The sequence below is a fragment of the Streptomyces sp. NPDC002054 genome (assembly GCF_040296685.1).
GTDB lineage: Bacteria > Actinomycetota > Actinomycetes > Streptomycetales > Streptomycetaceae > Streptomyces.
This window is the reverse complement of the sequence record NZ_JBEOXT010000034.1, coordinates 56,149-100,592: the sequence shown is the minus strand read 5'-3', so window position 1 is coordinate 100,592 and position 44,444 is coordinate 56,149. Positions and strand designations below refer to the sequence as shown.

Annotated in this window: 43 protein-coding genes (1 of these 43 running past the window's edge); 17 read left to right on the top strand and 26 right to left on the bottom strand. The window is 72.2% G+C overall.

Translation table 11 applies throughout. The features are described 5' to 3' along the window. A partial coding sequence (gene gdhA, locus ABT123_RS28215; protein WP_502971078.1) for an NADP-specific glutamate dehydrogenase occupies positions 1–1,038 on the bottom strand: 1,038 nt, incomplete at its 3' end. Between the two features lie 195 nt (positions 1,039–1,233). Between gdhA and ABT123_RS28210 the strand changes: the two genes are divergently transcribed. Continuing rightward, the gene (locus ABT123_RS28210) at positions 1,234–1,737 is read left to right on the top strand and encodes an anthrone oxygenase family protein (protein ID WP_351319698.1); all 504 of its coding nucleotides are present in this window, start codon (positions 1,234–1,236) and stop codon (positions 1,735–1,737) included. 21 nt (positions 1,738–1,758) lie between these two features. Here the strand turns inward: ABT123_RS28210 and ABT123_RS28205 are convergent, their stop codons facing one another. Then, entirely contained in the window at positions 1,759–2,313 is a 555-nt protein-coding gene (locus tag ABT123_RS28205) for an anthrone oxygenase family protein (RefSeq protein WP_351319696.1), read from the bottom strand. Positions 2,314–2,393: 80 nt separating this feature from the next. After that, complete coding sequence (locus tag ABT123_RS28200; protein WP_351319694.1) at positions 2,394–3,611, bottom strand: aminotransferase class V-fold PLP-dependent enzyme; 1,218 nt, start codon at positions 3,609–3,611, stop codon at positions 2,394–2,396. Between the two features lie 363 nt (positions 3,612–3,974). Between ABT123_RS28200 and ABT123_RS28195 the strand changes: the two genes are divergently transcribed. Both ABT123_RS28195 and ABT123_RS28190 read left to right on the top strand, forming a co-directional pair. Then, positions 3,975–4,163 carry a hypothetical protein gene (locus ABT123_RS28195; protein ID WP_351319692.1) on the top strand — a complete coding sequence of 63 codons (189 nt, stop codon included), beginning with the start codon at positions 3,975–3,977 and terminating at the stop codon, positions 4,161–4,163. Positions 4,164–4,229: 66 nt separating this feature from the next. Further along, positions 4,230–9,737 carry an AMP-binding protein gene (locus ABT123_RS28190; RefSeq protein ID WP_351319690.1) on the top strand — a complete coding sequence of 1,836 codons (5,508 nt, stop codon included), beginning with the start codon at positions 4,230–4,232 and terminating at the stop codon, positions 9,735–9,737. Between the two features lie 68 nt (positions 9,738–9,805). Here the strand turns inward: ABT123_RS28190 and ABT123_RS28185 are convergent, their stop codons facing one another. The 6 genes from ABT123_RS28185 to metF form a co-directional block, all read right to left on the bottom strand. Next, a complete protein-coding gene (locus tag ABT123_RS28185) occupies positions 9,806–10,588 on the bottom strand; it encodes a 4'-phosphopantetheinyl transferase family protein (RefSeq protein ID WP_351319688.1) in 783 nt (260 codons plus the stop codon). After that, complete coding sequence (locus tag ABT123_RS28180) at positions 10,585–12,189, bottom strand: hypothetical protein (RefSeq protein WP_351319686.1); 1,605 nt, start codon at positions 12,187–12,189, stop codon at positions 10,585–10,587. The genes ABT123_RS28185 and ABT123_RS28180 overlap by 4 nt, the downstream gene beginning before the upstream one ends. Then, positions 12,158–13,123 carry an aromatase/cyclase gene (locus tag ABT123_RS28175; protein ID WP_351319684.1) on the bottom strand — a complete coding sequence of 322 codons (966 nt, stop codon included), beginning with the start codon at positions 13,121–13,123 and terminating at the stop codon, positions 12,158–12,160. Before ABT123_RS28175 ends, ABT123_RS28180 begins: the two co-directional genes overlap by 32 nt. A gap of 103 nt (positions 13,124–13,226) precedes the next feature. Next, the gene (locus tag ABT123_RS28170; RefSeq protein WP_351319682.1) at positions 13,227–14,450 is read right to left on the bottom strand and encodes a helix-turn-helix domain-containing protein; all 1,224 of its coding nucleotides are present in this window, start codon (positions 14,448–14,450) and stop codon (positions 13,227–13,229) included. Positions 14,451–14,737: 287 nt separating this feature from the next. Beyond that, positions 14,738–15,772, bottom strand: a complete 1,035-nt coding sequence (locus ABT123_RS28165) for an AraC family transcriptional regulator (protein WP_351319680.1) — start codon at positions 15,770–15,772, stop codon at positions 14,738–14,740. Positions 15,773–15,880: 108 nt separating this feature from the next. Then, complete coding sequence (gene metF / locus ABT123_RS28160) at positions 15,881–16,795, bottom strand: methylenetetrahydrofolate reductase [NAD(P)H] (protein ID WP_351319678.1); 915 nt, start codon at positions 16,793–16,795, stop codon at positions 15,881–15,883. 204 nt (positions 16,796–16,999) lie between these two features. Here metF and ABT123_RS28155 point away from each other — a divergent pair, with 204 nt between their 5' ends. Then, positions 17,000–17,392 carry a hypothetical protein gene (locus ABT123_RS28155; protein WP_351319676.1) on the top strand — a complete coding sequence of 131 codons (393 nt, stop codon included), beginning with the start codon at positions 17,000–17,002 and terminating at the stop codon, positions 17,390–17,392. 14 nt (positions 17,393–17,406) lie between these two features. Here ABT123_RS28155 and ABT123_RS28150 read toward each other — a convergent pair whose 3' ends face one another. Next, positions 17,407–18,009: a lipoprotein gene (locus ABT123_RS28150; RefSeq protein WP_351319674.1), complete on the bottom strand. Its 603-nt coding sequence runs from the start codon at positions 18,007–18,009 to the stop codon at positions 17,407–17,409. Between the two features lie 695 nt (positions 18,010–18,704). Between ABT123_RS28150 and ABT123_RS28145 the strand changes: the two genes are divergently transcribed. Then, complete coding sequence (locus ABT123_RS28145; RefSeq protein ID WP_351319672.1) at positions 18,705–19,187, top strand: cupin domain-containing protein; 483 nt, start codon at positions 18,705–18,707, stop codon at positions 19,185–19,187. A 968-nt stretch (positions 19,188–20,155) separates the two neighbouring features. Next, positions 20,156–20,548 carry a hypothetical protein gene (locus ABT123_RS28140; RefSeq protein ID WP_351319670.1) on the top strand — a complete coding sequence of 131 codons (393 nt, stop codon included), beginning with the start codon at positions 20,156–20,158 and terminating at the stop codon, positions 20,546–20,548. A gap of 287 nt (positions 20,549–20,835) precedes the next feature. Here the strand turns inward: ABT123_RS28140 and ABT123_RS28135 are convergent, their stop codons facing one another. After that, complete coding sequence (locus ABT123_RS28135; RefSeq protein ID WP_351319668.1) at positions 20,836–21,249, bottom strand: organic hydroperoxide resistance protein; 414 nt, start codon at positions 21,247–21,249, stop codon at positions 20,836–20,838. A 145-nt stretch (positions 21,250–21,394) separates the two neighbouring features. On the opposite strand from ABT123_RS28135, the gene ABT123_RS28130 reads away from it, so the two are divergent. Further along, positions 21,395–21,874 carry a MarR family winged helix-turn-helix transcriptional regulator gene (locus ABT123_RS28130; RefSeq protein WP_351319666.1) on the top strand — a complete coding sequence of 160 codons (480 nt, stop codon included), beginning with the start codon at positions 21,395–21,397 and terminating at the stop codon, positions 21,872–21,874. A 23-nt stretch (positions 21,875–21,897) separates the two neighbouring features. Here the strand turns inward: ABT123_RS28130 and ABT123_RS28125 are convergent, their stop codons facing one another. Both ABT123_RS28125 and ABT123_RS28120 read right to left on the bottom strand, forming a co-directional pair. After that, the gene (locus ABT123_RS28125) at positions 21,898–22,350 is read right to left on the bottom strand and encodes a DUF4240 domain-containing protein (protein ID WP_351319664.1); all 453 of its coding nucleotides are present in this window, start codon (positions 22,348–22,350) and stop codon (positions 21,898–21,900) included. A 72-nt stretch (positions 22,351–22,422) separates the two neighbouring features. Further along, positions 22,423–23,247 carry an NmrA family NAD(P)-binding protein gene (locus tag ABT123_RS28120; protein ID WP_351319662.1) on the bottom strand — a complete coding sequence of 275 codons (825 nt, stop codon included), beginning with the start codon at positions 23,245–23,247 and terminating at the stop codon, positions 22,423–22,425. A gap of 104 nt (positions 23,248–23,351) precedes the next feature. Here ABT123_RS28120 and ABT123_RS28115 point away from each other — a divergent pair, with 104 nt between their 5' ends. Further along, positions 23,352–23,897 carry a flavoprotein gene (locus ABT123_RS28115; RefSeq protein ID WP_351319660.1) on the top strand — a complete coding sequence of 182 codons (546 nt, stop codon included), beginning with the start codon at positions 23,352–23,354 and terminating at the stop codon, positions 23,895–23,897. A gap of 57 nt (positions 23,898–23,954) precedes the next feature. Here ABT123_RS28115 and ABT123_RS28110 read toward each other — a convergent pair whose 3' ends face one another. Further along, positions 23,955–24,776, bottom strand: coding sequence for an AfsR/SARP family transcriptional regulator (locus tag ABT123_RS28110; protein WP_351319658.1), 822 nt, complete (start codon positions 24,774–24,776; stop codon positions 23,955–23,957). A gap of 386 nt (positions 24,777–25,162) precedes the next feature. Between ABT123_RS28110 and ABT123_RS28105 the strand changes: the two genes are divergently transcribed. Further along, positions 25,163–26,101, top strand: a complete 939-nt coding sequence (locus tag ABT123_RS28105) for a ScbA/BarX family gamma-butyrolactone biosynthesis protein (protein WP_351319656.1) — start codon at positions 25,163–25,165, stop codon at positions 26,099–26,101. Between the two features lie 6 nt (positions 26,102–26,107). On the opposite strand, the gene ABT123_RS28100 is transcribed toward ABT123_RS28105, so the two are convergent. Together ABT123_RS28100 and ABT123_RS28095 are read right to left on the bottom strand one after the other, a co-directional pair. Then, positions 26,108–27,064, bottom strand: a complete 957-nt coding sequence (locus ABT123_RS28100; RefSeq protein ID WP_351319654.1) for an NAD-dependent epimerase/dehydratase family protein — start codon at positions 27,062–27,064, stop codon at positions 26,108–26,110. Positions 27,065–27,719: 655 nt separating this feature from the next. Continuing rightward, positions 27,720–28,745, bottom strand: coding sequence for a terpene synthase family protein (locus ABT123_RS28095; RefSeq protein WP_351319652.1), 1,026 nt, complete (start codon positions 28,743–28,745; stop codon positions 27,720–27,722). 151 nt (positions 28,746–28,896) lie between these two features. On the opposite strand from ABT123_RS28095, the gene ABT123_RS28090 reads away from it, so the two are divergent. From ABT123_RS28090 to tpg, 5 genes are all read left to right on the top strand, one after another. Continuing rightward, positions 28,897–29,094 carry a type II toxin-antitoxin system prevent-host-death family antitoxin gene (locus ABT123_RS28090; protein WP_266794129.1) on the top strand — a complete coding sequence of 66 codons (198 nt, stop codon included), beginning with the start codon at positions 28,897–28,899 and terminating at the stop codon, positions 29,092–29,094. Between the two features lie 38 nt (positions 29,095–29,132). Then, a complete protein-coding gene (locus ABT123_RS28085; protein ID WP_351319650.1) occupies positions 29,133–29,501 on the top strand; it encodes a DUF6247 family protein in 369 nt (122 codons plus the stop codon). Next, a complete protein-coding gene (locus ABT123_RS28080) occupies positions 29,498–29,821 on the top strand; it encodes a hypothetical protein (RefSeq protein WP_351319648.1) in 324 nt (107 codons plus the stop codon). Before ABT123_RS28085 ends, ABT123_RS28080 begins: the two co-directional genes overlap by 4 nt. Positions 29,822–30,242: 421 nt before the next feature. Then, a complete protein-coding gene (tap, locus tag ABT123_RS28075; protein WP_351319646.1) occupies positions 30,243–32,408 on the top strand; it encodes a telomere-associated protein Tap in 2,166 nt (721 codons plus the stop codon). Positions 32,409–32,417: 9 nt separating this feature from the next. Beyond that, positions 32,418–32,972 (top strand): telomere-protecting terminal protein Tpg, encoded by a 555-nt coding sequence (tpg, locus tag ABT123_RS28070; protein WP_351319644.1) that lies wholly within the window; start codon positions 32,418–32,420, stop codon positions 32,970–32,972. A gap of 27 nt (positions 32,973–32,999) precedes the next feature. On the opposite strand, the gene ABT123_RS28065 is transcribed toward tpg, so the two are convergent. Together ABT123_RS28065 and ABT123_RS28060 are read right to left on the bottom strand one after the other, a co-directional pair. Further along, a complete protein-coding gene (locus tag ABT123_RS28065) occupies positions 33,000–33,443 on the bottom strand; it encodes a TIGR03618 family F420-dependent PPOX class oxidoreductase (protein WP_351319642.1) in 444 nt (147 codons plus the stop codon). 53 nt (positions 33,444–33,496) lie between these two features. After that, positions 33,497–33,910: a hypothetical protein gene (locus ABT123_RS28060; RefSeq protein WP_351319640.1), complete on the bottom strand. Its 414-nt coding sequence runs from the start codon at positions 33,908–33,910 to the stop codon at positions 33,497–33,499. A gap of 154 nt (positions 33,911–34,064) precedes the next feature. On the opposite strand from ABT123_RS28060, the gene ABT123_RS28055 reads away from it, so the two are divergent. The 3 genes from ABT123_RS28055 (at position 34,065) to ABT123_RS28045 (ending at position 36,622) form a co-directional block, all read left to right on the top strand. Further along, positions 34,065–34,778: an alpha/beta fold hydrolase gene (locus ABT123_RS28055; protein WP_351319638.1), complete on the top strand. Its 714-nt coding sequence runs from the start codon at positions 34,065–34,067 to the stop codon at positions 34,776–34,778. Positions 34,779–34,847: 69 nt separating this feature from the next. Continuing rightward, positions 34,848–35,831 carry an erythromycin esterase family protein gene (locus ABT123_RS28050; RefSeq protein WP_351319636.1) on the top strand — a complete coding sequence of 328 codons (984 nt, stop codon included), beginning with the start codon at positions 34,848–34,850 and terminating at the stop codon, positions 35,829–35,831. A gap of 47 nt (positions 35,832–35,878) precedes the next feature. Continuing rightward, entirely contained in the window at positions 35,879–36,622 is a 744-nt protein-coding gene (locus ABT123_RS28045) for a VOC family protein (RefSeq protein WP_351319634.1), read from the top strand. 12 nt (positions 36,623–36,634) lie between these two features. Here ABT123_RS28045 and ABT123_RS28040 read toward each other — a convergent pair whose 3' ends face one another. From ABT123_RS28040 to ABT123_RS28005, 8 genes are all read right to left on the bottom strand, one after another. Next, complete coding sequence (locus ABT123_RS28040) at positions 36,635–37,234, bottom strand: flavodoxin family protein (RefSeq protein WP_351319632.1); 600 nt, start codon at positions 37,232–37,234, stop codon at positions 36,635–36,637. Positions 37,235–37,595: 361 nt separating this feature from the next. Continuing rightward, positions 37,596–38,690 carry a barstar family protein gene (locus ABT123_RS28035; protein ID WP_351319630.1) on the bottom strand — a complete coding sequence of 365 codons (1,095 nt, stop codon included), beginning with the start codon at positions 38,688–38,690 and terminating at the stop codon, positions 37,596–37,598. Continuing rightward, a complete protein-coding gene (locus ABT123_RS28030) occupies positions 38,687–38,962 on the bottom strand; it encodes a HEAT repeat domain-containing protein (RefSeq protein ID WP_351319628.1) in 276 nt (91 codons plus the stop codon). Before ABT123_RS28030 ends, ABT123_RS28035 begins: the two co-directional genes overlap by 4 nt. 251 nt (positions 38,963–39,213) lie before the next feature. After that, positions 39,214–40,296: a ParB/RepB/Spo0J family partition protein gene (locus tag ABT123_RS28025; RefSeq protein WP_351319626.1), complete on the bottom strand. Its 1,083-nt coding sequence runs from the start codon at positions 40,294–40,296 to the stop codon at positions 39,214–39,216. Further along, a complete protein-coding gene (locus tag ABT123_RS28020) occupies positions 40,293–41,024 on the bottom strand; it encodes a ParA family protein (protein ID WP_351319624.1) in 732 nt (243 codons plus the stop codon). Before ABT123_RS28020 ends, ABT123_RS28025 begins: the two co-directional genes overlap by 4 nt. Positions 41,025–41,338: 314 nt before the next feature. Then, complete coding sequence (locus ABT123_RS28015) at positions 41,339–41,983, bottom strand: dihydrofolate reductase family protein (protein WP_351319622.1); 645 nt, start codon at positions 41,981–41,983, stop codon at positions 41,339–41,341. Positions 41,984–42,036: 53 nt separating this feature from the next. Then, positions 42,037–44,313 carry a S9 family peptidase gene (locus ABT123_RS28010; protein ID WP_351319620.1) on the bottom strand — a complete coding sequence of 759 codons (2,277 nt, stop codon included), beginning with the start codon at positions 44,311–44,313 and terminating at the stop codon, positions 42,037–42,039. A gap of 32 nt (positions 44,314–44,345) precedes the next feature. After that, positions 44,346–44,444, bottom strand: the 3' portion of a protein-coding gene (locus ABT123_RS28005) for a DUF4097 family beta strand repeat-containing protein (RefSeq protein WP_351319618.1). The gene runs 570 nt beyond the window's last position; the window shows 99 of its 669 coding nt (coding positions 571–669); the start codon falls outside the window, past its right edge; its stop codon occupies positions 44,346–44,348.

The following is a 44,444-nucleotide window of genomic DNA, read 5'->3' as shown; positions in this document are numbered from 1 at the left end:
TTCCGACACGGCCCGGACCCCGTTGCGGACGAGCGTACGGGCGCCCTCCGCGTCGAGTTCGTTCTGCGTGGCGGAGGGGAAGGCGACGTCCGCCGCGACCTCCCAGACCCGGCCGCCCTCGATATAGCGGGCGGAGGGGCCGCGGCGGGCCGCGTACTCGGAGATCCGGCCCCGCTCCACTTCCTTGATCTGCCGCAGAAGCGTCAGGTCGATGCCCTTGTCGTCGACCACGTAGCCCTGGGAGTCGGAGGCGGTGAGCGGGTTGGCGCCCAGCTGCTGGAGCTTCTCGATGGTGTGGAGGGCGACGTTCCCGGAGCCGGAGACCACGGCGGTCTGGCCGTCCAGTGCGGTGCCGCGGACGGCCAGCATCTCGGCGGCGAACAGCACGCTGCCGTAGCCGGTGGCCTCCGGCCGGATGGCGGAGCCGCCCCAGCCCCGGCCCTTGCCGGTGAGGACCCCGGCCTCCCAGCGGTTGGTGATGCGCCGGTACTGGCCGAAGAGGTAGCCGATCTCCCGGCCGCCGACGCCGATGTCACCGGCCGGGACGTCGGTGTGCTCGCCGATGTGCCGGTGGAGTTCGGTCATGAAGGACTGGCAGAACCGCATGACCTCGTGGTCCGAGCGACCGCGCGGGTCGAAGTCGCTGCCGCCCTTGCCGCCGCCGATGCCGAGGCCGGTCAGGGCGTTCTTGAAGATCTGCTCGAAGCCGAGGAACTTCACCACGCCGATGTCCACGGACGGGTGGAAGCGCAGGCCTCCCTTGTACGGGCCGAGGGCGCTGTTGAACTCCACGCGGTAGCCGCGGTTGACGTGGACCCGGCCGCGGTCGTCCTGCCAGGGCACGCGGAAGACAATCTGCCGCTCGGGTTCGAGGAGGCGTTCCAGGAGGCCGGGCTCGGCGAGTTCGGGGCGGGCGGCGAACACGGGGGCCAGGGTGTCGAGGACCTCCCGTACCGCCTGGTGGAACTCGGGCTGCGCCGGGTTGCGGCGCTCGGTGTCGATGCGGAGCTCGGCCAGCCTGGCGGTCGCGTCGTGCACGGCGGCCACGGCCTGCGGGTCCTTCACGGTCTGATCCTCCGGGAGCGGTTGTGGATGGTGCCGGTCCTCGCAGCGGGAGAGTACCGCCCCGGCGCGCGCGGATCCGGGGCGATTCGTCGGCGTATCCCCGGACACGGCGTACGGCCGCACCTATGATCGACGCACTTGACGAGACCGCGATCAGGGGGAACCGACGTGGACACGGCACGGCTGGTGGCGCTCATTGCCGCGACCATCACCACGGGCTGGATGAGCGGCCTCTTCTATGGTTTCTCCGTCTCGGTGATGCCCGGCCTCAAGCGGTCGGGCGACCGGACGGTCATCGAGACCATGCAGCGCATCAATGTGGCGATCCTCAACGGCTGGTTCATGCTCGGCTATCTGGGTGCGCTGCTGTTCACCGGGCTGGCGCTGGGACTGCACGTCCCGTCCGGGGCGCCGGACGCACTGCCGGCGCTGATCGGCGCGTTCGTCGCGTACGCCGCCGCCATGGCGGTGACCGGCCTGGTGAACATCCCGCTGAACAACGCCCTGGAGCAGGCCGGTCCGGCGGACCGGCTGGACGATGCGGGCGCCGCCCGCGTCCGGCAGGCCTTCGAGGGCCGGTGGGTCCGCGCGAACGCGTGGCGGGCGGTGCTGTGCACGGTGGCGCTGGGCTTCCTGGCGTGGGCATTGGTCCTGTACGGGCGGGGCGCTTAGGCCTGGCCGGTGCCCCTTTCCTCAGCGGGCGGTATCGCGGCCGAAGAGGAGGAGGGCGCGGGCGAGGCAGGCCAGGGCGGCCGTGCTGAGCAGGGTGCGGATGATGTTTGTGGTGACCCAGGTCGATTCGAAGTCGCGTACGAGGGAGAAGTCGGTGAGCCGGTCGGCGGGACCGGCGTCGGCGAGGTCGTTGTTCAGCGGGATGTTCACCGTGAAGGTGATCACCAGGACGGCCAGGTAGGCCGCGGCGGCCACGGCGGTCCAGAGGGCGACCCGGCGGCGGCCGGCGCGGAACTCGACCACGGCCGCGGCGGCCGAGGCCAGCAGGGCCAGGACGAAGGCCGAGCCGAAGAGGCCGTTGCCGTCGACCGCCGCGTTGAACTGCTGCATCGCGGTGACGTACGTACGGTCGTCCGTTTCGGCCAGTCCCGGCATCACCGAGACGTCGAAGGCGAAGAACATGCCCGCCATCAGGCCCATGAGCACGGTGGAGAGCAGGAGCAGGGCGGTACTGAGCCGGAGCCCGGTGGCTCTGCGGCGCGGTGCGGTGGCGTTTGTGATCGGTTGTGTCCCCATCGGGGGATGGTGACATCCGGCCGGGCGATCCGGGGCCGAATTCATACGGATGTTTCGGTGATGTCAGGGGTGTCGGGGCGTCAGGGCCGGGGCACGAGGGACAGATGAGACCGGGCGCCGGCCGGGAGGGCCGGGGCGCCGGCCGCGGCGGCTGCGGCCGGCAGGGGGTGGGCCGCCGTCCGGCGGCGGGCACGGGTCTCCTCGCGCAGGACCTCTTGGAGCGCGTGGCCGAACCGGGCGATGTCCTCGGGGGTGTTGTCGTGGTGGACGGAGACGGAGACCGCGGTGGTGAGATTCCGGCCGGCCGGGTGCAGGGGTGTCTCCTGGGCGACGGCCTTGCGGACCAGGACTCCGCGCCGGGCCAGTCCGCGGCGGATCAGACCGGCGGGGATGTCCGGGTGACGGAACGACAGGATCCCTGACCGCTCCGCGCCCGCCGTGAGGATGTCGATCCCGGTGGTCCGTGCGACCGCGGCGTGCAGCCCAGAGGGCAGGCCGGCGTACGGCGTCCCGGTTGCGGCCGGCGCCGGGGCGGCGGCGGGGTCCAGGGCCTCGTACAGTGCGGCGACGGCCGCCGGGTGCGGATCGGGGGCGTCGAGGGGCTCGCCCAGGGCGGAGGTGGCGTAGGCGAATCCGATGCCGTCGGGACCGCGGAGGAAGCGCCAGCCGTCCGCCGTCAGCAGGTCGCAGCCGATCCGGGTGGCGTCGACGGGCAGTTGGCCGGCCGAGTACGAGGCGTCGACCGCGTACCGGGCCCGGTGCGGGGCGAGCAGCCGGCCGACCGCCTCGACCGGGTTGACGGTGCCGCAGACCGAGGAGACGTGCACCAGCGAGACCAGCGCGACGTCCGCGTCGAGGTGCTGCCGCATCCAGTCCAGGTCCAGGTCGCCGTCCTCGCGCAGCGGGACGACCTCCAGGGTGCAGCGGGTGCGGTCGCGCAGCGCGTAGAGGGTGGTCAGGTGGGCCACGCCCTCGTGGGGGGTGGCCCAGATCCGGTCGCCGGGGCCGAGCGGCAGCCCGGAGACGAAGGCGTCGAAGGCGTCGGCCGCGCCGGTGAACAGGGAGATGCCGGCCGCGGGGACGCCGCCCAGCAGCTCGCCCAGGCGCCGGTGGATCCCGGAGTACAGGACCTCGCCGAGGTGCTCCTCCAGCACGTAGGACCCGAAGCGGTCGTCGCGGACGGTGCAGTCCGCGAGCACGTTCCGCACGGCGTCGGTCATCCGGCCCAGGCCGGCGGTGTCCAGGTAGGCAGTGTCCAGGTAGGCGGTTCGTTCCGGGTGGGACGGGTGCGCGTTCACTTCAGGGGCCTCCCCCCGTGGTTGGGGCAGCACGGTGTACCAGATATTGCCAACACGCTTGGCAATACATTGCCAAGCGTTATGCCTTGTTGGCAACGCACGCTCCAGCCGGACTCGAGTTCAGGGGAATGCAACAGCACCCCGGCAAGGGGGTTTGGCAATGCTTGGCAAGAAATCTCCCGACCCTCGGAAGCCCATCATTTGCGCAGGTCAGACGGGGTTGGAGAGGGCCGCCTCGAGTGGTCCTGGAGCGCTTTCGAGCCGTTCTCGATCGGATGCCGAGCAGATTCCAAGCGGGCATTGCCAATCTCTTGGCAGAGGAATTGCCAAGCCGAATCAAAGAGTTGCCACGGAGGAGTCACCATGAAGAACATCGCCCGCATCGTCGCCACCGCCGCCTTCGTCGGAGCCGCTGTCCTCACCGCCGGTGGCGCCGCCTCCGCCGACGAGGCCCCGAAGATCGGCTGGCCGGTGGCCCCGCCCACCGCCCCCGCCGCGCCGGGCACCGACCCGGCCGTCGGGGCCTCCACCAACGACATCGGCTGGCCGTAACCCACTCCCGAGCCCCCAGCCCCCACCCCGCGCCACCGAGCCCCGCACCCCGAAGGAGCGAGCCAGATGTCACTCTCCGGCCTCATCGAGCAGCACGCACTCGCGCGGCCCGAGGCGACCGCCGTCACCTACCCGGCCCCGGCCGCCGGCAGCGGTGACCTCTCGCTCGGCTACGGGGAGTTGAACCGGGCGGCCCATCGGCTCGCGGCCCACCTCCGGGCCCAGGGCGTCCGTCCCGGAGACCGGGTGGCGACCTCGCTGCCGGCCGGTCCCGACCTGGTGACCGCCCTCCTCGCGATCGTGCGGACCGGAGCGGCGTACGTGACCCTCGACCCGGCGCACCCCGCCGAGCGCCGCCGGCTGATCCTGCGGGACTGCTCCGCACGCGCCGTCGTGACCGCCGGCCCCGCGGCGCCGGCCGACTACACCGGCCTGGGCGCCGCGATCGTCGCCCTCGACCGGGATGCCGCGCTCATCGCGAAACACTCCGGCACCTCCGCCGACGCCTCCGCCCGCACCCCCGCGGGCCGGCTTGCCGAACTCCCGGCGTACGACCCGCAGGACGCGGCGTACGTCCACTACTCCTCCGACGCCTCCGGCCCCCCTGCCGGTGTCGTCGTTCCGCACCACGCCCTCCTCGGCCTCGTCCGGTCCGGCGGACCGGCCGGTCTCACCGCGGACGACGTGGTGGCCCAGGTGGCCGGGCCGGCCTCCGACGCGCTCGCCTTCGAGGTGTGGTCCTCCCTCGCCGTGGGCGCGCGGCTGGCCGGCCTGCCCCCGGGCACCGTCGCCGACCCGGCCCGCTTCGAGCAGGCCGTCGCCGACCAGGGCATTTCGGTGCTCCTCCTGCCCACCGCCCGGTTCCGCCGGATCGCCCGGGAGCGCCCCGCGGCCTTCGCTCCGCTGCGGGCCCTGCTGTTCGGCGGCGAGGCCGCCTTGGACCCGGGCCCGGTCCGGGCGGTGTTCCGGGCCGGCCCGCCGCGCCGGCTGCTGCATGTGTACGGACGGCCCGAGACGGCCGGCTTCGCCACCTGGCACGAGGTGCGGGAACCTGCCGAGGACGCGCGTACGGTCCCCGTCGGGCGGCCCCTCGGCGACACCGTCGCCGTGGTCGTCGGCGGCGACGGCGCACCCGTCGGGGCGGACGGCACCGGTGAACTCCTGCTGGGCGGGCCGGGGCTGGCCGCCGACTCCCCCGGCCGGTCCCCGGACGCCGCGCGGCGTTTCGTCGAGGACCGGTTCACCGGCAGCGGCGGCGCCCTGCTCCGCACCGGTGACCTGATGCGGCTGACCGAGGACGGCGCGCTGGAGTGGACCGGCCGGCTGGACCGGCGGGTCCGGCTGTCCGGCACCGAGGTCGACCTCGACGCGGTCGAAGCCGTGCTGGCCGGGCACCCGGCCGTGGCCGAGGCCGCCGTCACCGCGGCCGACGGCCGGCTCGCCGCCCACGTGGTCCCCGCCGCCACCACCGCACCCGCCGCATCGGCCGACACCGACCCGGCCGGGCAGGCCTGCCGTACCGCCGAGCGGATCGGGGCCTGGAAGGAGATCCACGACACCCTGTACGACGACGCCGCCACGATCCCGCTCGGCCACAACTTCGCCGGCTGGACGAGCAGTTACGACGGGCAGCCCATCCCGGCGGACCGGCTGCGGGCCTGGAGTTCCGCCACGGTGCGGCGGGTCCGCGAGCTGGGCCCGCGCCGCGTCCTGGAGATCGGCGCCGGCACCGGCCTGCTGCTGGCCCCGCTGGCCGCCGCCCCCGGCTGCGAGGAGTACTGGGCCACCGACTTCTCGGCCTCCGTCATCGACGCACTGCACGAGCAGACCCGCAAGGATCCCGAGCTGCGCGACCGGGTGCGGCTCAGCTGCCGGGAGGCCCACGACACGGCCGGGCTGCCCGCCGGCCACTTCGACACGGTGATCATCAACTCGGTGGTCCAGTACTTCCCCGGCCCGGAGTACCTCCGGACCGTGATCGAGCGCGCCCTGGAGCTGCTCGCGCCGGGCGGTTCGATCCTGCTCGGCGATCTGCGCCACCTCGGCCTGGCCCGCTGCCTGCGCACCGGGGCCGAGCTGGCCCGGACCACACCGGACAAGCAGGACGAGCAGGACGAGCAGGTGGAAGCCGCCGTACGCGGGGCCGTGGCGCGGCGGGCGGCCACCGAGACCGAACTGCTGGCGGCCCCGGAGCTGTTCACGGAGCTGGCCCGGGAGCTTCCGGCGATCCGCTCGGTCGATGTCCGCCTCAAGCGCGGCGTCGGCCGCGACGAGCTGACCCGCTACCGCTACGACGTGGTGCTCGGCACCGCCGAGCCGGTCGCCGACCTGGCGCAGGCGCCCCGCCTGGACTGGGGCCGGGACCCGGCCGCCGGCCTTCCGGAGCTGACGGCCCGGCTGCGGGAGCGGCGTCCGGCCCTGCTGCGGATCGCCGGGGTGCCCAACGGCCGGATCCACGGCGAGTACACCGCGATGCTCGCCCTCGACGGCGCCGGGCAGGTACTCCCCGCGGCCCCGGCCCCGGACCCCGAGGAGCTGTGCGCGGCCGTCGAGGCGCTCGGCTACCGGGCCCTGCCGACCTGGTCGGCCGCCGACGAGTCGGCCTTCGACCTGGTCCTGATCGACCCGGAGCAGGTCCCGGACGGGCCGCTGACCTCGGTGTACGAGGCCACGGCGGTGGGGACGCGGCCGGCCGGAACCCCCCTGACCAACACGCCGGTCGGCTTCGAGGAGACCCTCGGCCTGGACCTCGTCCTCCGCCGCCACCTGCGGGAGCAGCTGCCGGACGCCCTCGCCCCGGCCGTGGTGACCGTACGGGATGCGCTGCCGCTCGACTCCGACGGCCGGATCGACCGTACGGCCCTGCCCGTGCCCGCCCCCACCCCCGAGCCCGCCGAAGGATCCGGTGAGGACCGGCGGCCCGGCGCCCAGCCCGGAACCCCGGTCCAGGAGATCGTCCGCGACCTCTTCGCCGAAGTGCTCGGCCTGCCCCGGCACACGGTCGACGCCGACTCCGACTTCTTCGCCCTCGGCGGCCATGCGCTGGCCGCGGCCCGGCTGCTGTCACGGGTCCGGGAGACGCTGGGGACCGACCCCGGCAGCCGGGCCGTGTACGAGGCCCCGACCCCGGCCCGGTTCGCGGCCCTCCTCGGCGACGGCCCGGTCGCCGCCACCGGCCCGGGCCGGGCCACCGGCCAGAGCGCGGTCCTGCCGCTGCGGCTGCGCGGACCGCTGGACACGCGCGCCCTGGAAGCCGCGCTCGAAGACCTGGGCCGGCGTCACGAGGCGCTGCGCAACAGCCGGCTGGGCTCGGCCGGCACCCGGCTGCGCTCCCCGGCGGCCGAGGACCACTTCCTGGAACTGACCCTGCCCGGCGACACGGTCGACCTCTGGTCGCACCTCCCGCTCGCCGCCGACCTCGCGCACGCCTACGGGGCACGGGCCGCCGGGGCCCCGCCGGTCTGGGCCGACGGCCTGCCGCAGGGCGCACCGCGGGCGGTCTGGGGAGACCTGGAGCCCACCCCCGCGCCGGGCACCGGCTCCGCCTCCCCGCTCGACTCCCCCGGCTCCTTCGACCCGTACGACACGTTCGGGTCGGCCGGCTACGAGGCCGACTCCTTCGGGCGCCTGGACCTCGGGCTGGATGCCGCGCTGCACGCGCGGCTGACCCGGCTGGCCGCCGAGCACGGCGCCACCCTCTTCATGGTGGTGCACGCGGCCCTCGCCGCACTGCTCACCCGGCTGGGCGCCGGACCCGGGATCACCCTGGCCGCTCCCGTGCCGGCCCGCGACGATGCGGCGCTGCGCGGTGCGGTCGGCGCGTACGGACGGGTGCTCGCCCTGTCCGTGGACGCCTCCGGCGACCCGGCCTTCGCGGAACTGCTGCGGCGGGTCCGCGAGGCGGACCTCGCGGCCTACCGGAACGGGGACGCCCCGCTGGCCCTGCCCGGCGGCATCGCGCTGAGCGTGCTGCAGGACCCGGACCGCGCGTTCGAGGCGGCCGGCCTGACGGTCCGCCCGGAAGCCCCGCGGCTGCCGCAGCCGATGGTCTCGCTGGCGCTGACCCTGACCGAGCGCCACGACGCCTCCGGCATCCCGGCGGGGATCGAGATCTGTGCCGCCTTCCAGTACGAGGGGATCGGCGAGGCCGCCGCCGCCTCGCTGACCGGGCAGCTGCTCGCCGTGCTCGGGGCGGCGGCCGAGGGCCCGCACCTGGCGCTGAGCCGGCTGCGGCTGCTGCCTCCCGGCGAGGCCGCCGCGGCGGACCCCGGCGGTGTGTGGAGCGGGGAGCCGCCGGTCCTGCCGCCGGCCCGGAGCGCGGCCGGGATGTTCGCCGCGCAGGTGGCCCGGACGCCCGGGTCGGCGGCCGTGGGGGGCATGGACTACGCGGAGCTGGACGCCCGTTCCGACCTGCTGGCCCATGTCCTGATCGGGCACGGGGCCGGGCCGGGCGGCGCGGTGGCCACGGCCGTGTCCTCGCCGGCCGGGTTCGCGGTGGCCGCGCTGGCCATCGCCAAGGCGGGCGCGGCCTGCCTGCCGGCGGACCCGGCGGCCGGGCTGTCCGGGGTGGCCCGGCCGGCCGTACTGCTCCTCGACGAGGCGGCCGACCGGCTGCTGGGGCCGGTGCCCGGGGCGGTCCGGCTGGTCCGGGACCCGGCCGCCGATCTGCTGCCGGCCGGCAGCAGGTGGCCGGTGCTGCCGTCCGACCGGACCCGGCCGCTGGACCCGGCCGGCCCGGTGGTCCTGGCCACCGCCGCCCCGGCGGGCAGTTCGCCCGGGCACCCTCCCCGAGCAACGGTGGCCACGGTCGCGATCGGCGGCGAGCCGCTCGCCGCGGCCGGCCTGGGCGGGGCCGCGGACGCGGCCTGGCTGGTGCACGGCTACCCGGATGCGGAGGCCGCGCTGGGTCTGCTGGGCACGCTGGTCTCCGGCGGCCGGGTGCACCTGCCGGAACCCTCCCTGGCGTACGGCTCCCCGCACGAGGTGCTGGGCTGGCTGCAGGAGCGGGGCGCTTCGGTGCTGCTGGGGCACGTGGACGAGGTCCTGGTCGCGCTGGCCCGGGCGCTGCACGCGCCGCTGACCGTGAGCGTGGGCCGGCCGGAGGGGCGGCTGCTGGTCGAGCAGACCCCGGGCGGCCGGGTCCGGCCGGTCCCCGGCTACCGCGCGCTGGTGCTGGACGCGGCGATGCGGCCGGTGGCCGCGGGGGCCGTGGGCGCGCTGTACATCGCGGGGGTGGGGGTGGCCCAGGGGTACCCGGGGCTGCCGGCCGCGACCGGGGAGCGGTTCCTGCCGGATCCGCTCGCCGGGCCGGCGGGCACCGCCCGGATGTGGCGTACGGGGCATGCGGCGCGGGTGACGGAGGACGGCAGCCTGCATGTCCTCGAGGACCCGTGGGCGGACGACCCGTTCGCCGACGAGTTCGGGACCTTCGTGGTGGTGGCGGACGGCACCGGGCACCGGGCGCTGTGGCCGGCCGGGGTGCCGGTGCCGGCCGGCTGGCACCAGACGCACGCAGAGGACGTGTACGAGCTGTGCCTCGACCACATCGACGAGCAGCTCAACGACCACCTGTGAGCCGCCGCCCCGCCGCACCTGCCGCCCCGCCGCCGACTCCGCCGACTCCGCCGACCGGCTCCGGCCGGTCAGCGGATGCGGCGGTGGGCCTCGCTCACCAGGAAGCGGTCCTCCACCACGTGGCTGGCGAAGTGCCAGTCCTCCTCGGCCATGAGCTCGGCGTCGGCGTCCGGTCCGGGGGCGAGCACGTTCCGGCCGGTGCCGTCGCAGGCGAATCCGAAGGCGGAGAAGCGGCGCCGCAGCCCGTGTCCGAGGGCCTTGGTGTAGGCCTCCTTGAGGGTCCACAGGCGGAGCATCTTGGCGGTGCGTTCGGGTTCGGGCAGGGCGGCCAGGAAGGCCGCCTCCGCCGGGGTGCACACGTGCTCGTGCAGCAGATCGAAGGAGATCGCGCGGTCGGCGGGCTCGGCGTCCACACCGATCGGGCCGGTCCGGCTGACCCCGACCAGGACCAGGTCGTCGGTGTGGGTCAGGCTCAGCTCCACATCGCTGCCCAGGCCGCGCAGGACCGGCCTGCCGCCGGGCTGGTAGCCCAGGTCGAGGGCGCCCGCGGGCACATCGAGGGCGACGGCGGCGGTGTGCTTCAGCACGAAGCGGGAGACGGCGAACCGCAGTCGGCCGGCCGCGGCCGGGGTCTGCCGGTAGCGCGGCCAGTCGTGTCCGAGCAGGGGGCGCAGCCCCGGGTCGAGCAGGGCGGCGGTGAGCCACTGCCCCCAGGTCGTCCAGACCACCACCCGGCCGGTGTCGTCGAGGCGTTCGGCCGCCTCGTCCCAGGGGCCGTCGGGGCCGTGGAGGTGCAGGGGCGGGGCGGGCATGGTGGCCGGGGCCGGTGCGGCGGCCGGGTGCGCGCTCACCACAGCACCCCGGTGGCGTGGACGTCGCAGTCGGCGCCCCACCGGTCCCGGGAGTCGAGTTCGGTCCACAGCCGCTCGCGGGCCTCGACCGCGGCGGGGCCGCCGGGGCCGTCGGGTGCGATGCCGAGCCGTTCGGTGATCCGGCCGGCGGCGAGCAGGGCCCAGTGGGGTGCGCCGAGGAACCGGACAGCCGGATCGTAGGCCGGTTCCGGAAGCTCTTCGGCGGAGGCCGTGGAGCCCTGGACGCCCAGGACGGCGGCGGCCAGCAGCACCAGGGCCTGCCGGTCGGCGAGCGCCCGTACGGCGGGGCCAGCGGGGTCTGCGGCCCCGCTGGCCCGGGACTTCCGTACCAGCGCCCGCTGTTCGCTGAGCAGCCGGCCGGCAATCCGGGTGAGTGCGGGGGTGACCGGCTCGCCGGCGCCGATGTCGGCGGCGGCGGCGATCCGGGTGAACCGGTCGTGGGCGGCGGTGAGGGCGAACATCAGGGTCTGGTCGCCGCCCGCCTCCGGGTACGGGCTCCGGTGGGGCAGGTCCTCGCCCAGCCGGAACAGCGCGCAGCCGGTCGCGGCCGGCGGGCCCGCCGGGCCCCGGTGCTGTGCGAAGGCGGCGGCGAGCGCGGGCAGTTCCCGTACCAGGTCCGCCTGGCGGGCCGCCAGGTCCGCGCGCCCCGCTCCGGCGACCGGCAGGTCGGCGCGGAGCTTGGCCAGCACCCGGCGCTCCGCGGCGGCCCCGGGGTGCCCGCACTCGTCCAGGACCAGCCCGAGTTCGTCGAGTGCGTCGGCCACCACGAGGGGCACGGCGTAGCCGGCCGCTGCGCGGATCGCGGCTCCGCTGCCGCGGGGCAGCTCGGTGGCGCGCAGGCCGACCGTCACCAGGCTGTCGCAGGCGAGCAGGTCGGCGAAGACGGCGGCGAGCGGGGCCCGCCACCGGCGGATGCCGGGGTCGGCGGGGCTCCGGCCGGCCGGGCTCCGGTCGGCGACGAGCCGTACCGTGCCGCGGAGTACGGTGCCCGCGGCGGCCGTCAGGGCGGCGGGGCCGAGCAGGGCGGTGACCTTGGAACCGGCCGCCGCGGTGCCCGGCAGTTCGCGTACGGCATGGCCGTGCCCGAGCGCCAGGTCCCGGCGGAGCAGCGGGCGCAGCACCCGTACCAGCCGCTCGGGGGTGGTGAAGTTGCCGCCCGCCGCGGCGGGGAGGAGTTCGGCGCGCACGGCCGCCCGGAGCTCGGCGTCCACCAGATCGGTACCGTCCCGGGGTCCGGCGGCGAGCGCCTGGAAGCCGTACGGGTTCGCCGCGTCCCGCGGATCGGCGAGCAGCGCCTCCAGGTGCACCGCGCGCAGCGCCGTCTCCGTCCTCGGCGCTCGCGGCGGGCCGTCGGCCGCGGCCGGAGCCGCATCCGGTCCGGATGCCGGGTCCGCCAGGACAGTCAGCCGCGGCCACTGCCCGGCATCGGGGCGCCGCCTCGGCAGGGCGGGAGGAGCCACCGGGACGGCCGCCGGGGCCGCTGTGGAACGGTGTCGGTCTTCGAGCGGACCGGTCCGGGTCAGGGCCACCACGGCCTCCTTCTCGTCCTCATCGCAGACGGCGCACAGCGCTCTGCGCATGCCACTTGGCCAGTCGCAGCACCTCGGTACCGGCGCGCCCCAGCCACATCCGCACCTGCCGGCGGGCCTCGGCGAGCTCGGTGCCCGCGCCCAGCACCGCCTCGACGCCCGCCTCGCGGAGCATCACCTGCTGGGCGCAGACCACCCGCACCCCGTCGTTCTCCCGGACGAGGAACCATTCGCCGCTGTGCGCCGCGATCGGTTCCGGCGTCCGGAGCTCCTTGAAGACGATCCGTTCGGCCGCCGGAAAGCACAGCCGGGCCGTGCGCGAAGTCCGGCTGCGGCCGTCCGGGCCGGCGCTGCCGTCCAGTACGGCGAGCTGGACGCCGGGCAGGTCCTCGGTCACCTCGGCCCACTCCACGTGCGGGACCAGCTCCGGCCAGTCCGCGATGCGGTGGAGGAAGTCGTAGACCAGCTCGGCGGGTCCGGGCACCCGGACGCTGTCCTCGAAGGAGAGCAGCAGTTCGTCCAGCCGCTCCCAGAGCTCGGCGGTCTCCTTGACCCGGCCGAGCAGCTCGGCGGTCTCCCGGTCCAGGTCCGCCCCGCTCCGCGCGCTGCGGCCGGCCGGCAGGCCCTCCAGGGTGTGTTCCCGGCGCAGCGTCAGCCGTGACCCGGTCGCGCCGTCCTCCTCCACCGTCCAGGATCCGGTGGTGGGGGCGCCTGGGCGGGCCGTGTCCTCCTGGGTGAAGGCGACCGTCCGGGTCCGCGGGTCCAGGATCCGGCGGACGTGGCCGGAGCGGATCCGCTCGCCGCCCGGCAGGTCCCAGACGCGCAGCCGCTCCCGTACTCCGTCGAAGTCCATCCGCTCCACGTGCAGATGGCCGGGGAGCAGCAGCGGCCAGCGCACGGCGTCGGCGAGCAGTCCGTACACGACCCCGGCGGGGGCGGACACCGATGCCGTCCGCTCGCTCGCGTGCACGCGCTGCGACGACATGTGCGACCCCTCCCCCTCTTGCCGGTGGCGCGGGTGCACGTCGCTCGGTCGGGTGCACGTCTGCGGGTACGCTCCAGGCTGCCCGCGCGCACTCGAGCCGTGCTCAACCGACGGCGGGAGCTGCTCCGGTGCGGGTGAGGGCGTCCGCGAGCACCCGCCAGATCTCGGCGGCGAGGTCGATGTTCGCGTCGTCCTGGGCCTGCTGGGCCAGGGTGCGCAGGCCTTGGATGCCGGAGGGGTCGCCGCCCAGGATCAGCAGCTGGAGGCGGAGGATCTCCAGGCGCACCTGGTCGCGGTAGGTCATCCGGGGCTGGTCGGCGGCGAGTTCGCCGAGCAGGGTGCGGGCCTCGTCGTAGCGGTCGGTGGCGAAGGCCAGGTCGGCCTTGAGGGCGGTCAGGTCCTGGCGCAGGGCCGGGGTGCCGACGAAGGCGAGGGCGGCTTCGGCCTCGGTGGCGCGGCGCCGGGCCTGCTCCGGGTCGGCCGGCAGCTTCTGCAGGTGCAGCCGGGCGGCGGCGAGCCGGAGCCGGAGCCACAGCACCAGGTCCTCCTGGCTGCCGAACCGTTCGAGGGCGGCGTCGAGGCAGGCCTGGGCGCCGTGGAAGTCGCCCTGGCGCATGCGGACGGCGGCGGAGGTCCACATGGCCTCCGCCCAGAGCGCGTCGGTGCGGCCGGCGACGAGGTCGGTCAGTTCGTCGGCGTGCTGCCGGGCGTCCACGATCCGTCCCGCCTCGGCCTGTACGGACACCAGCGCGAGCAGCGCGGCGGCCCGGTCCTCCACGCCCAGCTCCTCCCGCAGGGCGAGCCGGTGGGCTTCGACGGCGGCGTCCAGGGCGGGGGTGATCTCGCCGAGCGAGCGCAGGCACCGGGCCAGCCGGGTCAGCCCGCGCACCCGCAGCTCGCTGACCCCGACCTCGTCGCCCAGTTCGACGAGGAGGGTGAGCCGCTCCCGCTCGGCGGGGTGGTCGCCCTGGACCCGGTCGGCCTGGGCGAGCAGCCACAGTGCCTGCCAGCGCAGGACTGCGCTCTCGTGGCCCTCGGCGGCCAGGGCGCGGCGGAGCGCCTCGACGGCGTCGGGGGAGCCGGTGGACGCGGCGAGGGTGAGGGCGTGGGCGAGCGAACCGGTGGCCGGCTCCTCGAAGTCGGCCGGCTGCAGGCCGAGCCGGGCGGCGAGGTAGCCGACGGCCCGGTCGGTGGGCTGGCGGGCGCCGGATTCCAGGCGGGAGAGGTAGCCGGTGGACATTCCGTCGCCGGCGAGCGCGGTCTGGGAAAGGCCGCGGGCGATCCGTAACTTTCTCAGGCGGTGTCCGAACGCGGGCTGTCGCAGCATGAGCATCCCTGAGGTCGTGCGGCACGAAAGACGGCAATGCGGGCGGCAATGCCCGGGCAACAAATCTGTCGGGAACCGGCTTTCGAGCGTAGGGCGCCCGGCAACGGCCGGGCAAACCTTTGCCACACCGGGCCGCCATCCTCATGCGCTTGTCCGGCGGGTCTTGAGCGGTTCTCCAGCCGGTCGAGCCACACTCTCCAGCGCCTGCTCTTTTCGTATCCAATGCCCGGGAGTCGACGATGCCCGACGACGACATCGGCTGGCCCAAGAGGTGATACGGACATCCCCTATCCGACTCCGCCGGCTCCCGGCCCGGCCGGCAGGACCACCGTGCGCGGGGCCCGGTCGGGATGGCCGGCCGGGACGGGGGCGGGAGCCGCGGGGGCCGTGCCCGTACGGAATTCCTGCGGACTCACGCCCCGGACCCGCTTGAAGGCCGCCGACAGCGCGAAGGCGCTGCTGTAGCCGACGCGGCGGGCCACGGTGGCCACCGTGGCATCCGGTTCGCGCAGCAGGTCGGCGGCGAGGGCGAGCCGCCAGCCGGTGAGGTACGCCATCGGGGGCTCGCCCACGACCTCGCCGAACCGGCGAGCCAGCGAGGCCCGCGACACCCCTGCCTTGCGGGCGAGTTCCTCGACGCTCCAGCCGTACGCCGGGTTCTCGTGCAGCATGCGCAGCGCCGGGCCGACCACCGGGTCGCTCTGCGCGCGGTACCAGGCCGGCGCCCCGCACTCGGGCGCGGCCAGCCAGCCGCGCAGCACCCCGATCAGCAGCAGGTCCAGCAGCCGGTCCAGGACGATCTCCTGGCCCGGCTCGTCCTTGCCGATCTCCTCGGTGAGCAGCCGGACCAGGGTGTTGTCGGCGCCGGCCGCGGGCCGCACCAGCAGCGCCGGCAGCGCGCCGAGCAGCCGGCGCCCGATCTCGCTGGGCGCCTGGTAGGTGCCGCTGAGCATGACGGCCGACCGGGCGCCCTGGAACTCCTCGCCCCAGCTGCGGACGCCCAGCGCCATGGTGTCGGTGACGTCCTCCCCCGCCCCGGTGCTGCACCGCTGCTCCGGGCCCACCGTGATCTGCACCGGCGTGTCCGGGGCGTCGGCGACGGTGTACGGATCGGGGCCGCGTACGACGGCCACGTCGCCGGGCCGGATCCGTACGGGCTCGCCGTGATCGGGGACCAGCCACGCGTCGCCGTGCACCATCGTCACGAGGGACAGCGGGGCCCGGTCCTCGACCCTGAGCGACCACGGCGGATTGAAGACGGACTTCAGGAGGAAGGCACCGCGGGCCTTCGGCCCCTCGAGGAGACCGGTGAGCGTGTCCATGCGCCCAGTCAACCCCGGAGCGCGGGGCGGGGCCATGGTCGCGCCGCTCATCCGCATACGCGTACGCGCGGGCGGAGGCGCGGACCCGGGTGCCTGCCTCGGACCCCGTCAGCCCGGCGTGACGAGGTTCTGGTGGATCTCCAACGTGGCGGTGGACTTGTTGAGGGTGATGTAGTGCAGCCCGGGAGCGCCCTCGGCGAGCAGCCGGTCCGCCATCGATGTCGCGTGCTCGACCCCGATGCGGTGGCCTTCGGCCGCGTTGTCCTTCGCGGCCTCCAGGCGGGCGGCGAGGGCGCCGGGGAAGCGCGCGTTGCTGAGCTCGGCGAACCGGCCGATCTGGCGGACGTCGGTGGCCGGCATGATCGCCGGGATGACGGGGGTCAGACAGCCGACCGAGGCGAGCCGGTCACGGAACCGGAGGTAGTCCTCCACCTGGAAGAACATCTGGGTGACCGCATAGTCGGCGCCGGCCCGGCACTTGGCGGCGAAGTGCCGGATGTCCTCGGTCCAGGAGGCCGACCGGGGATGCCGTTCGGGGAAGGCGGCCACCCCGACGGTGAAGTCGCCGAGGGTCCGGATGAGCGAGACCAGCTCGTGGGCGTACCGGAACCCTTCGGGATGGGCCTTCCACTCCCCCTTGGGGTCGCCCGGCGGGTCCCCGCGCAGCGCCAGCACGTCGCGGATGCCGGCGTCGGCGTACTGCCCGATGATGTGGCGCAGTTCGGCGACCGAGTGCCCGACGGCGGTGAGGTGGCCCACCGGCCGGAGGGTGGTCTCGGTGGCTATGCGCTGGGTGACCTCGACCGTCCGGGCCCGGGAGGAGCCACCGGCGCCGTACGTGACGGAGACGAACGAGGGCGCGAGCGGCTCGATCCGGCGGATGGCCTTCCAGAGCGTGCGCTCACCGGCCTCCGTCCGGGGAGGGAAGAACTCGAAGGAGAACGACTTCCGGCCCTGCGCCAGGAGCTCGCGCACGCTGGGAGTGGTCGACGGAGTGGCAGCGGCAGCCAGAGCTGTCGGCATGTGGGACTCCTTTCCTGTGGTGCCTGTTGGGTTCCTGCCGGGTCCTTTCGGCGTGAGTGAAGTATTCGGCGTCGGGAGGCTGATTGGCGATCAGGTTCTTCGACTCTTCGAGGTCGGTGGGAGGATGTCTGTGCTACGGGGGTACGAACCGGGGGGAAAGTGGAACGGCGGGGCAGGATTCTGAGCTGGACGGCGGCGGCATTGGTGCTGCCGGCCGCATTCGGCGTGTACAAGCTGTCGGGCATCGGCTTCGAGGACTCGGACCTGCGCGGCCGGTGGGCCAGCGAGGCCGGCGGGGAACTCGTCTTCGGACCGAACGGCGAGTTCACCGCCATGAACATCGGCCTGGCCCCGGCCTGCGACACCGCGGGCAGCGGCCTCAGCCCGGAACGCCGGGTCTCGGGCACCGGCCGCTGGGAGCTCGGCGAGGGCGCGGGCGGGGCGGACGGGGCGAACATCGCGTTCCGCCCGTCGGGCGAGGGCTTCCAGCCCTGCAGCATCCGGGCGGTGCACGGAAAGAACGGCCTCCGCCTCGTCCACGACACGGATGCGGGCGAAACGTACCGCCACGAGCCCCGCCGCAAGCAGCCCCGCTGAGCGCGGGCTGCCTCTCAGCCGGCTGCCTTGAGGGTCTGCTGGGCGAGCCGGTAGGCGGGCAGCATCGCGTCGTGCTCCGCGGAGTCCAGGCCGCCCAGCTGCACGACGACGGCGGCACCGCCGGGGGTGACGACGGCGAAGGCGTGCTCCTTCTTGGGCTCGTCGAGGGGGCTCGTGACGTACGCGGCCTCGACGCCCTGGAGCTTGCCGGCCGACACGTCGGTGTACACCGGCGTGCCGGTGGCCTTCTCCTCGCCCACGAACGCCTCCAGCACCTGGCGGGCGTTCCCGGCGGCCTTGTCGGCCGTCCAGACGCGCAGGAATCCGATGTTCCCGGCGGGCTTGGCATCGATCTCACACTGCAGGGTCAGACCGCCCTGCTTGAACAGGGCGGCGAACTGCTCGTCGTCCTGGTGCGTGACGGCCTTCGGCTTCCAGTCCGCCGCAAGGTCAAAGGCCACGGGCAGCTTGCATGCGGTCCCGTCGCCGCCGACGGCTGCGGCGGCCTTGGGGGCGGCGGAGGCGGAGGCGGAGGGTGCGGTGGAAGCGGCGGCGGAGACGGAGGCGGCCCCCTTCGCCTTCCCGTCGGATTCCCCACAGGCCGTCAGTGCACCCATGACGACAACAGAACCGACGACACCAACAGCTGCCCGCATCAGGCCACGCATCACTGCACTCCCCCACCGAAACAAGAAACAAGAAACAACCAAAAGAAGCGCCAACCTACACAGGGGCGGGATCGAGGCGGTGGGGCGGGGTCGGGGGGTGGGGGTTTTCTCCCGGACGGAATCAGGGATGTGCCCGGGGGCTGCCCGTCAGTCCTCACTGTCCTTCCGTGCCCGGCCGCCCTGTCAAGGGCGCTCCTTCGTCGCGTCGCTTCGCGATGTCGCTTCGCTCCACCCTTGACAGGGCGGCCGGTCCCGGAAAGACAAGGACTGTCGGGAAGCCCCCGGGGGGGGGAGGGCCGGCATGGGGAACGTGTCCCAGATGCGGCCACGCCCAAGGGGCGGGACAGCGGCTCCCGCCCGACCGGCCGCCCTGTCGGGCGGAGAGCTCCATTTCCTCGAAGCCCGGCCCTATTCAGTGAGGCCAGACCATGTGACGCCACCGATCGCTACGCGCTTCTCCCGTCTCAGCGTCTCCAGACCGCCTGTGGCCGGACATAAGCCGCCAACGACCGTTATCCGCTCCGGCCGTCTCAGCGACCGCAGACCGTCCGTGGTTGGACATAGGCCCGGCCCGCAGGAAGAAATGCACTGGGGCGGGAGGTTGTGACGGTTGAGCAAGTAGAGATGCACACGAGGGGGCACAGATGTCGTATCCGGACGCCCGCTATTTCGGGGAAAAGGGTGAGGTCAGCGCGGTGTTCAGGCCCGTGGACACGCCGCCTGAGCTGTCGTCGCCGAAGGGCGACGCAACGCACTATCTCGCGACGAAAGCGTCTACGAACGGCGAGTTCGGTCTCTACCGCGTGGAGATGAGCGCCGGGGCCGGAGGTCCGAAGACGCACTTCCACAAGACCATCTCGGAGTCGTTCTTCATCCTCGACGGAACGGTGCGACTGTTCAACGGCGCAGACTGGATCGATGCGAAGAAGGGCGACTTCCTGTTTGTGCCACAGGGCGGATTGCACGCCTTCCGCAACGACTCGGACGCCCCGGCGGAGATGCTGATGCTGTTCGCGCCGGGGGCACCGCGCGAAGAGTACTTCGAAGGGCTGTCGCAACTCGCCGACGCGACTGACGAAGAGCGCACGGAGTTCTTCATCAAGCACGACTCGTACTTCGTCGAGTAAGGCCGGTCCGCCTGCCGCTCGACCACAGGAGTGGGTAGTGGTCGTTGGCGGCCTATGTCCGACCACGGACGGTCTGCGGTCGCTGAGACGGCCGGAACGGCTATCGGTCAGTGGCGGCTTGTGTCCGGCCGCGGACGGTCTTGGGCCGCCGAGACGGCCGGAGCGGATAACGGTCGGTGGCGGCCTATGTTCGACCACAGGCGGTCCTCGGACGCCGAACAGCCGGAGGGTGTAGTGGTCGTGGGCGGCCTATGTCCGGCCACGGATGGTCTTGGGCCGCCGAGACGGCCGGAGCGGATGACGGTCGGTGGCGGCTTATGTCCGGCCACGGCCGGTACGGAGACGCTAAACCGGCCGGAGCGCGTAGCGATCGGTTGCGCCCCAGGGTCTGGCCTCGCCAATTGAGCTGGGGCTTCGGGGAAACGGAGCTCTCCGCCCGACAGGGCGGCCGGTCGGGCGGGAGCCGCTGCCCGGCTGCCCTCGCGTGGCCGCATCTGGGACACGTCCCCCATGCCGTCCCTCCCCCGGGGGCCGCCCGACAGTCCTTGTCTTTCCGGGACCGGCCGTCCTGTCAAGGGTGGAGCGAAGCGACATCGCGAAGCGACGCGACGAAGGAGCGCCCTTGACAGGGCGGACGGGCACGGAAGGACAGTGAGGACTGACGGGCAGCCCCCGGACACCACCTGATCCCGCCCAGGAGAAAACCCCCAACCCTCGACCCCGCGACGCAGGAAGAGCGGGGCTTCGCCCCAGCCAGCCCAGCAGCGGGTGCGCTCAACCGGCCAGCGGGCCCACGCCGGAGGCCCCGCCGCTCGCCCTGGCGTCCGGACGCCGCCCGACCGCAGCCCGCGGGGGCGGGTGGGAGACCCCGCCTCGCCCCGGTCCCGTGAGGGGGGCGAAGGAGCGGGCCCGGGCCAGGAGCCCAGCCCCGCCCCGCCCCAGCGCACCCGCCCTGTTTCAATGGCCGCGTGAAAGAGTTCGCATTTCTCGCAATCCTCGCAACCGCCGCAGGCGGAATCGGCTGGCTGCTGCGCCGCAAGCATCTGGAGCGCCTGGCCGCCGGGCCCGTGGGCGGGATTCCGTGCATGGTGCGGCAGCCCGCCGGGACCGGCCGGTGGCGGGCCGGGCAGGTGTGTGGGGACGCGGGCGATCTGCGGTGGGAGCCGGCGCGCGGGGGCGTCGTACCGCTGCCCGGGCTCGTGTACACCGAGGTCAGGGCGCCGTCCGTACGGGAGGGGATGACGATCAACCCCGGTTCGCGGATCGTGCGGTGCGACGGGGAGATGGAAAGCATCGAGATCGCCGTCATGGCGCTGGATCTCGCCGAGCTGCTGAAGATCCTGCCGCAGAAGTCCTCGTAAGCGCCGGAGGCGTCGGAAGCGTCGAAGGGGCTTGACACCACTCCGGGTGGAGTACTACCTTCACATCACTTCACATGAAGTACTTCAAAGGAGCCAGTTTGCGAGTCAAGCCCACCGGCAGGAACCACCAGACCTACCGCCCCCAGGTCGCCCGCCCCCGCCCGCTCCCCAAGCCGGGATCGATGCGGTGACCCCCACCGGCAACACCGATGACGCACGCGAGCGCCTGTCCCTGCGATGACCGCAGGGACAGGCGCTCGTCACATGTCCGGGACGGGCCGGGCCCGTTACTCGACGACGAGCTCGACCGGGATGTTGCCCCGCGTGGCACGGGAGTACGGGCAGACCTCGTGCGCCTTCTTCACCAGCAGCTCGCCCGTCTCGCCCGCCAGCGCCTCGGGAAGCTCGATGCGCAGCGTGACGGCGAGACCGAAGCCGCCGTCGACCTCCTTGCCGATGGAGGTCTCGGCGGTCACCGACACGTCGCCCGTGTCGACCTTGGCCTGCCGGCCGACCAGCCCGAGCGCGCTGGCGAAGCAGGCCGCGTAGCCGGCTGCGAAGAGCTGCTCGGGGTTGGTGCCCTGGCCGTTGCCGCCGAGGGCCGGGGGCATCGCCAGAGCGAGGTCGATCTGACCGTCGGAGCTGACGGCGCGGCCCTCGCGGCCGTTGGCGGTGGCGACAGCGGTGTACAGCGCGTCCATCGGAGGGGTCCTCTCGGGGAAAGCGGAGATCGGAGCGATCGGTCCGGCGCCCCGGCACTCCGGGCCGCCTCGGTCACAACCATGGCACGCAATTGAATTGCGCGCAACTCAATCGCCCACACCGATCCCGCGCTAGACTGTCCCCATGACCGAGCAGCTGCCGACCGCCACCCTCCCCGACCAGGAGTTCCTGCGCCTCGACGGCCAGATCTGCTTCTCCCTGCACGCGGCGGCCCGCGCCTTCGGTGGCGTCTACCGCATCGTCCTCAAGGACCTCGGCCTCACCTACCCCCAGTACCTGGTGATGCTGGTTCTCTGGGAACACGGCGAGATGCCGGTCAAGCAGCTCGGACACCACCTCCGCCTCGACTCGGGCACCCTCTCCCCGCTGCTCAAGCGGCTGGAGGCGGCAGGTCTGATCCGGCGCGAACGCAGCACCGAGGACGAGCGCTCGGTACACGCCCACCTCACCGAGGCGGGCACGGCCCTGCGGACCCGGGCCGTGGAGGTCCCCCGGCGCATCGCAGCCGCCACCGGCTTCGACCTCGCCGAGATGCGCGACCTCCAATCCCGCCTGGACCGCCTCACCACCGCCCTCGACGCGGCAGCGGAATCCGGGCTCTGAGCCTGCGTCAGACTCTCAGCCTCTCAGACTCCCCCGCCGCCGAGCCAGGCGCCCGCCCAGCCCTCGCGGTTGGAGAAGGACTCGTACGAATAGCGGGTGGCCCGGGGCCACTGCTCGCCGGTGAGGTGTTCGTACGCCTGGTCCGGGACGTACAGCAGGCCCTCCGCCCAGACCAGGCCCTGGGCGTACGGAACGAACTCGGTCGGATCGTCCAGTACGGACTCGTACACCGCCCGGCCGGCGGCCACCACCGCGCAGCGGGTGTAGAGGAACTGGTCCCCCGACAGGCCGCGCCCGTACTCCCGGCGGTCGAGCCGGTAGAGCAGCCAGGACAGCTTCTCCGCAAAGCCGACCACCCGGTGCAGCGGGCCTGTGGACAGGCTCACGGAGAGGGCCTCCGCGAGGAGATCGGCGTCCGGGTCGGGCCCGGCGGGGCGGCAGTCCTCGAGCAGTTCCCAGAAGGCGTTCTCGTCCATGTCCGCAGCATGACGGACGGTTCTGACAAGGCGATCCCGCTCGGGCCTGCTGCCCACCCCCCGAGGTCCGTTTCAGGCCACGCTCCAGACGCCGGTGGCGGCGGCCTCGCGGGCGTAGTCGGCGAAGTCCCTCGGCTTGCGTCCGAGGACCTCCTCGACGCCGTGGACCAGGTGGGCGTTGCGCCCGTCCAGGATCAACGTGAACAGGTCCGCGAACTCCTCCGGGAGGCCGTTCTCCCTGAGCACGGCCCGGTACTGCTCGTTGGTGACGGGGACGTACGCGATCTCGCGGCCGGTGGCCTTCGAGAGTTCGGCGGCGACGTCGGCGAAGCTGAGCAGGCGCGGGCCGGAGAGCTCGTAGACCTTGCCGGTGTGCCGGTCGTCGGTGAGGGCGGCGACCACGACGTCGGCGATGTCCTCCGCGTCGACGAAGGCCTCGACCGCGTCCGCGGTGGGCAGCGCGATCTCGCCCGCCAGGACCGGCTCCAGGAAGAAGGCCTCGTCGAAGTTCTGGTTGAACCACGAGGCCCGCACGATGGTCCAGTCGGCGCCCGAGGCCTTCAGACGGGCCTCGGCGGCCTCCGCCGCCTCCTCACCGCGCCCGGACAGCAGCACCAGGCGGCGCGCGCCCGATGCGACGGCCAGCTCCGAGAACGCGCCGATCCGGTCGACGGCCCCGGGGAAGGCCAGGTCGGGGTAGTAGGTCACGTACACCCGGTCCACGTCCTCCAGGGCGGGGGCCCAGGTGGCGGGCTCGTCCCAGTCGAAGGCCGGCGCGCCGCGACGGGATCCGATCCGCACCGGGCGACCCTGGGCGGCGAGCTTCTCGGCGACGCGGCGGCCGGTCTTGCCGGTGCCGCCGATCACGAGGGTGGTGTTGTTCTCGGTGTTTGTCATGGCTTCAGTCAAGGCCAGTTCCGTGAGACGGAACATAGCGCCAACACTCAGGCGCATACGCGAGCGTCTACAGCGACCGCCGCCTCATAAGATCACATACTGATATGACCAATACCCTGTATCTGCTCTGCTCCGCCGCCCCGCCCGTCTTCGACGTGGCCCGGGTGATCGAGGACGCCCAGGCACGCGGCTGGGACGTCTGTCTCGGGCTGACCCCGACGGCGGCCCACTGGCTGGCCGGCGGTCTCGACGGACTGGCCGCGCTGACCGGTCACCCGGTGCGCTGGCAGTACAAGTTCCCGGGTGACCCGGACGTCTGGCCGGCGGCCGACGCACTGCTCTTCGCCCCGGCCACGTTCCACTCGGTCAACTCCTGGGCGCTCGGCCTCACCGACCGCTTCGTGGTGGGCGTGGCCGCCGAGGCCCTCGGGAAGGGCACGCCGACCGTGGCGATGCCCTGCACCAACGAGGCGCTGGCCCGGCATCCGCAGTTCGAGCAGAGCCTGGCCACGCTGCGCGCGGGGGGCATCGAGGTGCTGCACGGCGACACCGGCCACGCCCCCGGGCCGGCCGGCACCGACGACCCCGGCCCGTTCCCCTGGGACCTGGCCCTGGACGCGGTCGGCCGGGCCCTGAACCGGACCGCCTAGCAAAGCCCCGGCCCCTGCGCCGGCGGCTGCTGTGGTCGTGCCTGCGGCCACGGATTCCTAGGCGGCGTAGAGGTCGAAGGTGGATCCGCGCTTGGGTCCGGCAGTGATGTCGAGAGCGGGATCGACGGCGAGCATCGCCTGGTGCAGGCGCTGGAGCTGGGGCGAGGGTTCGACTCCGAGTTCTTCGATGAGACGGGCGCGCAGCCGCCGGTAGACGTCCAGCGCGGTGGCCTGCCGGCCGGAGCGGTAGAGGGCGACCATGGCCTGTGAGTGCAGCCCCTCGTGCTGTGGGTGGCGGGCGATCAGCTCGGTGAGTTCGGCCAGGAGTTCGGTGTGCCGGCCGAGCCTCAGATCGACGTCAATGCGCCGTTCCACGGTGACCAGACGGCTCTCCTCCAGCCGCATGACCTCGATCTCCAGAATGGGTCCCACGCGTACGTCGACCAGCGCGGGTCCCTGCCATAAGCCGAGGGCATTACGCAGCAGGCCGGCGGCCCGCTCGTCGTCCCCCGCCTCGAATGCCGACTGGCCCTGGGAGACCAGGGTTTCGTAGGCGTGCACATCCACGCTCTGCGGCGGTATCTGCAACAGGTATCCGCCGTGCCGGGTGGCAAGTACTTCCTTGGCCGCCCCGGGTGCCCCCGGGCCCATCGCGGTGCCCAGCCGTCTGCGGAGCTGCAGGATGTACGTCTGCAGGGTGGTCAGCGCGCTCTGTGGCAGCTCGGTCCCCCAGATCTCCTCCATCAGCGTCGGAACCGGCATCACCCGCCCGGGATACAACGCCAGCAGCGTCAACACCTGTCGGGGCTTCCGCGCCGTGGGAACAATCGAGCCACCGTTCACCTCGGCGCTCAACGGACCCAGAACCTGAATCTTCACGGTCTCCTCCGTAGGTCGTCGAAATTCCCCTCGTTTTCGGCCTTCGACGCAGGCACGGTAGCGGTCTCCTGGGCAATGTCACCAAATCCTCGAGCCTTTTTCGAGCCCATTGCGAAAAAGGTTACCGATTTCCGATCACATGAACGAAATTTCCCGCCGGAAATACCTTGCCCCGCCCGAATCCCCGTGGATTTCCCGTGGACTCCCCCTGGAGCGACACGCCCCGTGGCGCAACCCTTGCGAATAAAACCGGCGAGTACGTATCTTGCGATGTCGCATGTGCAACCCATCCCGTCCGCCCGTCTGCAGACACGGCCCAGAGGGAGAGTTCCATGACCACAAAAACAATACGGAACAATGAATTCCGCGGGAACGGATTAGCCGGATTGACCACCACGGTGCCGCGGGAGTTCGTCCACCGGAGATCACTCGCGGAGGTGTTCCTGACGGGCTACGAGCGGATCGAGGACAACGTCTTCTCCCTCAAGGGACAGTGGCCCCGCGCCCACACCTTCTTCACCAGCGCCGACGGCAGCAGCCACGACGCGGTCCAGGTCGGCGAGACCATCCGGCAGGTCGGCCTCTACCTCTGCCACGCCGTGTACGGGGTCCCGCTCGGCCACCACGTGGTCTTCCACCGCCTCGACTTCCGCTCCAGGCCGGATCAGCTGAGGATCGGGCGCAGCCCGAGCGAGCTCAGCATGACCGCCGTCTGCCCGGACCCGCGCTGGACGGGCGACCGGTTCTCCGGCTCGCTGGAGGTCCGTATCCACCGGTCCGGCGAGCCGGTCGCCGCCGGCACCGCCCGCCTCACCTGGGTCGCGCCCGCCACCTACCGGCTGCTCCGCGGCGGGCGCGGCGGTCCGGGCGGCCGGGAGTCGCAGGGCCCCGGCGGGCGGCGCCGGGATGCAGCAGGTCCCGGCCGGCCGCCGCAGCGCCGTACGCCGATCACGGCGAGCTCGGTGGGCCGGCTGCTGCCCTTCGACGTGGTCCTCGCCCCGGCGGACCGGGCCGACCGGCCGGGCCGCTGGCTGCTCAGCCCGGACCTCCGGCACCCGATCCTGTTCGACCAGGCCGACGACCACCACCCGGGCATGGTCCTGGTCGAGGCCGCCCGGCAGGCCGCCTGCGGGCTCCACCCGCCCGGCGGCTTCACCCCCGCGGCGGTCTCCACGGAGTTCCACCAGTACGCCGAACTGGACGCCCCCTGCTGGGTCGAGGCCCGGGTGCTGGCGCCCGGCCGGGTCGGGGTCACCGGCCGGCAGCACGGGCGGACCGTGTTCACCTCGACGGTGACGGGCTCCACGGAACCCACCCACCACTAGGCCGGCCTAGTGAGCGTCCCGCCGGTCCCCCCGGTACCAGGCCGCGTACGCGCCGAAGGCCTCGGCGAACGGCGGCCCCGGCGACGCCGACAGCTGCCCCCACAACCGCCCGCTGTCGTACCAGTGGTCGACCGACAGCAGCGACACCAGGCGGCGCAGCCCCACAGCCTCCGGCCCCTCCCCCATCAGGGCCATCGCCCCGGCGAGGTCCGTCTCCCCGGCGGGCAGCGGCAGGCCGAGTTCCCGCGCGACCGTCTCCACCAGCTCCCGACCGGTCACCGGCTCGGGGTGGGCCGCGTGCAGCACCCGCCCCGGCCCGCCCGTCCGTTCAGCCCGTTCATCCCGTTCATCCCGTACGGCGAGCTCGGCGAGCGCGTCCGCCAGCGCGTCCACCGAGATCAGGGACATCCGGGCCCGGCCGCCGTCCACCCAGGACGGCAGCCGGGCCAGCAGCCGCACCAGCGAGGGCACCACCCAGCGGTCACCCCGGCCGTAGACGAGGTGCGGGCGCAGCACCGTCCCGCCGGCTTCGAGCACCAGCCGTTCGCCGGCCAGCCGGGTCACGCTGGTCACCGATTCCGGGTCCTCCGCGAGCTCCCCCTCCGCCGCGCCCCGGTGCGCCCCGTCCCGGTACACCGCGGCGGTGCCCAGCTGCACGATCCGCCGTACCCCGGACCGCTGCGCCTCGGCGAGCAGCGCGCGTGTGCCCGCCTCGTTGACGGCCCGGCACTCCTGCTCCGAGCCGCCGATCCGCGCGGCCAGGTGCAGGACGGTGCCGACGCCCTCGCACAGCCCGCGCAGCGAATCCGGCCGCGCCAGATCGCCCCGTACGGTCTCCGCCCCCGGCACCTCGCCGCGGTGCACCAGCGCCCGTGTCCGCACGCCGGCGCGGGCCAGCCGCTCCACCACGTGCGCTCCGACGAACCCCGCCCCACCCGTGACCAGCACGGTCTTTGTCGTCATCACCCGGTTAACGTACTGGTCGACTGGTTTCTTCAGTCGGGTGTTCGAACACTCGGATTTCGACAGCGGCATTGGACAGGGTCCATCAGCTCGGCGGCGGCTGCGGGGCAGCGGCGCGGCCCAATGTCCGGGTGGTGGACCCGTACGCACACGCGACCGGGCAGCCCGCTGACGCCTGGTTCCTTGAGGCGATGCGGGAGACGGGGTTCGCGGTCACCGCGTGCGCCCGCCCCTCCGCGTCCGGGGCGGGTCCGTCCGCAGTGAGAACGGGGTGGGCTGGGAGGCCCCGCACCATGTCCGCCAAGGAGCGGTCAACTCATGGACGAGGCAGCGGCGGTCTCCCACGACAACAAGCTGTACATCATGTACCGCCGCTGACCCGCGCGCCCCAGGCGCTGCTCCCCACAGGCGGGGCCCGTCGGTTCGCCGGCAGGCCCTGTCGCTGGGGGCGCCGTGGCATCCACCGCGAAGTTGAAGACCGGCAAGATCCGGGGGTGGGTTGCGGCGTTCGGTGGCCGGTGCCGGCCGCCGGTGGCGGGTGTCTCTGCTGGTAGCCGATCAGGCGGCCACTGCTCTCACCGGCCGCGGCCCGTTCCCGCTCCACCACCGCCCCTGCCGGGGCGGTGCGGGACGTTTTCGATCTCGTCGGCAGGGTTCACGCGGGTCTGCCCGGCCAGGCCCGCAGGACCTGTTCGAAGTAGCCGGGCCCGGTGTTGGGCAGGATGTGTGGTGCCGTGGTGTAGCGGTGGGTCTGGGTCTGCCAGGCGTGGTAGCCGCTCATCCACGTACCCATCACCTCGACATAGGTCCGCACGGCGGCGACTTCCCGCCCGCCCAGCCCGAGCTGCGCGCACAGGCCGGGCACCTGCGAGGCGTGTTCCTGGAACTGTTCGACTCGCTGGTGGACTTCCCGGCGAGCGTGCGCGATGGCTTCCTCGCGGGTGCAGCTGCGGCTGTGTTCGATGACGAGGACGAGATTGTCGACGTCGCCGCGGGCTTCCTCCTTCTCCAGGGAGTAAACGTCGTTGCACATCATGGGGATGTCGACGGCGATCTCCCGCATGAGGCGCAACTGGGGGCTGTGGAACGCGGCAGCGGGTATGTGGATGCCGGCGGCGCGTTCGGCCAGGGAGATGGTCAGGGCAGTACCGGCGGTGCCCCGGCGGACCTGAAGGTAGCTCTCCATGTCGCCCGGGGTGCCGCGAAGACGGCCTATGGCTTCGTGGGCCTGGGTGGCGAAGTAGTACTCCCACTCGTGCGCCGTCCGGGCGACCCAGCCGGGGTGGGCGCCCTCTGTGCTGCGGGCCCACAGGTCGGCGAACGCGACCGAGCAGGCGTCCGCCCCGGCCGCGGGGGTGGCCCCGTGGACGATGTCGATGAGCTGCTGGCACACGGCCGCAGCCCGGGCGGGGTTCTGTCCGAGTGGACCGTCGAACTGGTCGTCGAACACGAAGAAGAACCCCATCGTGTCCGCGCACAGGTCCAGGACCGGCCCGGTCGCGTGGGGGAAGCCGTAGGCCGCCAACCGCGGCATGTCCCAGGACGTGTACCACTCCAGGGATCCGCCCTCGCCGACCAGGCCCAGCCGCTGCACCCACTGAAGGTTGCGGCGCCGAGCTCCATCGAGATCGGGGCTGAGGACGAGGGGGAAGGGCAGGTCGAACTCGACAATCACGCGCACTGGCGCCTCCTCGTCACTCCGCCTCCTCAGGCGCACGCGGCGTTCGGCCGGGACCCTTTGAGGACGTTGGAGTGCTGGTCGTGCGCGGCAGACCGGTGCATGAGGGAGGGCGGAACTATCGCAACTATGATAGTTGGGGTAGGTTGGGGGGATGGAGCCGAAGACGTACACGACGATCGACCTCCGCAAGCAGATGGGCGAGATCCTCGACCGCACCCGGATCGCGGGGGAGCCTGCCGCGATCACCCGCAAGGGCAAGACCCTGGCCTACCTCGTGCCGGCCGAGTGGTTCGAGCAGTACATGGCACAGCGCCCGTCGGCCCCCGGCGCCGACCAGAACGCCGCCTGAACGAGCCGGACCGCAGGCAGACCAGGAGTCCCTTCGTCATGACAGCGCAGCCCATCCACTTCGACGGCCCCGGCGGCGAGAAGCCCCGCCAGGTGCCGCCGATGCCCGAACGCACCCCGCAGGCCCTGCGCCTGGCCATCCAGGAGCACGCCCCGCATCTGCTGCCGGACTTCGAGGCCCACTGGCGCCGCGCGATCGGCGACGCCTTCAACCTCACCCCGGTACCGGCCTTCATGCGCCTGTGGTGGACCCAGTACGCCATCGCCCGCGACCCAGGTCTGGAAGCCCACCTGCGCGACCTCGAAGCGCGCGCCGCGAAGTCCGAGGACCCCGAGGAGTCCGCCCGGCTCCTGGCCGAGTACAGCCGGCTGCGCCGCCAGGCGGCTGTGGTGGAGCCCGGCCGGTGACCGATGAGCTCCCACTCCCGCCCTGGAAGATGGACTGGACGGCAGAGGCGCTCCAGGAATTCGAGAGCATGCCCGAGGACGGCAAGCAGCTGATCCTGTCAGCCCGCGCCGAGCTGATCACCACCCCGGATCCCTACTACCGGGGCATCGACGCCGATGCGTCCCTGCCGCACTGGATCACCGTCCGCCCCCTGGCCTCGACCAGTCCGGGCGGCCCGCACATCGCCGACCTCGCCGGTGGCCGCGGCTGGCTCATCTTCACCTTCACCCGCCGCCACGCTGACCCCCAGATCACCGTCACCGACGCGTTCTGGGCCTGACCGGGCACCGCACGGCCTGGCCGGCCGAGCCGGGTTGCGGCGGACCGGTTGACGGAGGCGTCGGCGGTGCGCCCTGGGGCACCCCCTCTGCCCGTTTGCGGCTGGTGACACCGCCATCCCGGCCCGTGTGGTCAGTCTCCGGCGCCCTCGTCGTCGGGGTGGGCTGCGGCCGGGTCGCGCAGGGGCGGCAGCGCCCCGCCCGGCCGGAAGCAGTGGAACGAGTAGTAGCCCAGGACATTGAGGTTGCCTGGCGGAGCGGGGAAGCCGAACCCCAGCGCCGTCGGGGATCACCGCGCCGGCCGACCAAGATCGTTCCTTGGCGCTCATGGCTGTTCCGTTGTTCCCCGCGGCCGGACAGGGGGCGTGTGTTCCGTGTGTGTTCAGAGGTGCGTTTGACCTAGGCTTCGGGTCGGAGGTCCCCATGCACAACGAACAAGACACCCTCTTCGCGGCGGTCGATGCGCTGCTGGCGGAGACGGCGGCCAAGGATGCGCTGCCGGAGCCGGACGAGCGGAAGCGGCTGCGCGAGGCGGCGGGACTCAGCCAAGAGCAGATCGCCCGGGCGCTGTCGGTCCGCCGCGAGACGGTGACCTCCTGGGAAACCGGCCGCACCGACCCCCGCCCCCCGAAGCGCGCGGCCTACCTCCGCCTCCTGGACGGCCTGGCCAACCTCCACCCCACCCCTGCACCCGCCGCCGCGACGGAGCCCACAGCGCAGCGCGAGCCGCAGCCGGCACCCGCAGCCATGGCCGGGCCCGCGCCCGTACAGGCCGAACCGCAACAGCCCGCAGCAACGGCACAGCCACAAGCCGCACCCACGGCGCAGCCGGCACCCGCCGCCGCAACCGAGCCCGCGCCCGCGCCCGTACGTGCCGAAGCGCAGCAGCCGGCAGCAGCCATGGTCCGGGCCCCGCTCCGCCTGGAAGGCAACGGCCCGCTCGCCGTGCTCGATGGCACCGGCAAGGCGCATGCCGCCGGCGGGGTCCTGCTCTCGCACCCCGCCGACGACCTCCCCGCCCTGCTCTCCTGGGCCCTCGCCGAGGCCGACCTGCGCTCCCCCCGCCTGCACGCCAATGGCCGGGACGGCGACCCGCTCCTCGTCCTCACCGCCGAGGCCACCGAGGCCCTCGGGCTCCCCCTCGTCCTCGAGGACCGCCGCGGCCTCCGCCTGCCGGACAACCATCCCCTCGTCAAGCAGCTCACCAAGGCCAAGTGGAAGCTGACCCGCCGTGGCTTCGGCCCGTGGGCCCGCATCTACCGTCCGGCCACCGCCGCCACCGGCCGGCAGTGCGTGCAGCTCGCCGTCCTGCCCTGGGGTGCGCTCGACGCCCGTGCCTGGGGCGAGGAGACCGCCGGGCTGCCCGCCCCCGAACTCGCCGAGCTGCTCACCACGTACGCCGCCCGGGTGCTGACCCCGCGCGGTTCCACCGCCGTCACCGGCCTCGAGCTGATGACCTCGCTGCGTCCGCCGACCCGCGCCGCCAAGGACCCCGGCACCGGTGCCTGGGTGTCGGCGAGCGTGCCCGGCTCCCTCACCCGGGCCGTGGACCCGGCGCCTCCGGAAGCCCCCGACGAGCACCCCGTGGTCGCCGCCCTGTACCCGCGCTCCCACCAGCGAACCCCGGCCGAGGTCCTCGACGAGGAGGCGTACGACTGGATCCGCGACCCCGAGCTCCTGACCGACGCCGAGTGCGCCCGTACCCACGCCGTCGGCATCGACATCAACATGGCCTTCGCCGCCGCCGCCAACCGCCTGGTGGTCGGCACCGGTCCCGCCGTGCACACCCGGACCCCCGTCTTCGACCCGAAACTCCCCGGCAGTTGGCTGGTGGACCTGTCCGGTCTGCCCCTCGACCCGCGGCTGCCCAGCCCCTTCACCCCGCACGGCGCGCCCCCCACCGGCCCGGCCTGGTACGCGACGCCGACCCTCGCCTACGCGCAGGAGCTCGGCTTCGACGTCTCCCCCACCGAGGCCTGGGTCCGTCCCGAGCACGGCAACTACCTCGACCGCTGGTACCTCCGGCTCCGCGACGCCTATCTGGCCACCATGGCCGACCTCGGGGTGACTCCCGCCCTCTCGGGCGTCGAGTTCCTCCGGGCCATGGAGGTCCACAAGCAGCAGGATCCGCTGCGGACCGCCGTACTCTCGGCGATCAAGTCGACCGTCAAGGGCGGTATCGGCAAGCTCCGCGAACGCCCGCAGGGCGCCGCCTACCGCCCGGGCGAACCCTGGCCGGCCCTGGAACGCCCCACCTGGCGGCCCGACATCCGCGCCGCCGTCATCTCCACCGCCCGGGTGAACATGCACCGCAAGATGTACAAGCTCGCCACCGCGGCCGAGCTGTACCCGATCGCGGTGCTCTCCGACTGTGCCGTCTACCTGTCCGACGGCCCCAGCCCGCTCGACTTCCTGCCCTGCACCCCGGAGGGCAAGCCCGTCCCCGGCGGCTTCCGTCTGGGGGTCAGCCCTGGCATGGTCAAGCACGAGGGCAGCCAGCCGCTGCTCTGGGCCGTCGGGATGCTCGACGAAGGCCACAACCCCGCCCGGCACATCAAGGGCCACGACGCCGCGGCCGACGGAGAGTAACCCCACCCCATGCCAGAGATCAGCGACGGCCTCACCCGTGCCGACGAGCAGAACTTCACCCGGCCGATCCCCAAGTCGGCGGGCGCCCAGATGCGGTTCCTCGTCCGGCAGCTGAAGTCGACCAGGGAGGTGGCCGCCCTCCTCGCGGTCTCCCAGCGCACCGTCGAACGGTACGTGAAGGACCAGATCAAGCAGCCGAAGCCGGCGCTCGCGGCCCGCCTCGAGTCCGAGGTACGGCGCCGCTGGCAGCCGCTGGTCCGCAAGCGGGCCCGCGACCGGGCGGCCCGTACCACCGGCCTGGTCATCGAGACCCGCGCCCGCTTCGGCTTCACCGCGGCCCCGGGCACCACCGACGACGGCCGGATGCGCCGGATCACCCAGCAGCTGCCGCCCGAGTACGCGGAGCGCCTGTTCGCCGCGCAGGAGGCCGGCGCCACCGAGGAGCAGCTCCGGCACATCGCCGCGGAAGGCCTCCAGGAGATCTACTTCAAGGACCACGGCGCCCGCGCCCAGGGCCTCCTGGTCGAGTTCACCGACATCGACTACGTGGACTTCGACTTCTAGGTCCTTGAGTTGGCGGCAGCCTGCCGGTCAGGGAGCGGGGATGGGGCCTCCGGGCCGGAACGGCTCCACCCCGACGATGTGCCGCACCTTGACCGGGCGCACGATCACCGCGACTCGCTGCTCCCCCGGCATGATCCACTCGAAGTCGCTGCCCAGGTACTTGCGGGCCATCCGGTCCATCCGGTCGTGTGCCTCCTCGCCCTCGATGAAGCGGGCCACCACGCCACTGATCTGCACTCGGTCGAAGGGGTCGGTGGCGTCCGCGTGCGAGAGATAGACACGGGGATCGCGGCGCAGGTTTTCCTCCTTCACTCGGCCCACCGAGGTGTTGAACGTCAGCTCCCCCTCCCCCTCCAGATCCACCCACATCGGGCTGACCTGCGGTGCTCCATCGGCGAACACAGTGCCGACGTACCAGATGTTGGGGGCCTGCAGCCGGGCGCGGACAGCTTCATCGAATGTCGCAGTCATCCTGGGAGGCTACTGGCACGAGACGCGCTGCCCGTCGGCTACGGCGCCAGTGATCATTCCACTGTCAGTAAGAAGATCACTGTGCCCAGGATGAGGAAGATCCCGCCCAGGAGGGCTGCGATGGCGAGCGTGCCGGCGACACGGGCAATCAACATGCCCCAGAACTCCGCCCGCCGCCCGTCGGGAGTGTCGGTGCGCCAGTCTGACGGGATGTCGACGCTTCCCTCGGCGATGGCCGGCGCGGCCCTGTGCACGTCTCCCGGGTGGAAGTAATAGATCGTCGGCTCCGCCCCCCAGGTGCCCCGGTCTTTCCCGCCGACCCTGCGGACGCGGACATCCGCACGATAGGCGACACCCGACAGCCAGTCCTTACGTACCGGCCACAGTTTCGCGACCTCGTCACTGCTGAGCCAGGGCTCCTCCTCATGCACTGACTCTGGTGTTCCCGGATCCGGCGTGTGCGGCATGCATCCCCCTCGGTACAGCAGGCCTCCAGTACACATCCGCTGCCCGCATACCGATAGAGCGCCTCCGGTGGCGAGCGCCGTGCGCCCGCAGAGGTCGGTTCGGCTGTTGGTGAACGGTGCTTCTGTGGCGCGGGCGGCCCGATATTTTCCCGGCATGGCCGATCATCACGTGATTGACGTTGGAGGCGTCCGGCTGGCCTATCAGGTCTCGGGACCGCCGGACGCTCCGCCGCTCGTCATGTTGCACGCGCTGGGCGAGGATGCCACGGACTGGGACATCGTGGCCCCTGTCTTCGCCCGCAGCCGGCGTGTCTATGCTCTCGATCTTCGCGGTCACGGCCGGAGTGACTGGCCAGGGACGTACTCGCTGCAACTCATGCGGGACGACGTACTCGGATTTCTGGATGCACTGGCACTTGACCGGGTGGATCTGGTGGGGCACTCAATGGGCGGGATCGTTGCCTATGTGCTTGCCGAGGACTGTCCGCAGCGTGTGGACCGGCTCGTCTTGGAGGACGTTCCGATCCCACGCCCTCGGGAACAGACCACTCCGGCCAGGCCGGATGGGAAGCTGACGTTCGACTGGGACATGGTGTTGGCCGTCAGGCGGCAGATCGACACGCCGGATGCGGGATGGCTGGAGCGCCTCAGCAGGATCACCGCCAAGACCCTTGTCGTGGCCGGCGGACCACGCAGTCACGTGTCCCAGGAGGGCATCGCCGAGTTGGCCCGTCGTGTTCCTCACGGGCGAGTCGTCACCATTCCGGCCGGGCACTTGATCCACAAGTCCGAACCGATGGAGTTCACGAAGGCCGTTCTGGAGTTCCTGCAGTCGCAGGACGAACCCTGCCCTGCACCGGAAGCATGAGATTCGGCCGCTGCGGCAGACGCGCCCCGGCCTTGACCTCAAGTGCGGTTGAGGGCAAAAGCTTTGGCCATGACCACGCAGACGGATCACATCGAGATCAGAGGTCTGGCCATGTCCGAGACGGTGATCGAGTGGATCAGAGAGCACGCCCATCCCCTCACCATGCTCGATTCCGAAGCCCCGTTGACCGACCTCCTCCCGGTGGCCGACATCGTGCGTGATGCCCAGGTCGTAGCTGTCGGTGCCGCGACCCGCCAGGCCCACGAGCTGTCCGCTCTCTCGCACAGGCTCGTCCGATTGCTGGTCGAGGAACTGGGATTCCGTTCCATTCTGCTGGAAGGGGACGAAGCGTCACGGGTCGGACTCGACGAGTACATCAGGACCGGAACAGGGGACCCGCGGGTGATGCTCTCCGAGGCCCGGTCCTTCTGGCAGACCGAGGAGATCCTCGACGTCATCCGCTGGATGCGCTCCTTCAACCGTCGGCACCCCGATGACCCGGTTCGGTTCGCCGGGGCCGACCGCATTCCACAGAGCCAGACTTCCCCGCTCGACGGCCTGGCCGGCATCGAGCGGAGTCTGGCCGAGGGCGCCATCCGGTGGCATGAAGCCACCTCGGACAGGATCGTCTACTGGGGTGGCATCGCCCACACCGTCAACGGCAATCCGCGGACCGTCTCTCCCTCTTCCCCGCCGATGACACACCAGAACGCGGGCAGTTACCTCCGCGAGCATTTCGGCGCCGGTTATGTCTCCATCGGCCTGACCTTCCACCACGGTATGGCTCCCTACCGTGTCCTGCCCCCTCCGGCGGAGTTCGCCGACGCAGTCCTGGGAGCCACTGGGCTGGATGCCTATCTTCTGGACCTGCGCGCCGATGGCCCACCCCCGGTGCGGACCTGGCTCGATACACCGACCAAGACGCGCATGATCGGTCCTGATTACGACCCCGCCGACAATGCCGCTTACCACCTTTCCGGTGGATCGCTCGCAGACTGGTTCGACGCCATCCTCCACACGCAAGAGGTCACCCCGGTCCGTGCCCTCTCCTAGGGGCTTCGACCGGGCGGAGCCGGCGGGCGACGCATAGGATCGCCGGCATGGCACTGCGACCCGTCATGGTGAACATAAAGGCTCTTGATGGCTCGGCTGTCGGGCGGTTCTGGGCGGAGGCGCTCGGCTGGAGTGCTTACAGCCCCGGCGTGACCACGTACGTCGGACCCGCCGGCGGCCTCGTGTGGCCGGACCCGGTCTTCGTCGGCATCGACATCGTCCCCGTCCCGGAACCCAAGACCACAACAAAGAACCGTGTGCACCTCGATCTCGCCACCACCTCTGCGGCCCATCAGGCGGAGTTGGTCGCGCGCCTGAAGGCTCTCGGTGCGACGCCCGCCCACGTCGGCCAGGGCGACGACGTGCCGTGGACGGTCCTCGCCGACCCGGAGGGCAACGAGTTCTGTGTGCTGGAGCCTCGGGAGATCTACCGGGACACCGGGCCGATCGCCGCGGTGGTGGTCGACTGCGAGGATCCGCGGGCCATGGCCCGGTTCTGGGGCGAGGCGATGGACTGGACCGTGCACGAGGTGACCGACGATCAGGCATCGTTGCGCTCCGCCAACGGCGTCGGCCCGTATCTCGAGTTCCTCCGCACGCCCGACGGGAAGACCGTGCCGGACCGCATCCACCTCGACCTGCTGCCGTACCCCGGTGACGACAAGGAGGCGGAGGTGGCCCGGCTGCGGGCCCTCGGTGCCACCGACCTCGACCTCGGCCAGGGCGATGTCCCGTGGACCTGCCTGGCCGACCCCGAGGGCCACGAGTTCTGCGTCCTCGCCCCGTCCTGACACCGTTGGGGGCTACTGCTGTTCGGCCGGCTCTTCGAAGGGGAAGCGGGCGAGCGGGGCCTCGCGCTGGAAGAAGGTCTTGGCGCGGATCATCGCGCGCTCGTCGTTCCGAACCTGCCCGGGGCGGGAGCCGTTGCCGAGCAGCACGCCGCCGAATCGCATGTGCAGGTACGCCGCGGTGTGGTTGAGGTTGGTCGCCAGCCCGTCGGCGACGATCTCGTCGTGGTCGGACATGGCCGTCACGCCCCACAGGGTCCGGCCCGCCATCCGCTTCTTGAAGTCCAGGCCGGGCACCGAGAGCCAGCCCGACCAGTAGTCGAGGTAGCGCTTGGTCTGGGCGGAGACGGTGTACCAGTACAGCGGGGAGGCGAGCACGATGTCGGTGGCCTCCAGGGTGAGCCGCCGCAGTTCCTCCTCGTGCTCCCCGGCCGGCAGATCCTCCGTCTCGTGCCGTCCGTCCTGGAAGTCGGGCAGGGGCAGCTGGGCCAGGTCCACCCAGTGCTGCGGGGTACCGACCGGCAGCTGCTCGGCCGCGGCGCGGGCGAGTATCTCGGTGTTGCCGTTCGGACGGGAGCTGCCGAGGACGAAGAGGAACGAGCGGTCGGTGGTCATGTCTGCTGCTCCGGTCTCGGAGGATGGTGGGTTCCTCGCTTCCAACTCCCTTGATTCGAGGGATATTCCGGCGGCACGCGGTTGCCGTATTTCGACTAAACCGGGAGAAAACGGACCGCCAGAATGGGGCCCTGGAGGCCCGAACGGCCACTCCCCCATGTGATGGGACCACCGAGGGGCCGATAGGGCCTCAGGCGGCCGTACAGCGATTTTCGGCTTGCCGCTCGGCCCCAAAACCGGCAGGAGCGGCCCGCCGAGGTGGCCGGCCGCTCCGTTTTTCAAAACCGGGTTTTAAACTGCATGCGCGTTACATCGATTACGGCTGCTCTCCAGGGCCTGGCCGACTTCCCGGCGCGCCAACTCACGTGAAGGTCACGTGCATCCCGCCCTCGGTCAGGACTTCGAGCACCAGGGCGACCAGGTCGTACTGCTCGCCCTCCGGCGCCAGGACGCGGGACAGGTGCTCGCGCGCAGTCGCAGCGTCCCGCCAGAGCAAGGTTGCGGGGGCGGTGTAGCCGAAGTTGCCGCGCAGACAGTCCGCGAGGGCGTCCAGGCAGCCGCCGAAGTAGCCGCCCGGCCCGTTGACGGCCTCGCCGAGTGCCAGGTAGAGGCCCGGTTCATCGGTGATGTGCCGGCCGTCCAGCTCGTACGCGTGTCCGGCCTGCCGGTCCTGGTGCTTGAGCCGACAGCCCCGCTCCCGGACGAGATCGAGCCAGGCCCCACGCTGACGGGTCCCGAGCGCAGCCCAGGCGCCAGGGGCGTCCGGCGGGCCGGCGAGCCAGCGCTCCCAGACGGGCCGGGCGTATCCCGGTACGGGTGCGACGTATCCGTCGAGTTCCAGATCAATCAGGTCCGTCCCGCGGGAGGACGGCTGCCACGTGCGGACTTTGGGCCGCAGCAGCCGGTCGGTGAGCGGCTCGCCCCGGTCGTCCCGTATCTCCAGCCAGGCCTCCTCCAGGTCCAAGGTGCGTCGGGTGCTCGTCACCAGTGCCCGCCGTAGCCGATCACCCGGGGCGAGCCCCCGCAGGACGAACGGGTGCTCTGCCTGCTCGGGCGGCAGGACGCGGGCGAACTCCCGGCAGGAGCCCAGCCACCGGTACCCGTCGTGCAGCCGGACAGGCCCCCTGTACCCCTCGGGCGGACCCTCGTAGTCGTCCAGACCGGTGAGCACAAGACCGTCCGTTCCCGGGTACTGTCCGAGGCTTTCCGCGTCCTCCAGCAGCCAGGCATCGAGCGTCCTGTCCTCCGGCACCAGCCACACCCGGCTGCCGACCCAGGCGTGTACCTCGGCTCCGTCGGGAACCCAGCCGAACAGTTCGTACGTCCCTCGCAGGGGTTCCCGGAACAATCCCTCCACCTCGGCGCAGACGCCCCAGACCTGGCCACTTCCTGTGTCCGTCAGCGTGTACCGCCCCTGGCCGCGATGGCCCCTGTCCACATGCACGGTGGGAATCATGCCCAGACCAGGTGTGGTCCGCGAAGCTCTTTTCGTGGTCGGTCAGGGTGGGAGTCCTCGTTCGTGGCGTCGAGGCCGCGAAGGATGTCGTCGCCTCGCGGATCGTCGCGCAGCGCGAGCCGTACCGCCGCCTCCACTCGCACGCCTTCATCCGTGTCGGCGAGGCACGAAGCGAGCGAGTCCGAGGCGTCCTGGGCATGCGCCGGCGCGGCGGCGAGAACGAAGCAGGCGGTCCGGCGGACCTCTGCGTCTTCGTCCCTTGTGCACTCCACGACGGCGTCAAGTACCGCGGGCCCCCCGTCCCGATCGCACGGCAGAGCCTCTCCCGGCCCCGCTCCACCGGCCCGTCGCACAGCGAGACAAGCCCGATGGAGCTTAGTCGGCCTGGAGAATGCGATGTTGGTGCCCCTCGCTCAGTCACACGATTTTCGGCTCGCTGTCCGGACCCAAAACCGGCAGGAGCGGCCCGCTGAGGTGGCGGGCCGCTCCGTTTTTCAAAACCGGGTTTTGAACTGCATGCGCGTTACATCGATTGCGGCTGCTCCAGCAGGAGTTCGGCGAGGCGCTGACGGTACGTATCGTCCGTCAGCTCTCGGAGGCCCCGCGCCAGATCCTCGGGCCGGTCGACCGCCTCCAGCAGAGCGCTCAGCAACGGGAGTACCGGTGGCATCGACTCCACCGGCGCCTCGCTACGGGGCTTGACCACCGGAGCCGGGGCTGGAGCCGGCGCCGGAGCCGAAGCCAGAACCTGCTCGGCGACCGGACCGGATTCCGGCACGACCTCCGCCACGACTTCCGGAGCCGGGGCGGGTGCTGGAGCTTCGGCCGGGGTGGGGGCGGGAGCCGGGGCCTGGGCCGGTTCGGGTGGCGGGGCCGGGGTCGGGGTCGGCTTGGATTTTGGGAGCTCCGACTGGCGCTGGAGATCCGCGAACTGTGCCCGCTGCTCGGCGTGGTCGGCCGTACGGGAGGCCAGTTCGCGCGCCGCCTTCAGCTTGAACACCCCGGCGTCGACCCGCCGCTGCAACTCGGGGGCGAGCCGCAGCAGGGACAGCCGGTGCGATACGTACATCTGCGACTTGCCGATGCGCGTGGCGACCTTCTCCTGCGATCCGTACTTCTCCACCAGCGCCTGCAGGAAGGCGGCTTCCTTGCACGGCTCGATCGCCTTGCGGTGGATGTTCTCGATGATGACGGCCTCGTCGAGCAGCCCCTTGCCGTCACCGAGGTGGTCCTGCACCTTGATGTCGATCCGGGTCCAGCCGAGCTGGCGGGCAGCCGCGAAACGCCGGTTGCCGTTCACCACGACCCAGTCGGCGTCGCCGATGGCCTTCGTGTGCTCGGGCTTGATCCGCAGGAACACGTTCCGGGAGACCACCACGACGGGCTGGAGCTGGCCCACTTCCCTGAGGGTGAGCATCAGCTCCTCGAAGCCGGGGTCGCTGGTGCTGTACTCCCCCTCGCGGCGCGGGTTGCCCGGGTTGCCGACGACGGTGTGCATCAGCGCGGTGCTCGGCGGGAGCTTCACCTCGGGCTCGGCGGCCGAGCCCGAGGTGGCGGCGGGCGACTTCTCCCCGATGAGGCTGGCGAAGTTGGTGCGCTTGCTCATCGGCGCTTGGCCCCCGCCCCGATCTCGAGCGCCAGCTTGTAGAAGTCCTCGCGGGCCTCCATGGCCACCCGGTTCTTCTTGTAACGGGTGACGACCGTGCCCTCGACGGCGGCGCGGGCGTGCACCTTGTAGTGCCGGATCACGGTGTTGGCGAGGTTCCAGCCGCTGCCCTCGATGAACGCGCGGGTGTCGTCGAGGTCGGCGACACCGTCGCGCGGATCCCAGTTGTTGATCACCACCCAGTAGGGCAGACCGAGCGGCTTGACGACCTCTTCGATGGTGGTCTGGGTCGGGATGAAGCCGAGGGGCTCCGGCTCGACAGGGATGATGAGGTCGTCGGCGTTGGCGAGTACGGCGCGCATGGCATCGGCCGCCGCGCTGTCCCCGAAGGGGTCCCCGGCCCGGCCCAGCTCGTCCTCCGGCAGGTCCATCCAGCCGGGGGTGTCGATGAAGGCGTGCTTGACCTTGCGGGTCCGCTTCAGATCGGGGAAGTAGGTCAGGTCCTTGCGGGACTTGGTCTGGATGAAGGAGAAGGGGAGATCGTCCCCGACCCGCTCCGACCACCAGGTCGCGGAGCCCTGCGGGTCGCTGGAAACGGCGACGACGTAGTCGGGCTCTCCCTGGGGGGCTTCACCGAGAACCTCTGCCGCGACGGCGGCGATATTGACGGTGAGGGTCGATTTTCCGACCCCGCCCTTGCGGTTGATGACGGCAGTGATGCGTGCCATGAGTGGTACTCCATAGGTTCCGTGTGCTTCCCGGCCGCAGGAGGGCCGGTACTAGCGGACCGGGACAGCATTGCACGGCACGGTCATTTGTCGGAATCTCACACCAGGGAATCCCCACCGGAGTTCAAAACCCGGTTTTGGTGATCTTGGAAGATTCCGCACCGGGAGCGCCGGAGAAGGCCCGGTTTCAAAACCCGGTTTTGGTGATCTTGGAGAACCGACCCCGGAAGAGGTCGGCGGGGGAGTGGCTCGGGAGGGCCGATTTCAAAACCGGGTTTTGGTGATCTTGGTGGGGGAGGGGCGCCGGCCCTCGGTCACCTTCGCCAGAACAGGTGGTGCGTCACACCGCTCGGGCTGGGCACGACCTCGAGGTGGAACCGGTCGAGCAGCTCATCGGGGGACTCCCAGAGTCGTGCCCCGGATCCGATCTCCACCTGCGAGACCGCCACGTGCAGGGTGTCGACGAGGTCGGCGTCAAGGAACTCCCGGATGGTGGTGGCCCCGCCGCCGAGCCGGACGTCCTTGCCCTGCGCCGCTTCCCGTGCCAGTTCGAGGACCGTGGCCGGGTCGCCGTCGACGAAGTGGAACGTAGTGTCGGAGAGGGTGAACGAAGGCCGCTTGTGGTGGGTCATCACGAACACCGGGGTGTGGAACGGCGGCTCGGCGCCCCACCAGCCGCGCCAGTCGTGGTCCTGCCAGGGCCCGCGCTGGGGCCCGAACTTGTTGCGGCCCATGATCTCGGCGCCGATGTTGCGTGCGAAGTCGCGCGTGAAGTAGTCGTCGAGACCGCGGCTCCCGCCGGGGTCGGTACGCATGGGCCAGCTCGCCGTGGCGCCGGCCCAGGCGAACATCTCGCCGGGATCGGCGTCGCCGAACGGTCTCTCGAGGCTCTGGTGCTCCCCGGCGCCGAATCCGTCGCGCGAAACGTTGAAGTTCTGGACCCTCAGCAGCTGCTCCATGCATTCAGGCCTGCCTCTGTGGCCATCCCGGCAAACGCGGCGTAAGCGGCCGATCAGGCGAACAGCTCGGCGAGCAGCTCGGGGCCGATGGCGATGGGGGCAGGGCGGTAGGCAGGGGGCTGGGTGCCGGTCAGTTCGCGGACCAGGAAGTCCCAGCAGCGCCCCCGGACGTAGGCCAGGCAGTCGATGAACGTGTGCTCGGCCCCGGGCACGATCAGCAGCTCGAAGTCCTTGTCCGCGGCGATGAGCCGGTCGGCCAGCCGCAGCGTGAGGTCCGGGTGGACCTGGTCGTCCATTTCGCCGTGGATGAGCAGCAGCCTGCCCGCCAGCCGGTCCGCGAGGTCCACATTGGAGGAACGGGCCCAGGCCTCGGGGCTGTCCGCGCCGTCGTAGGCCTCCACGAAGCCCAGGTTGAAGTAGCGGGCGTCGTGCGATCCGGAGAGGGCGACTCCGGCCTTGTACACCTCGGGGAAGTCCAGCATCGCCCGTGCTGCGGCGAACCCGCCGCCGGAGTGACCGAACACGCCCACCCGGTCCAGGTCCATCCACGGCCGGGTCCGGGCCAGCTGCTGCAGCGCCGCGACATGGTCGGCCAGACAGCCCGCGTCGGCCACATGGCCGTAGGAGGCGTCGTGGAAGGCCTTGCTCCGTCCCGGGGTGCCTCGTCCGTCCAGTGCGATCACGACGAAGCCGAGCGCCGCGAGGGGTTCGGCGTCCAGGCCCATCCCGCCGGGGTCGAAGCACGGAGCGACCCGGTTGACCTGCGGGCCGGGGTAGACGTTGTCCACCACCGGGTAGCGCTGGGCGGGGTCGAAGCCCCGCGGCCGGTACAGCACTCCGTAGATGTCCGTCACCCCGTCGGCCGCCTTGACGCGGAACCGTTCCGGCGCCGTCCAGCCGGTGGCGGTGAGCTTGCCGATGTCGGCGCGCTCCAGCTCGACCAGCACCCGCCCGGCCCAGTCACGGACGCGGGACACCGGCGGGGTGTCGACAGTGGACGCGGAGTCGATGAAGTACTCCTGGTTGTCGGGCACGGTGACGACGTGGTCCAGGTCGTCGTCCGTGACCTTGGCGAAGCCGGAGCCGTCCAGAGCGACCCGGCACACCGTGCGCCGGTACGGATCCTCGTCGACCAGCCCGGAGGCGGTGAAGTACACGACCCGCTCGGCCTCGTCGACGCGCAGGATCTGCCGCACCGCCCACGGCCCGGAGGTGACCTGCCCGAGCAGCTCGCCGGTGCGCAGGTCGTACCGGTACAGGTGGCCCCAGCCGTCCCGCTGCGAGTACCAGAGCACCTCGTCGGCCAGCACCCGCACGATCGGCGGCTCGAACATCCACTGGTTGGGCTCCACCCGGGTGGCCCCGGTCTCGCTGAGGACCGTGGTGACCTCGCCGGTGGCCGGGTCCAGCCGGTGCAGGGTGAGCGTGCGCAGGTCGCGGGGCCGGGCGAGGTAGTAGACCGCCGAGCTGTCCGGAGCCCACCAGGCCCACTTGATGGTGATCGGCGACAACTGCGGCATGAGCAGCGGCTCGGCCTGCGCGCGGACCACGGTGCCCGTGGAGACGTCCAGCACGACCAGCTCGGCCAGCGGCATGTTCTCGTCCCCGGCGTAGGCGAACCGCTGGGTGTGCAGGAGGGGCGCGCCGCCGTCGGCGGGCCTGGCTTCCACGAGGTGGGTCTGCCGGACGTGGCGCTCGTCGGTCCGGTGCGCCAGCACCTTCGTCGAGTCGGGCGACCAGGCCACCGCGGGCGGCAGGTGCGGAAGGCCGATCTTGCGCAGCAGGGTGCCGTTGCTCGTACTGTCCGGGCCGGGTCCGTACTGGTAGTCGGGTTCGCCGTCGGTGGTCAGCGCCCACTCGCGGCCGTCGGACAGCGAGCGCGCCCACAGGTCGTGCCCCCGCCGGGACACCGCCACCTTCTTGTCGGGTGACGGCACCTCCAGCGGGTTGCCCGGCGGCGTGAACTCGGCCCGCTCGCAGACGTAGCTGTCCAGGCTGCAGCACCAGTGCCCGCCGAACGCGTCGAACTCCAGGGCGTTCCCGGCCGTTTCGACGGCCATGAACGGCAGGGCCTCGGGGTCGACCTGTTGCCCGGAGGCGGCGGCCAGCCCGGCGGCGAGCCGGGCGTGGTCGAAGGCCGGCTCGCGGGTGCCCGCCGCCGGGTCGACCCGTACGAACCGCCTGCCGACGCCGTTGCTCACCGCGTACCGGAAACGGGCGCCTCCGTCGATCCACTGCGGCCTGACCTTGTCGCCGACGACGAGTTCGCCGGGGCGGGCCGGGCGGCGGAGGAGCTGCTCCGCCGCCCGGTAGTCCTGAGTGGTGCTCATTGCTTCTGTCTGTCCTTCCTGGGTGTCGGTGCTCAGAGGCTGCGGGCGGCGATGTCGCCGTGGGCGGTGGTCGCGTGGATGTTCAGCTCGGCGGTGCCGTCGGTGTTCTTGAGCGCGTTGTGGATCCGGCC

Excerpts from the sequence above, each read along its gene's own strand:
- ABT123_RS28045 (WP_351319634.1), top strand. The coding sequence starts at position 35,879 with ATGGCACTGCGACCCGTCATGGTGAACATAAAGGCTCTTGATGGCTCG.
- metF (WP_351319678.1), bottom strand. The coding sequence starts at position 16,795 with ATGCCGACAGCTCTGGCTGCCGCTGCCACTCCGTCGACCACTCCCAGC.
- ABT123_RS28180 (WP_351319686.1), bottom strand. The coding sequence starts at position 12,189 with ATGCGCAGAGCGCTGTGCGCCGTCTGCGATGAGGACGAGAAGGAGGCC.
- ABT123_RS28020 (WP_351319624.1), bottom strand. The coding sequence starts at position 41,024 with ATGGCACGCATCACTGCCGTCATCAACCGCAAGGGCGGGGTCGGAAAA.
- ABT123_RS28035 (WP_351319630.1), bottom strand. The coding sequence starts at position 38,690 with ATGATTCCCACCGTGCATGTGGACAGGGGCCATCGCGGCCAGGGGCGG.
- ABT123_RS28010 (WP_351319620.1), bottom strand. The coding sequence starts at position 44,313 with ATGAGCACCACTCAGGACTACCGGGCGGCGGAGCAGCTCCTCCGCCGC.
- ABT123_RS28190 (WP_351319690.1), top strand. The coding sequence starts at position 4,230 with ATGTCACTCTCCGGCCTCATCGAGCAGCACGCACTCGCGCGGCCCGAG.
- ABT123_RS28085 (WP_351319650.1), top strand. The coding sequence starts at position 29,133 with ATGACAGCGCAGCCCATCCACTTCGACGGCCCCGGCGGCGAGAAGCCC.
- ABT123_RS28015 (WP_351319622.1), bottom strand. The coding sequence starts at position 41,983 with ATGGAGCAGCTGCTGAGGGTCCAGAACTTCAACGTTTCGCGCGACGGA.
- ABT123_RS28055 (WP_351319638.1), top strand. The coding sequence starts at position 34,065 with ATGGCCGATCATCACGTGATTGACGTTGGAGGCGTCCGGCTGGCCTAT.
- ABT123_RS28115 (WP_351319660.1), top strand. The coding sequence starts at position 23,352 with ATGACCAATACCCTGTATCTGCTCTGCTCCGCCGCCCCGCCCGTCTTC.
- ABT123_RS28040 (WP_351319632.1), bottom strand. The coding sequence starts at position 37,234 with ATGACCACCGACCGCTCGTTCCTCTTCGTCCTCGGCAGCTCCCGTCCG.
- ABT123_RS28165 (WP_351319680.1), bottom strand. The coding sequence starts at position 15,772 with ATGGACACGCTCACCGGTCTCCTCGAGGGGCCGAAGGCCCGCGGTGCC.
- ABT123_RS28170 (WP_351319682.1), bottom strand. The coding sequence starts at position 14,450 with ATGCTGCGACAGCCCGCGTTCGGACACCGCCTGAGAAAGTTACGGATC.
- ABT123_RS28135 (WP_351319668.1), bottom strand. The coding sequence starts at position 21,249 with ATGGACGCGCTGTACACCGCTGTCGCCACCGCCAACGGCCGCGAGGGC.
- tap (WP_351319646.1), top strand. The coding sequence starts at position 30,243 with ATGCACAACGAACAAGACACCCTCTTCGCGGCGGTCGATGCGCTGCTG.
- ABT123_RS28025 (WP_351319626.1), bottom strand. The coding sequence starts at position 40,296 with ATGAGCAAGCGCACCAACTTCGCCAGCCTCATCGGGGAGAAGTCGCCC.
- ABT123_RS28195 (WP_351319692.1), top strand. The coding sequence starts at position 3,975 with ATGAAGAACATCGCCCGCATCGTCGCCACCGCCGCCTTCGTCGGAGCC.
- tpg (WP_351319644.1), top strand. The coding sequence starts at position 32,418 with ATGCCAGAGATCAGCGACGGCCTCACCCGTGCCGACGAGCAGAACTTC.
- ABT123_RS28050 (WP_351319636.1), top strand. The coding sequence starts at position 34,848 with ATGACCACGCAGACGGATCACATCGAGATCAGAGGTCTGGCCATGTCC.
- ABT123_RS28150 (WP_351319674.1), bottom strand. The coding sequence starts at position 18,009 with ATGGGTGCACTGACGGCCTGTGGGGAATCCGACGGGAAGGCGAAGGGG.
- ABT123_RS28205 (WP_351319696.1), bottom strand. The coding sequence starts at position 2,313 with ATGGGGACACAACCGATCACAAACGCCACCGCACCGCGCCGCAGAGCC.
- ABT123_RS28120 (WP_351319662.1), bottom strand. The coding sequence starts at position 23,247 with ATGACAAACACCGAGAACAACACCACCCTCGTGATCGGCGGCACCGGC.
- ABT123_RS28065 (WP_351319642.1), bottom strand. The coding sequence starts at position 33,443 with ATGACTGCGACATTCGATGAAGCTGTCCGCGCCCGGCTGCAGGCCCCC.
- ABT123_RS28125 (WP_351319664.1), bottom strand. The coding sequence starts at position 22,350 with ATGGACGAGAACGCCTTCTGGGAACTGCTCGAGGACTGCCGCCCCGCC.
- ABT123_RS28145 (WP_351319672.1), top strand. The coding sequence starts at position 18,705 with ATGTCGTATCCGGACGCCCGCTATTTCGGGGAAAAGGGTGAGGTCAGC.
- ABT123_RS28060 (WP_351319640.1), bottom strand. The coding sequence starts at position 33,910 with ATGCCGCACACGCCGGATCCGGGAACACCAGAGTCAGTGCATGAGGAG.
- ABT123_RS28130 (WP_351319666.1), top strand. The coding sequence starts at position 21,395 with ATGACCGAGCAGCTGCCGACCGCCACCCTCCCCGACCAGGAGTTCCTG.
- ABT123_RS28175 (WP_351319684.1), bottom strand. The coding sequence starts at position 13,123 with ATGTCGTCGCAGCGCGTGCACGCGAGCGAGCGGACGGCATCGGTGTCC.
- ABT123_RS28100 (WP_351319654.1), bottom strand. The coding sequence starts at position 27,064 with ATGACGACAAAGACCGTGCTGGTCACGGGTGGGGCGGGGTTCGTCGGA.
- ABT123_RS28090 (WP_266794129.1), top strand. The coding sequence starts at position 28,897 with ATGGAGCCGAAGACGTACACGACGATCGACCTCCGCAAGCAGATGGGC.